The sequence below is a fragment of the Microbacterium sufflavum genome (assembly GCF_023101165.1).
Taxonomy (GTDB): domain Bacteria; phylum Actinomycetota; class Actinomycetes; order Actinomycetales; family Microbacteriaceae; genus Microbacterium; species Microbacterium sufflavum.
In genome coordinates this window covers 1-54,693 of sequence record NZ_CP078076.1, presented here as the reverse complement: position 1 = coordinate 54,693, position 54,693 = coordinate 1, and the positions used below count along the sequence as shown (strand labels likewise).

At 69.9% G+C, this 54,693-nt stretch carries 55 protein-coding genes, 3 tRNA genes and 2 pseudogenes (1 of these 60 only partly in view); 28 read left to right on the top strand and 32 right to left on the bottom strand.

Features of this window, described 5'->3' with window-relative positions; translation table 11 throughout:
• The 5 genes from KV394_RS00295 to KV394_RS00275 form a co-directional block, all read left to right on the top strand.
• On the top strand, positions 1 to 305 hold the 3' portion of the coding sequence (locus KV394_RS00295) for a CarD family transcriptional regulator (RefSeq protein ID WP_136031496.1). The gene continues 178 nt to the left of window position 1, outside the view; the window shows 305 of its 483 coding nt (coding positions 179-483); its start codon lies off the left edge, out of view; its stop codon occupies positions 303 to 305.
• 68 nt (positions 306 to 373) lie between these two features.
• Positions 374 to 1,600: a 2-C-methyl-D-erythritol 4-phosphate cytidylyltransferase gene (gene ispD / locus KV394_RS00290; protein ID WP_247982020.1), complete on the top strand. Its 1,227-nt coding sequence runs from the start codon at positions 374 to 376 to the stop codon at positions 1,598 to 1,600.
• Positions 1,601 to 1,659: 59 nt separating this feature from the next.
• The gene (cysS, locus tag KV394_RS00285) at positions 1,660 to 3,060 is read left to right on the top strand and encodes a cysteine--tRNA ligase (RefSeq protein ID WP_247982019.1); all 1,401 of its coding nucleotides are present in this window, start codon (positions 1,660 to 1,662) and stop codon (positions 3,058 to 3,060) included.
• A complete protein-coding gene (gene rlmB, locus KV394_RS00280; protein ID WP_247982018.1) occupies positions 3,053 to 4,054 on the top strand; it encodes a 23S rRNA (guanosine(2251)-2'-O)-methyltransferase RlmB in 1,002 nt (333 codons plus the stop codon). Before cysS ends, rlmB begins: the two co-directional genes overlap by 8 nt.
• A 20-nt stretch (positions 4,055 to 4,074) precedes the next feature.
• On the top strand, positions 4,075 to 4,716 hold the full coding sequence (locus KV394_RS00275) for an NAD(P)-dependent oxidoreductase (RefSeq protein ID WP_247982017.1): 642 nt from the start codon (positions 4,075 to 4,077) through the stop codon (positions 4,714 to 4,716).
• Positions 4,717 to 4,725: 9 nt separating this feature from the next.
• Here the strand turns inward: KV394_RS00275 and KV394_RS00270 are convergent, their stop codons facing one another.
• On the bottom strand, positions 4,726 to 6,030 hold the full coding sequence (locus KV394_RS00270; protein ID WP_136031506.1) for a DUF4032 domain-containing protein: 1,305 nt from the start codon (positions 6,028 to 6,030) through the stop codon (positions 4,726 to 4,728).
• 72 nt (positions 6,031 to 6,102) lie between these two features.
• On the bottom strand, positions 6,103 to 7,206 hold the full coding sequence (locus KV394_RS00265) for an ABC transporter ATP-binding protein (protein WP_136031508.1): 1,104 nt from the start codon (positions 7,204 to 7,206) through the stop codon (positions 6,103 to 6,105).
• Positions 7,207 to 7,434: 228 nt separating this feature from the next.
• On the opposite strand from KV394_RS00265, the gene KV394_RS00260 reads away from it, so the two are divergent.
• The gene (locus tag KV394_RS00260) at positions 7,435 to 8,388 is read left to right on the top strand and encodes a DsbA family protein (RefSeq protein WP_136031511.1); all 954 of its coding nucleotides are present in this window, start codon (positions 7,435 to 7,437) and stop codon (positions 8,386 to 8,388) included.
• 39 nt (positions 8,389 to 8,427) lie between these two features.
• Positions 8,428 to 8,500, top strand: a tRNA-Thr gene (locus tag KV394_RS00255).
• Between the two features lie 55 nt (positions 8,501 to 8,555).
• On the opposite strand, the gene KV394_RS00250 is transcribed toward KV394_RS00255, so the two are convergent.
• From KV394_RS00250 to KV394_RS17420, 3 genes and pseudogenes are all read right to left on the bottom strand, one after another.
• On the bottom strand, positions 8,556 to 9,293 hold the full coding sequence (locus tag KV394_RS00250; RefSeq protein ID WP_247982016.1) for a metallophosphoesterase: 738 nt from the start codon (positions 9,291 to 9,293) through the stop codon (positions 8,556 to 8,558).
• Complete coding sequence (locus tag KV394_RS00245) at positions 9,290 to 9,670, bottom strand: LmrA/YxaF family transcription factor (RefSeq protein WP_240753290.1); 381 nt, start codon at positions 9,668 to 9,670, stop codon at positions 9,290 to 9,292. The genes KV394_RS00250 and KV394_RS00245 overlap by 4 nt, the downstream gene beginning before the upstream one ends.
• A 36-nt stretch (positions 9,671 to 9,706) precedes the next feature.
• Positions 9,707 to 9,859, bottom strand: a pseudogene (locus KV394_RS17420) (TetR/AcrR family transcriptional regulator); the annotation flags it as partial.
• 184 nt (positions 9,860 to 10,043) lie between these two features.
• Between KV394_RS17420 and ppk2 the strand changes: the two are divergent.
• Positions 10,044 to 10,847, top strand: coding sequence for a polyphosphate kinase 2 (gene ppk2 / locus KV394_RS00240; RefSeq protein WP_206252979.1), 804 nt, complete (start codon positions 10,044 to 10,046; stop codon positions 10,845 to 10,847).
• 62 nt (positions 10,848 to 10,909) lie between these two features.
• Positions 10,910 to 11,866 (top strand): annotated as a pseudogene (locus KV394_RS00235) (aldo/keto reductase).
• A 4-nt stretch (positions 11,867 to 11,870) separates the two neighbouring features.
• Here KV394_RS00235 and KV394_RS00230 read toward each other — a convergent pair.
• The 4 genes from KV394_RS00230 to KV394_RS00215 are packed head-to-tail and all read right to left on the bottom strand — an operon-like array spanning position 11,871 to position 15,543.
• Positions 11,871 to 12,548 (bottom strand): response regulator, encoded by a 678-nt coding sequence (locus KV394_RS00230; RefSeq protein ID WP_136031517.1) that lies wholly within the window; start codon positions 12,546 to 12,548, stop codon positions 11,871 to 11,873.
• Positions 12,545 to 13,813, bottom strand: a complete 1,269-nt coding sequence (locus KV394_RS00225; protein ID WP_247982015.1) for a sensor histidine kinase — start codon at positions 13,811 to 13,813, stop codon at positions 12,545 to 12,547. Before KV394_RS00225 ends, KV394_RS00230 begins: the two co-directional genes overlap by 4 nt.
• Before the next feature lie 9 nt (positions 13,814 to 13,822).
• Positions 13,823 to 14,635: an ABC transporter permease gene (locus KV394_RS00220; protein ID WP_136031522.1), complete on the bottom strand. Its 813-nt coding sequence runs from the start codon at positions 14,633 to 14,635 to the stop codon at positions 13,823 to 13,825.
• Complete coding sequence (locus KV394_RS00215) at positions 14,632 to 15,543, bottom strand: ABC transporter ATP-binding protein (RefSeq protein ID WP_136046258.1); 912 nt, start codon at positions 15,541 to 15,543, stop codon at positions 14,632 to 14,634. The genes KV394_RS00220 and KV394_RS00215 overlap by 4 nt, the downstream gene beginning before the upstream one ends.
• A gap of 236 nt (positions 15,544 to 15,779) precedes the next feature.
• Here KV394_RS00215 and KV394_RS00210 point away from each other — a divergent pair, with 236 nt between their 5' ends.
• Positions 15,780 to 16,691, top strand: coding sequence for a DMT family transporter (locus KV394_RS00210; protein ID WP_136031603.1), 912 nt, complete (start codon positions 15,780 to 15,782; stop codon positions 16,689 to 16,691).
• Here the strand turns inward: KV394_RS00210 and KV394_RS00205 are convergent, their stop codons facing one another.
• Together KV394_RS00205 and msrB are read right to left on the bottom strand one after the other, a co-directional pair.
• Positions 16,692 to 17,402 carry a nitroreductase family protein gene (locus KV394_RS00205; protein ID WP_247982014.1) on the bottom strand — a complete coding sequence of 237 codons (711 nt, stop codon included), beginning with the start codon at positions 17,400 to 17,402 and terminating at the stop codon, positions 16,692 to 16,694.
• Positions 17,399 to 17,803: a peptide-methionine (R)-S-oxide reductase MsrB gene (msrB, locus tag KV394_RS00200; protein WP_136037075.1), complete on the bottom strand. Its 405-nt coding sequence runs from the start codon at positions 17,801 to 17,803 to the stop codon at positions 17,399 to 17,401. Before msrB ends, KV394_RS00205 begins: the two co-directional genes overlap by 4 nt.
• A 72-nt stretch (positions 17,804 to 17,875) precedes the next feature.
• Between msrB and KV394_RS00195 the strand changes: the two genes are divergently transcribed.
• From KV394_RS00195 to groL, 4 genes are all read left to right on the top strand, one after another.
• On the top strand, positions 17,876 to 18,868 hold the full coding sequence (locus KV394_RS00195; protein WP_247982013.1) for a DUF2332 domain-containing protein: 993 nt from the start codon (positions 17,876 to 17,878) through the stop codon (positions 18,866 to 18,868).
• Positions 18,869 to 18,877: 9 nt separating this feature from the next.
• Entirely contained in the window at positions 18,878 to 19,135 is a 258-nt protein-coding gene (locus KV394_RS00190; protein ID WP_136031532.1) for a DUF3263 domain-containing protein, read from the top strand.
• A gap of 69 nt (positions 19,136 to 19,204) precedes the next feature.
• Entirely contained in the window at positions 19,205 to 19,783 is a 579-nt protein-coding gene (locus KV394_RS00185) for a LytR C-terminal domain-containing protein (RefSeq protein WP_206252986.1), read from the top strand.
• A 123-nt stretch (positions 19,784 to 19,906) separates the two neighbouring features.
• Entirely contained in the window at positions 19,907 to 21,526 is a 1,620-nt protein-coding gene (groL, locus tag KV394_RS00180; protein WP_136037073.1) for a chaperonin GroEL, read from the top strand.
• A gap of 74 nt (positions 21,527 to 21,600) precedes the next feature.
• Here the strand turns inward: groL and KV394_RS00175 are convergent, their stop codons facing one another.
• The 6 genes from KV394_RS00175 to KV394_RS00150 all read right to left on the bottom strand — a co-directional run bounded on the left by KV394_RS00175 (position 21,601) and on the right by KV394_RS00150 (position 28,219).
• A complete protein-coding gene (locus KV394_RS00175; protein ID WP_136031536.1) occupies positions 21,601 to 21,888 on the bottom strand; it encodes a WXG100 family type VII secretion target in 288 nt (95 codons plus the stop codon).
• Positions 21,889 to 22,027: 139 nt separating this feature from the next.
• Complete coding sequence (locus tag KV394_RS00170) at positions 22,028 to 23,719, bottom strand: sensor histidine kinase (RefSeq protein ID WP_136046255.1); 1,692 nt, start codon at positions 23,717 to 23,719, stop codon at positions 22,028 to 22,030.
• Positions 23,720 to 23,774: 55 nt separating this feature from the next.
• Positions 23,775 to 24,467, bottom strand: a complete 693-nt coding sequence (locus KV394_RS00165; RefSeq protein ID WP_136031539.1) for a response regulator transcription factor — start codon at positions 24,465 to 24,467, stop codon at positions 23,775 to 23,777.
• A 72-nt stretch (positions 24,468 to 24,539) separates the two neighbouring features.
• Complete coding sequence (locus KV394_RS00160; RefSeq protein ID WP_136046254.1) at positions 24,540 to 26,186, bottom strand: DNA repair helicase XPB; 1,647 nt, start codon at positions 26,184 to 26,186, stop codon at positions 24,540 to 24,542.
• Between the two features lie 37 nt (positions 26,187 to 26,223).
• Positions 26,224 to 27,933 (bottom strand): helicase-associated domain-containing protein, encoded by a 1,710-nt coding sequence (locus tag KV394_RS00155; protein WP_247982012.1) that lies wholly within the window; start codon positions 27,931 to 27,933, stop codon positions 26,224 to 26,226.
• 10 nt (positions 27,934 to 27,943) lie between these two features.
• Complete coding sequence (locus tag KV394_RS00150) at positions 27,944 to 28,219, bottom strand: multidrug ABC transporter ATPase (RefSeq protein ID WP_136031545.1); 276 nt, start codon at positions 28,217 to 28,219, stop codon at positions 27,944 to 27,946.
• A gap of 116 nt (positions 28,220 to 28,335) precedes the next feature.
• Here KV394_RS00150 and KV394_RS00145 point away from each other — a divergent pair, with 116 nt between their 5' ends.
• Positions 28,336 to 28,716, top strand: coding sequence for a cold-shock protein (locus KV394_RS00145; protein ID WP_136031547.1), 381 nt, complete (start codon positions 28,336 to 28,338; stop codon positions 28,714 to 28,716).
• Complete coding sequence (locus KV394_RS00140) at positions 28,700 to 29,362, top strand: DUF3027 domain-containing protein (RefSeq protein WP_247982011.1); 663 nt, start codon at positions 28,700 to 28,702, stop codon at positions 29,360 to 29,362. Before KV394_RS00145 ends, KV394_RS00140 begins: the two co-directional genes overlap by 17 nt.
• A 10-nt stretch (positions 29,363 to 29,372) precedes the next feature.
• Here the strand turns inward: KV394_RS00140 and serC are convergent, their stop codons facing one another.
• A complete protein-coding gene (gene serC / locus KV394_RS00135) occupies positions 29,373 to 30,485 on the bottom strand; it encodes a phosphoserine transaminase (RefSeq protein ID WP_136037069.1) in 1,113 nt (370 codons plus the stop codon).
• Between the two features lie 101 nt (positions 30,486 to 30,586).
• Between serC and KV394_RS00130 the strand changes: the two genes are divergently transcribed.
• The 4 genes from KV394_RS00130 (at position 30,587) to KV394_RS00115 (ending at position 33,316) form a co-directional block, all read left to right on the top strand.
• Positions 30,587 to 31,288 carry a metal-dependent transcriptional regulator gene (locus tag KV394_RS00130; RefSeq protein WP_136031553.1) on the top strand — a complete coding sequence of 234 codons (702 nt, stop codon included), beginning with the start codon at positions 30,587 to 30,589 and terminating at the stop codon, positions 31,286 to 31,288.
• Between the two features lie 368 nt (positions 31,289 to 31,656).
• Complete coding sequence (locus tag KV394_RS00125) at positions 31,657 to 32,391, top strand: M23 family metallopeptidase (protein ID WP_240744570.1); 735 nt, start codon at positions 31,657 to 31,659, stop codon at positions 32,389 to 32,391.
• Between the two features lie 305 nt (positions 32,392 to 32,696).
• Positions 32,697 to 33,194, top strand: a complete 498-nt coding sequence (locus tag KV394_RS00120; protein ID WP_136031557.1) for an HNH endonuclease — start codon at positions 32,697 to 32,699, stop codon at positions 33,192 to 33,194.
• 48 nt (positions 33,195 to 33,242) lie between these two features.
• Positions 33,243 to 33,316, top strand: a tRNA-Arg gene (locus KV394_RS00115).
• A gap of 20 nt (positions 33,317 to 33,336) precedes the next feature.
• Here the strand turns inward: KV394_RS00115 and KV394_RS00110 are convergent.
• From KV394_RS00110 to idi, 8 genes are read right to left on the bottom strand one after another with little or no spacing between them, the layout of a single operon-like run.
• Positions 33,337 to 35,523, bottom strand: a complete 2,187-nt coding sequence (locus KV394_RS00110; RefSeq protein ID WP_247982010.1) for an MMPL family transporter — start codon at positions 35,521 to 35,523, stop codon at positions 33,337 to 33,339.
• A gap of 46 nt (positions 35,524 to 35,569) precedes the next feature.
• On the bottom strand, positions 35,570 to 36,463 hold the full coding sequence (locus tag KV394_RS00105; protein ID WP_136031561.1) for a prenyltransferase: 894 nt from the start codon (positions 36,461 to 36,463) through the stop codon (positions 35,570 to 35,572).
• Positions 36,460 to 36,819: a lycopene cyclase domain-containing protein gene (locus tag KV394_RS00100; protein WP_136046248.1), complete on the bottom strand. Its 360-nt coding sequence runs from the start codon at positions 36,817 to 36,819 to the stop codon at positions 36,460 to 36,462. The genes KV394_RS00105 and KV394_RS00100 overlap by 4 nt, the downstream gene beginning before the upstream one ends.
• Positions 36,816 to 37,118, bottom strand: coding sequence for a lycopene cyclase domain-containing protein (locus KV394_RS00095; protein WP_247982880.1), 303 nt, complete (start codon positions 37,116 to 37,118; stop codon positions 36,816 to 36,818). The genes KV394_RS00100 and KV394_RS00095 overlap by 4 nt, the downstream gene beginning before the upstream one ends.
• Positions 37,119 to 37,162: 44 nt before the next feature.
• Positions 37,163 to 38,752, bottom strand: coding sequence for a phytoene desaturase family protein (gene crtI, locus KV394_RS00090; RefSeq protein WP_136031565.1), 1,590 nt, complete (start codon positions 38,750 to 38,752; stop codon positions 37,163 to 37,165).
• The gene (locus KV394_RS00085) at positions 38,749 to 39,657 is read right to left on the bottom strand and encodes a phytoene/squalene synthase family protein (RefSeq protein WP_136031568.1); all 909 of its coding nucleotides are present in this window, start codon (positions 39,655 to 39,657) and stop codon (positions 38,749 to 38,751) included. Before KV394_RS00085 ends, crtI begins: the two co-directional genes overlap by 4 nt.
• Positions 39,654 to 40,736, bottom strand: coding sequence for a polyprenyl synthetase family protein (locus tag KV394_RS00080; RefSeq protein ID WP_136031569.1), 1,083 nt, complete (start codon positions 40,734 to 40,736; stop codon positions 39,654 to 39,656). The genes KV394_RS00085 and KV394_RS00080 overlap by 4 nt, the downstream gene beginning before the upstream one ends.
• Positions 40,737 to 40,739: 3 nt before the next feature.
• Positions 40,740 to 41,261, bottom strand: a complete 522-nt coding sequence (idi, locus tag KV394_RS00075; RefSeq protein ID WP_136031571.1) for an isopentenyl-diphosphate Delta-isomerase — start codon at positions 41,259 to 41,261, stop codon at positions 40,740 to 40,742.
• 73 nt (positions 41,262 to 41,334) lie between these two features.
• Here idi and KV394_RS00070 point away from each other — a divergent pair, with 73 nt between their 5' ends.
• Complete coding sequence (locus tag KV394_RS00070) at positions 41,335 to 41,997, top strand: MarR family winged helix-turn-helix transcriptional regulator (RefSeq protein WP_240744571.1); 663 nt, start codon at positions 41,335 to 41,337, stop codon at positions 41,995 to 41,997.
• A 17-nt stretch (positions 41,998 to 42,014) separates the two neighbouring features.
• On the opposite strand, the gene KV394_RS00065 is transcribed toward KV394_RS00070, so the two are convergent.
• Both KV394_RS00065 and KV394_RS00060 read right to left on the bottom strand, forming a co-directional pair.
• Positions 42,015 to 42,365: a histone-like nucleoid-structuring protein Lsr2 gene (locus KV394_RS00065; RefSeq protein WP_136031573.1), complete on the bottom strand. Its 351-nt coding sequence runs from the start codon at positions 42,363 to 42,365 to the stop codon at positions 42,015 to 42,017.
• Positions 42,366 to 42,436: 71 nt separating this feature from the next.
• Positions 42,437 to 43,294, bottom strand: coding sequence for a LuxR C-terminal-related transcriptional regulator (locus KV394_RS00060; RefSeq protein WP_247982009.1), 858 nt, complete (start codon positions 43,292 to 43,294; stop codon positions 42,437 to 42,439).
• 110 nt (positions 43,295 to 43,404) lie between these two features.
• Here KV394_RS00060 and KV394_RS00055 point away from each other — a divergent pair, with 110 nt between their 5' ends.
• A complete protein-coding gene (locus KV394_RS00055; protein WP_136037065.1) occupies positions 43,405 to 43,752 on the top strand; it encodes a DUF485 domain-containing protein in 348 nt (115 codons plus the stop codon).
• Positions 43,749 to 45,386, top strand: coding sequence for a solute symporter family protein (locus KV394_RS00050; protein ID WP_206253002.1), 1,638 nt, complete (start codon positions 43,749 to 43,751; stop codon positions 45,384 to 45,386). Before KV394_RS00055 ends, KV394_RS00050 begins: the two co-directional genes overlap by 4 nt.
• A 95-nt stretch (positions 45,387 to 45,481) precedes the next feature.
• Here KV394_RS00050 and KV394_RS00045 read toward each other — a convergent pair whose 3' ends face one another.
• The gene (locus tag KV394_RS00045) at positions 45,482 to 45,994 is read right to left on the bottom strand and encodes a methylated-DNA--[protein]-cysteine S-methyltransferase (protein WP_247982008.1); all 513 of its coding nucleotides are present in this window, start codon (positions 45,992 to 45,994) and stop codon (positions 45,482 to 45,484) included.
• A gap of 237 nt (positions 45,995 to 46,231) precedes the next feature.
• On the opposite strand from KV394_RS00045, the gene KV394_RS00040 reads away from it, so the two are divergent.
• Positions 46,232 to 49,900 carry an AAA family ATPase gene (locus KV394_RS00040; protein ID WP_247982007.1) on the top strand — a complete coding sequence of 1,223 codons (3,669 nt, stop codon included), beginning with the start codon at positions 46,232 to 46,234 and terminating at the stop codon, positions 49,898 to 49,900.
• Positions 49,901 to 50,188: 288 nt separating this feature from the next.
• On the opposite strand, the gene mscL is transcribed toward KV394_RS00040, so the two are convergent.
• From mscL to KV394_RS00025, 3 genes are read right to left on the bottom strand one after another with little or no spacing between them, the layout of a single operon-like run.
• The gene (mscL, locus tag KV394_RS00035) at positions 50,189 to 50,599 is read right to left on the bottom strand and encodes a large conductance mechanosensitive channel protein MscL (protein ID WP_136031587.1); all 411 of its coding nucleotides are present in this window, start codon (positions 50,597 to 50,599) and stop codon (positions 50,189 to 50,191) included.
• 26 nt (positions 50,600 to 50,625) lie between these two features.
• On the bottom strand, positions 50,626 to 50,898 hold the full coding sequence (locus KV394_RS00030) for an FmdB family zinc ribbon protein (RefSeq protein WP_136031589.1): 273 nt from the start codon (positions 50,896 to 50,898) through the stop codon (positions 50,626 to 50,628).
• 14 nt (positions 50,899 to 50,912) lie between these two features.
• Positions 50,913 to 51,509, bottom strand: coding sequence for a 5-formyltetrahydrofolate cyclo-ligase (locus KV394_RS00025; RefSeq protein ID WP_136031591.1), 597 nt, complete (start codon positions 51,507 to 51,509; stop codon positions 50,913 to 50,915).
• 40 nt (positions 51,510 to 51,549) lie between these two features.
• Between KV394_RS00025 and galU the strand changes: the two genes are divergently transcribed.
• The 4 genes from galU (at position 51,550) to KV394_RS00005 (ending at position 54,154) form a co-directional block, all read left to right on the top strand.
• Positions 51,550 to 52,437, top strand: a complete 888-nt coding sequence (gene galU / locus KV394_RS00020; RefSeq protein ID WP_136031593.1) for a UTP--glucose-1-phosphate uridylyltransferase GalU — start codon at positions 51,550 to 51,552, stop codon at positions 52,435 to 52,437.
• Positions 52,438 to 52,483: 46 nt separating this feature from the next.
• Positions 52,484 to 53,095, top strand: coding sequence for a GNAT family N-acetyltransferase (locus KV394_RS00015; RefSeq protein ID WP_136031613.1), 612 nt, complete (start codon positions 52,484 to 52,486; stop codon positions 53,093 to 53,095).
• A gap of 83 nt (positions 53,096 to 53,178) precedes the next feature.
• Positions 53,179 to 54,030 (top strand): hypothetical protein, encoded by an 852-nt coding sequence (locus KV394_RS00010; RefSeq protein ID WP_247982006.1) that lies wholly within the window; start codon positions 53,179 to 53,181, stop codon positions 54,028 to 54,030.
• Between the two features lie 51 nt (positions 54,031 to 54,081).
• A tRNA-Ala gene (locus tag KV394_RS00005) sits at positions 54,082 to 54,154 on the top strand.
• Positions 54,155 to 54,693 lie beyond the last annotated feature (539 nt).

The following is a 54,693-nucleotide window of genomic DNA, read 5'->3' as shown; positions in this document are numbered from 1 at the left end:
ACGTGATCGGCAAGGAGGGCCTCGATCACGTGTTCGAGGTGCTGCGCGCTCCCTTCACGGAGGAGCCCACCAACTGGTCCCGCCGCTACAAGGCGAACCTGGAGAAACTCGCCTCCGGCGATGTCATCAAGGTGAGCGAGGTCGTGCGCGACCTGTGGCGTCGCGACCAGGACCGCGGGCTTTCCGCCGGCGAGAAGCGGATGCTGGCGAAGGCTCGTCAGATCCTCATCTCGGAGCTGGCGCTGGCAGAGAAGATCGACGAGGACAAGGCGGGCACCCTGCTCGACGAGGTCCTCGCCTCCTGACTTCTTCACGACGAGAGGCGGGTGCTGCGGCACCCGCCTTTCGTCGTCTCCGCCGGTAACGTGAAGGCGTGAGCATCGTTCCCGTCCCGCACACCGCGATCATCATCGTCGCCGCCGGCTCCGGCACCCGACTGGAGGCGCGCGCCCCGAAGGCGTTCGTCGGCATCGACAACCGCACGATCCTGCGCCACGCCCTCGACGGGGTGTTCGCGGCGCAGCCCCTGCAGGTCATCGTGGTCGCGCCGGCCGGGCACGAGGGCGATGCGCAGACCGAGCTTCTCGCCGCCGCGGGCGACCGCGCCGATCTCGGCCGAGTGGTCACGGGAGGCGCCACCCGTCAGGAATCCGTCGCCGCGGGGTTGGCGGCCCTCTGGGGAGACGTGACGACGGTGCTCGTCCACGATGCGGCGCGGGCGCTCACCCCGCCGTCCGTCATCGATGCGGTCGCCGCGGCCGTCACGGCGCAGGCGGCCGCGCTTCCGGTGCTTCCCGTCGTCGACACCCTCAAGCGGGTGGATGGCGGCGTCGTGACCGGCACCGTCGACCGCTCCGAGCTCGCCGCGGCGCAGACGCCGCAGGGCTTCCCGCGCGACGCGCTCGAGGCGGCGTACGCGCGTGCCGCCGAGGAGGGCGCGGAGTACACGGACGACGCGGCGCTGTTCGCCGCGGCCGGTCACACGGTCCGCCTCGTCCCTGGTTCGGAGCGATCGTTCAAGATCACGACTCCCGACGACCTCGAGCGTGCCAGGGCTCTCCTCGCGACGGCGCCCCCGAGCACGGGTGCGCGGCGAGACCGCGGCGCAGGCGCTCTACCGCGCGTGGGCATCGGAACCGACGTGCACGCGTTCGGCGGCGAGGGCGACCTGTGGCTCGCCGGGCTGGAGTGGCCGGGCGAACAGCCGCTGTCGGGTCATTCCGACGGCGACGCGGTCGCGCACGCCATCGTCGACGCCCTGCTCGGCGCGGCGGGGCTGGGTGACATCGGCACCCACTTCGGCACGGCGCATCCGGAGTATGCCGGCGCGCACGCCGACGTGTTCCTGTCGGCGACGCGGCGGCTGCTCGCCGAAGCCGGCTTCTCGATCGGGAACGTCTCCGTGCAGTTCCAGGGCAACCGTCCGCGGTTCAGCGCCCGCCGTGTCGAGGCGGAGCGCGCGCTGTCCGCGGCGCTCGGAGGCGCTCCCGTGTCGGTCACTGCGACGACGACCGACGCCCTGGGCTTCCCCGGCCGCGGAGAAGGCATCGCGGTCACGGCCGTCGCACTCGTGGTGCCGGTGGACGGCCCGCACCGCTGAGCCGAGCGTATCCGCGACACGATCAGGAGCGCCGCGCGCCCGCCGAGTAGGCTTGACCGGTGACCCTCCGCCTCTACGACACCCGCGCACAGCTGCTGCGCGACTTCGTGCCTCTCGACTCCGAGAACATCACGATGTACGTGTGCGGACCGACGGTGCAGTCCGGACCCCACATCGGTCACGTCAGGGCCGCGCTGAGCTTCGACCTGCTGCGCCGGTGGCTCGAGCACCGCTACGGTCGCGTCACGTTCGTGCGCAACGTCACCGACATCGACGACAAGGTGCTGCAGAACGCCACACCGGAGGAGCCGTGGTGGGCGCTGGCGTATCGGATGGAGCAGGAGTTCACCGCGGCGTATGCGGGCATTGGCATCCTGCCGCCCACCTACGAGCCCCGTGCCACGGCCTCGGTGCCGCAGATGCAGGAGCTGATCACGCGCCTCATCGACCGCGGTCACGCCTATCCCGCGCCCGACGGCTCCGGCGACGTCTACTTCGACGTGCGGTCGTGGGAGCAGTACGGCGCGCTCACGCATCAGTCGGTCGACGCGATGGAGGCGGCGGAGGATGCGGACCCCCGGGGCAAGCGCAATCCGCAGGACTTCGCGCTCTGGAAGGCGTCGAAGCCGGATGAGCCGGCCGACGCCACGTGGCGTTCGCCGTGGGGTCTCGGGCGACCGGGATGGCACATCGAGTGCTCGGCGATGTCGAAGCGCTACCTCGGCGACGAGTTCGACATCCACGGCGGCGGGCTCGACCTCCGCTTCCCCCACCATGAGAACGAGCTCGCGCAGTCGACGGCGGCGGGGGACGGCTTCGCGCGGTACTGGGTGCACAACGGCCTGGTGACGGTGGACGGGCAGAAGATGTCGAAGTCGCTCGGCAACTTCACGCTCGCCCGTGACGTGCTCGACGCGCACGAACCGCTGGTGGTGCGCTATGCGCTCGCTGCCGCGCACTACCGCTCGAGCCTCGACCTGTCGGAGTCCTCGTGGGCGGAGGCGGAGGCGGCCCTCGGTCGTATCCGTACCTTCCTGGAGCGGGCGGCGCGTGTCGCGGAGGTGGACGCCGCCGAGAGTCGCGAAGACCTGCCGTCGGCCTTCGCCGCTGCGATGGACGACGATCTCGGCGTTCCCCAGGCGCTCGCGGTCGTGCATGAGACCGTGCGGGCGGGAAACTCCGCGCTCGACGCGGGAGACCGCGACGCGGCCGCGCAGGCGGCGCGCGCGGTGTCGGCGATGACGTCGGTGCTCGGTCTCCGACCGAGCGACGCCACGGCCGCGGGCGACGCCCGGGCGGCCGCACTGGACGCGCTGGTGCAGGAGATGATCACGCAGCGTGCGCAGGCGCGGGCGGACAAGGATTGGGCGGCGGCGGATCGCATCCGTGATGCGATCGCTGCCGCAGGAATCACGCTGGAGGACACTCCGGCCGGAACTCATTGGAGCATCGATGACTAAGCCAGGGCGCCCCGGCGCGAGCAAGGGCAAGAAGAAGGGCCCCACGAAGGGCACCGGTGGTCTCGGGCGCAAGGCGCTCGAGGGCCGCGGTCCCACCCCGAAGGCGGAGGACCGCGCATGGCACCCGGCCGGGAAGCGCAAGGCCGCGGCCGAGCGCTACGCCGCGGCGGGCGGTAAGGGCAAGCCCGGCGGGCGCCCGTCGGGTGGCAGCCCCAACCGCACAGCCCGTGCCAAGGACAACACCACCGACACCGAGACGGTGACCGGCCGCAACTCGGTGCTGGAGGCGCTGCGGGCCAAGATCCCGGCGTCGGCGATGTACATCGCGCAGCGTGTCGAGATGGACGATCGCGTCAAGGAGATGCTGTCGATCGCGACTCACCGCGACATCCCGGTGCTGGAGGTCACGCGCCAGGAGCTCGACCGCATGGCGGGTTTCGACGGCGTGCACCAGGGCGTCGCGCTGAAGGTGCCGCCGTACGAGTACGCGCACCCGCAGGATCTGCTCGAGCAGGTCATCGACCGCGGGGAGACGCCGCTGTTCGTGGCGCTCGACGGCGTGACCGACCCGCGCAACCTCGGCGCGATCATCCGCTCGACGGCGGCGTTCGGCGGCCACGGCATCATCCTGCCGCAGCGCCGTTCCGCCGGTGTCAACTCGGCGGCGTGGAAGACCAGTGCCGGTGCCGCCGCGCGCATCCCCGTCGCCCTCGCGACGAACCTCACCACGCAGCTCAAGGAGTTCAAGAAGCAGGGCGTGTTCGTGCTGGGGCTCGACGGCGATGGTGACGTGTCGCTGCCCGAGCTGCAGCTCGCGGATCGACCGGTCGTGATCGTCGTCGGCTCCGAGGGCAAGGGCCTGTCCCGTCTGGTGACCGAGACCTGCGACCAGATCGTCTCCATCCCCATCTCGGCGGCGACGGAGTCGCTGAACGCCGGGATCGCCGCGTCGGTCGCCCTGTACCAGGTGGCGACCGTCCGCGCGGCGGACTGACCGCACGAGAAAGGCAGAGCATGGCGCGCATCATCGTCCTCGGAGGAACCGGTTACGCCGGACGGCACATCGTGTCGGAGGCGGTGAGCCGCGATCATGCGGTCGTCGCGATCTCCCGCACGACGCCGTCCGACCCGGTCGCCGGCGCCGCGTACGTGCAGGGATCCGCCCTCGACGCGGCGTCGCTGCGGGAGGCTTTCGCGGGTGCGGATGCCGTGGTGTCCTCGCTGTCGCCCCGCGGTGACATGGAGGATCGGGTGCTGGAGGCCCTCACCACGGTGATCGGCGTGCTCGCCGGGACCGAGACACGGCTCGGTGTGGTCGGCGGTGCCGGCGGCAGCCTGGTCGCTCCGGAGGGGCCGAGGCTCTTCGACCTCGACTTCCCGGAGGAGTACAAGCACGAGGCGCAGGTGGGCATCGACTCGCTCGCGCTGCTCGAGGAGACCGATCCCGCGCTGGACTGGTTCTTCGTGCACCCCGCCGAGGTCTTCGGCCCCTGGGCCGAGGGGGAGCGGACGGGTCGCTACCGCGACGGCGGCGACGTGCTGGTGCGCGACGAGGAGGGGAAGTCGTACATCTCCGGCGCGGACTTCGCCGTGGCCGTCGTGGACGAGATCGAGCAGGGCAACCACCACCGCGAGCGGTTCACGGTCGGCTACTGAGGGCGGCGTTCAGACGAGGTCGCGCCAGTCGACCTCGTCCTCGTCATCGGCGAGCGAGAGCGTGCCGGTGATCACCGGGAGGCTCATGGTCTCGGTCGGCGGTCCCATGATGGTCGCTTCGTCGCGGCGGTGGCGCAGCACATCGTTGATGTAGCTGGTCAGGACTTCCGCGAGGGGGATCGAGCGGCCCTGCGCCTGCGACAGGTACCAGCGGTGCTCCAACACCTGGTGGAACACCTCGGCGGGCTCCAGCTTGGCGCGCAGGTCGTAGGGGATGGCGCGGACGACGGGCTCGAACACGCGCGTGAGCCACTCATGCGCGTACATCTCCTCGTCCGCCCACTGCTTGGTCGAGCGGGCACGGAACTCGTCGAGGTCGTTGAGCAGGCGTCTCGCCTGGTTCTCCTCCACGTCGAGTCCCGTCAGCCGGATGAGGCGGCGCTGGTGGTGGCCGGCATCCACCACCTTCGGCTGGATCTCGACCACCGTCCCGTCGGCGGTCGTGGACATGGACATCTCGTCGATGTCGAAGCCGAGCGCGTTGAGGCGTTCGACGCGCTCGGTGATGCGCCATGTCTCGGCCGCCGAGAACGACTCCTGCGCCGTGAGCTCCGCCCAGAGCGAGCGGTAGGAGGACACGATGCCGTCGGCGATCGCGACCGCATCCACGCCGTGCTCGAGCCGCCCGCCCGCGGCGAGGTCCATGATCTCGCCCGCGATGTTCGTCCTGGCGAGGTCGAGGTCGTATGCGCGCTGGCCGTCCGTCAGGCCCTCCTCGTGCAGCTCACCGGTCTCCGCGTCGACGAGGTAGGCCGCGAAGGCGCCGGCGTCGCGACGGAAGAGAGTGTTCGACAGCGACACGTCGCCCCAGTAGAAGCCGACGTTGTGGAGTCGTACGAGGAGCAGGGCGAGCGCGTCGACGAGTCGCGTGGCGGTGTCAGGGCGGAGCACGCGCGTGAACAGGGCGCGGTACGGCATGGAGAAGCGGAGGTGCGAGGTGACGAGCGCCGCGGGGAGGGGCTCGCCGGCGGCATCGGTGCGCCCGGCGATCACGGCGACCCTGGCGACGCAGGGGACGTCGAGGCGGGCGAGGTTGCCGAGCATGTCGTACTCGCGCTGCGCCATCGCGGCGGTGGTCTCCTTGACGGCGACGACCCGACCGGAGAGGTCCGCGAAGCGCACGAGATGCCGGGACAGCCCCTTCGGCAGCGACACGATGTGCTCGGACGGCCACTTGGCGAGGCTGGTCGACCAGGGCAGCGCGAGGAGCCCCGGGTCGACGGTGCTGGCGGTGATGCGCAGCGACTCCTGCATGGATGCTCCTGAGGGGAAACGAGCGCGGCGCGGGCGACCGAAGTCAGCCCGCGCCGCGGATGGTGTGTCCGATCAGGCGGAGACGACCGGCTTGTCGTTCAGGCGGTCGCCCGTCTCCTGGTCGAAGGCGTGCACGTGACCGGCGTTGGCCGCGAGGGTCACGGTCTCACCGGCGTTCGGGTGGTTGCGGCCGTCCACGCGGGCCACGAGGTCGGCGCGCTTGCCGTTGATCTCGGTGTGGCCGTAGAGGTAGCCGTCGGCGCCGAGCTCCTCGACGAGGTCGACGACGACCGACAGGCCCTTGCCGTCGGCCGGACCCACGGTGATGTCTTCGGGGCGGACGCCGACCGTGACCTGCGAGCCGTTGGCGCGGCCGACCGTGTCGCGGTCGAGCGGGACGACCTCGGTGCCGAAGCGCACGCCGCCGTCGGCGAGGTCCGCAGCGAACAGGTTCATGGCGGGGGAGCCGATGAAGCCGGCGACGAAGACATTGTTCGGCTTCTCGTACAGGTCGCGCGGCGAGCCGACCTGCTGCAGCAGACCGTCCTTCAGCACGGCGATCCGGTCGCCCATCGTGAGCGCCTCGGTCTGGTCGTGCGTGACGTAGACCGTGGTGACGCCGAGACGGCGCTGCAGCGACGCGATCTGCGTACGGGTCTGCACGCGGAGCTTGGCGTCGAGGTTCGACAGCGGCTCGTCCATGAGGAACACCTGCGGCTGACGGACGATGGCGCGGCCCATCGCGACGCGCTGACGCTGACCACCCGACAGGGCCTTCGGCTTGCGGGTCAGGTACTGCTCGAGGTCGAGGAGCTTGGCGGCCTCCAGGACACGGGCGGCGCGCTCCTCCTTGCCGACGCCGGCGATCTTGAGCGCGAAGCCCATGTTCTCGGCGACCGTCATGTGCGGGTACAGGGCGTAGTTCTGGAAGACCATCGCGATGTCGCGGTCCTTCGGCGGCACGTCGGTGACGTCGCGGTCACCGATCAGGATGCGGCCGGAGTTGACCTCTTCGAGGCCGGCGAGCATGCGGAGCGAGGTGGACTTACCACAACCGGAAGGGCCGACGAGGACGAGGAATTCACCGTCGCCCACCTCGAGGTTGAGCTTGTCGACGGCCGGACGGGTTCCGCCGGGGTAGAGGCGGGTGGCCTCGTCGAAAGTCACAGATGCCATCGTGTTTCTCCTTCACCGGCAGGTACGTGCCGGACGATCCGTAGTGAATGAAGCGGCGGAGTGACCCGCCGTGACCCGCCATCGGGTCGGGTTCAGTATGGCACGATCGGCCGTACCTGGGTATTTCTCAGCCTCACTGACTAGCATCGAATCCGGCCGCGTTCTGCGGCGATCGTCGCCGGGCGACGGTCGGGGCCAACCCGGACCCCCCGAGACTCAAGAGGAACGATGTCGAGCGACGAAACGCCGAACGTCCCCGCACCTCGCAATTCCCGCGAGGTCGTGCGGGAGAAGGCCCAGAAGGTGCACGCCCAGCAGTCGAGGGCCCGCCTGATGAGACGGATCATCATCGGCGCGGTCGCGGTGATCGCCGTCGGGGCCATCGGCACCGCGGTGACCATGGCCGTGACGTCGCAGGTCTCCAAGCCTCAGCTCAGCCCGAGCGGCATGGAGTCGGACGGCGTCGTGGTGACCGACATCTCGTCGATGGCCACCTCCGCCGAAGCCCCCGCCACGCCGACGCCCACGCCGTCCGAGGCCGGTGCCTCCGCTTCTCCCACGCCGGATCCGACCGCGTCTCAGGCCGTGGACGTGCACGTCTACGTCGACTACCTGTCGCCCGATGCGGGGAAGTTCGAGCGCGCGAACGCGCGACTGCTCGCGCAGTGGATCGAGGACGGCGCGGCAACAGTGAGCTATCACCCCGTCGCGCTGCTGACGGCCAGCTCCAACGGCACGAAGTACTCGCTGCGCTCGGCCGCAGCTGCGGCGTGCGTCGCGACGCACTCGCCCGACCAGTTCTACGCGTTCAATCACGACCTGCTCGACGATCAGCCCGAGGTCGGCAGCGACGGTCTCTCCGATCAGGAGCTGGCGAACCTCGCTGGAGCGGTCGGCGTCGACAACGGGAAGGTCGTCCGCAAGTGCATCGAGGAGGGCGACTTCGTGAACTGGGCGAAGGAAGCGACCACGCGGGCGCTCAAGGGTCCGCTCGCCGGTTCCGACGACCTGGTCCTCACCGCCGCCCCGATGATCGTCGTGAACGGCGAGGCCTATGTGGGGGCGCTCGACGACCCGCAGGAGCTGTCCACGTTCGTGATGTCGGTGGCGAGCGAGGCGTACTACGAGTCCACCTCGACCCCCACTCCGACGCCGTCGGCCACGTCGACGCCCGCGCCGTAATCGAGCGGCGCCTCCGCCATCGCTAAGCTGATGGCACCCGCCGACTTGGCGCAATTGGTAGCGCACCGTACTTGTAATACGGGGGTTACGGGTTCGAGTCCCGTAGTCGGCTCCGGACGGCAACGCCCGCCATCCCTGTATTTCCGGGGGATGGCGGGCGTTGCGTCTCACGGCTCGGCGGGGCTCAGGTAGTGGAACACGGTGCGGATGGCGGTGCCGTCGATGGTGTGCATGGCCAGCCCCGGCATCGCCGTGTCGTCGGCGATCGGATTGACCCTGCTTCCCAGTCGCATCGTGGAGACGACGCCCGGGGCGCCGAGGACCGGCACCCCGGCGAACGACGCGGCGAGAGCCCTGTGCACGTGCCCGGTCAGGACGCCGATGATTCGTGCGTTCCCCACGATCAGCGCCTCCAGGTCGCTCGTGTTCTCCAGATTCCACCGGTCCGCGACGTCATGCCCGACGGGCACCGGTGGGTGATGCATCGTGAGAAGGACGGTGCCGGGGGCCGAGCTCGCTGCGTGCCGCGCGAAGTCGATCGTGTCCGGCGTGAGGTGGCCTTCGACGCGAGCATCGAGGTGTGAGTCCAGCCCGATGACGCGCACCTCGCCCACGTCGATGAAGCCCGACAGGGCCGGGTTGAGACCGGCCTGGGCCTGGGAGTGGAGCATCGTCTCGCTGTGGTCGTGATTCCCGGGTACGACGATCGTCGGTATGTCCGCCGGGAGGGTCGCGAACAGTTGGGCGTACTCCTCGGCGGCGCCGTGGTCGGCAAGATCGCCGCTGAGGACGATCGCATCGACGTCGGGGAGGGAGGACACCGCTGCGAGCACTGCCTCGAGCCGGCGCAGTCGGTGCGGAGATGTGTCCAGATGCGGGTCGCTGAGGTGCGCGATCAGAGTCATGAGTCGCCCTCCGGTCGCTGGGGTGCGTCCACGAGCCCGAGGAACCCGCGGACGGCGGCGCGCATCATCTCCTCGTCCCCCGTGGCTCGCGACAGGACATACCCACCCTGGATCACCGCCACCGCGGCCGTAGCCCGGTCGCGCGCGACGCCCCCATCGAGCCCCTGCTCTTCGAAGACGTCGGCGACGAGACCGATGAGGTCGAGGAAGTAGCGGGCGACGGAGGCGCTGAGGTCCTCGTCGGCCGCGACGAAGGGGTCAGCCGTGAGGCGACCGATACGGCACCCCGAGGTCGCCTCGCGGGGACGTTCGAGGTACGCGGCGATCCTCGCTCGCGACTCGGTGTGGGCGTTCAGGGCGTCGGAGGACGATGCCAACGCTTCATCCACCGAACGGCCGACGGCAGCGAGCGCCAGGTCGCGCTTCGAAGGGAAGTGGTGATAGAGGCTCCCGTGTCCCACACCGCTTCGCTCGATGACTTGCCGCGGGGTGGTCGCCGCCACCCCGTTGGCGGCATACAGCTGTTGCGCCGCGCGTAGCAGGGATTCCCTCGCATCTGTGCTCATAGAAGGATCATGCCATACCTAGAGGTAGGTATGGGGAGCTCGTGCACTGCCGCGGTCGCGCCATTTGCGTAACACTTTGGCGAGTGTTATGTTACTTATGTGCAGGTGGCCGGCACCCCGCCCCGGCCACCTGCGCGCATCTGTTCAGGCCTCCTACGGCCGCCCCGTTCGCAGGAGGCTGACGATGGACGTTCCCGAGTGGCAGCAGGGCTACCCGTATTCGGAAAAGCTCTCCCGCGCGGAATACGAGACCGAGAAGCGCCTCCTCCAGATCGAGCTGCTCAAGCTGCAGGCGCATGTGAAGCACAGCGCGGAGCGGGTGTTGGTCCTGTTCGAGGGGCGCGACGCAGCCGGCAAGGGCGGGGCCATCAAGCGCTTCATGGAGCATCTCAACCCTCGCGGGGCCCGGGTCGTCGCTCTCGACAAGCCGACCGACGCCGAGCGCACGCAGTGGTACTTCCAGCGGTACGTGGCCCATCTGCCGTCCGGCGGTGAGATGGTCCTCATGGACCGTTCCTGGTACAACCGCGCCGGGGTCGAGCGCGTCATGGGGTACTGCACCGATGAGGAGTACCAGGAGTTCCTCCGAACCGCTCCGGAATTCGAGCGGATGCTGGTGGGCTCGGGCATCCGGCTGATCAAGCTCTGGTTCTCGGTGGGTGAGGCGGAGCAGCGCCGCCGGTTCGACCGCCGTCGCGAGGATCCGGTGAAGCAGTGGAAGCTGAGCCCCACCGATATCGCGAGCATGGACAGGTGGGCCGACTACACCACGGCGAAGGAAGCGATGTTCTTCCACACGGACACCCCGGTCACGCCGTGGATCGTGGTGCGCTCGAACGACAAGAAGCGCGCACGGCTCGAGGCCATCCGCTACGTGCTGTCGCGCTTCGAATACGACGGAAAGGACGCGCGGGTCGCACACGCGCCGGACAGCCGTCTCGTCGGGCGTCCGTCGCAGATCTACGACCAGGGCGAGTCCGCCGCGTAACGACGGTGACGGAGCGGCGTCACGCGGGAATGCCGAGTATCGCGATCGCGGTTGTGATGAGCATGACCCGTATCGGCAGCAGTGACCTCGACGTCTTCCCCCTCGCCCTCGGTGGCAACGTGTTCGGCTGGACCGCCGATCGCGACGCATCCTTCGCCGTCCTCGACGCCTATGTCGACGGTGGCGGCGACTTCATCGACACAGCGGACTCGTACAGTGCGTGGGTACCGGGGAATCGGGGCGGGGAGAGTGAGGAGATCATCGGGGAGTGGCTGGCTTCGCGCCGTCCGCGCGGTGTCGTCGTCGCGACCAAGGTGAGCCAGCATCCGGACTTCTCCGGGCTCTCCGCGACCACGGTGCGCGCCGCAGCGTAGGCGTCACTGACGCGGCTGGGCGTCGACGAGCTGGACCTGTACTACGCGCACTTCGACGACGAGACCGTTCCGCTGGAGGAGACGGTCGCCGCGTTCGGCCAGCTGGTCAGCGACGGCCTCGTGCGACACGTGGGGGTGTCGAACTACTCGGCCGAGCGCATTCGCGAGTGGGTCGACATCGCCGGGCGGCTCGGGGTCGCGCAGCCGATCGCGATCCAGCCGCACTACAACCTCGTGCACCGCAACGTCGTGGAAGACACCATCATCCCGGTCGCCGAGGAGTTCGGACTCGGGCTGGTGCCCTACTACGCCCTGGCGAGTGGGTTCCTCACCGGGAAGTATCGCTCGACCGACGCTAGCGGCGAGGCGTCGCCGAGGGCCGCGGGTGCCGCGCGCTACGCCACCGACCAGGGCCTGCGCGTCCTCGACACGCTCGGCGAGGTCGCGCACGCCCGCGGAACCTCGATCGCCGCGGTGTCGCTCGCCTGGCTCCGGGCCCAGCCGACCGTGGTCGCCCCGATTGCGAGCGCCCGCTCCGTGGATCAGGTGCCCGACCTGCTGGAGGGCGCACGGCTCGAGCTGTCGTCCGACGAGGTGCACCGTCTGAACGATGTCTCGGCGTGGACGCCGACCTCCACCGCCTGAGTCGTCAGTCGCCGACGAGTCCGAGCCGATGCGCGAGGATGACCGCGTGGATGCGATCGCGGGCGTCGAGCTTGGCCAGCACCCGGCCCACGTGCGTCTTGACGGTGGACTCGCCCACATAGAGAGCGCGCGCGATCTCGGCATTGGTCAGGCCCTGACCGATCGCCAGGAACACCTCCTGCTCCCGGTCGGTCAGCGAGGCGTAGCGGGACGCATCCGCGCGGTCGGGCTCCGCCGGTGTCCCGGATCCGAGCCGCGGCCCCACGTGCTCGAGCAGCAGGCGGGTGATGCGGGGGGAGAGCGCGGCGTCCCCACGGTGCACGGCCCGCACCGCTGCGAGCATCTCGTGGCGCTGCGCGTCCTTGAGGAGGAACCCGCTCGCTCCCGCGCGGATCGCCCCGAACGCGTACTCGTCCAGGTCGAAGGTCGTGAGCACGAGCACGCGGGTCTCCGGGTGGTCGCGCACGATGGCCGACGTGGCGGCGATGCCGTCGAGTTCGGGCATCCGGATGTCCATGAGCACGAGGTCGGGCGCAAGGGCCGCGCTCTGGGCGATCGCCGCGCGGCCGTCCTTCGCCTCCCCGACGACCACGATGTCGGGTTCGGACTCGAGCACCATCCGGAAGCCGAGGCGGATCAGCTCCTGGTCGTCGACGAGGAGCACGCGGATCGGCGATGTCATGAGGGGTCCTCCGGGGTGGGTGTCGTCGCGGGGACGACCGGGCTGAGGGGCAGTCGGGCGTGCAGGCGCCATCGGCCGGGACCGTCCGGTCCGGAGTGCAGCCGGCCGTGGACATGCGCCGCGCGTTCGGTGAGTCCGCGGAGGCCGAAGCCGCCCGCGCCGACGTCGGTGCCGGAGACGCCGTCGTTGACCACCTCGACGCGGACCTCGTCGTCGGAATAGCCGATCGAGACACCGATCATCGAGACGGCAGGAGCGTGGCGCATGGCGTTCGTCACCCCCTCCTGCACGATCCGGCCCAGTGCGTGGGCGACGGACGGCGGGACGTCGGCGGTGCCCGTCACCGTGAGCGTCACCGGGTACCCCGCGCGCTGGGCGGCTTCGACCGTCTCCCGCGGCTGGGCGGGCTCGACCGGCGCGAGGGGGAGCGGCGAGTCGTCGTCGCGCAGCACGCCCAGCATCGATCGCATCTCCGTCAGCGCGCTCCTGGCCGTCTCGGCAGCGGTGGAGGCTGCCGCGCGGGCCTGCGTGTGATCGGGGGTCGCGGCCGCACCCTCCGACAGGGCGACGATCACCGTCAGCGAGTGCGACACGATGTCGTGCATCTCGCGGGCGATCCGCGCGCGCTCCGCGGCCGCCGCCAGCTGGGCCTGTTGATCGCGTTCGACCAGGAGTTGCCGCGATCGGTCGATCACCGCGTCGATGTATCGCTGGCGATTGCCGACGTTCACGCCGATCAGAGTGCCGATGAGACCGAGGACCACGGTGCTCAGGACCGTGTTGAGGCCGGACTGGAGGGTGACGCCACCGGTCAGCAGCAGCGCGCCGGCGACCGCCGACACCGCGGCGACACCCCAGCCGAAGGCCGCCCAGGCCGCGCGCGACGACCCGTGGACGGCGAGGGAGAAGCCCGCGATCAGGAGCAGCGGGCTGCTGCCCGGAGAACCCGCGAGCAGAAAGAACACGTCGAGTGCATACGCCGCGACCGCCGGGAGCAGCGGGAGCCGCCGCCGCCACAGCAGCGTGGCACAGGCGGCGAGGACGGCCAGGGGCCAGACGATCGCACGGACGACGGCCCACGGCTCCGGCAGAGCGTCCAGACGCGCGGCCGGTGTCAGCGTGAGCAGGACGCAGAGCGCCGCGAGGAGGACGTCGGCGACCACGGGGTGCCGCGCCCAGAAACGTCGGAACACCCCGGGCGGACGCGGAAGCCGCAGCTCCTCGTCCTCACGGATCGAGTCGCTGCGGCTGCGCGTTCTCCTCACGGGCCGACTCTACGCGTCGCGCGTGCGCAGGACCGCCCATGCGGCCAGCAGCGCTCCGACCACCCAGCAAGCGAGCGTCAGAAAGGCGACGGGGGCCTCGAGCGCCGCTCCCTCACCCGGGAGGATCGCGCTCTGCGCGGCCGCCACCGGAAGATAGGTCGCGGCGTCCACCACCCACGCCCACGCCTCACCGGCCATCGAGAAGAAGTTCCCGACGATCGGCAGCACGAACAGCAGGCCGACCGTCGCGGCGATCGCGCCGGCGCCCGAGCGCAGGATGAACCCGAACGCGACGCCGATCAGTGCGAACACCGACATCGACAGCGATGCGACCAGGATCGGCAGGAACGACGCCGACGGGTCGGACCAGTCGATGCTCTGATCGCGGGAACCGACGATCATCCCGACCGCCACGGCCGCGACACCGAAGATCACGAGCGAGGACACGAACAGGAACAGCGCCAGCACGAGCGACTTCGCGAGCAGGACGGCCCCGCGCACCGGAACGGCCGTGAGCGTCGAGCGGATCATGCCGGTCGAGTACTCGCCGGTCACCGCGATCGCGCCGATGATTCCCGCCAACAGCATCGTGAACTGGATCGGCATGACCACGGCCTGGATGGGTTCGAACCCCGGAACGTCCACCGCCTGGGCGATCAGCATGGCGATGCCGATCGTGAGGACGGCGGCGATCGCGATGGACCACCACGTGGAGCGCAGCGTGGTGAGCTTGATGGTCTCGCTGCGGACGGCCCGGAAGAAGGTGAGCCGGCGACCGGTGTCGACGCGCGGTGTCGTGGCGACGGGGGCCTGCGTGGTCATGAGAGCTCCTTCGTGCGGTACTCGACGGCGTCGCCGGTGAGAGCGAGATAGGCGTCCTCGAGAGAGCCGGTGGTGGGCGTGAGTTCGTGCAGGGGGATACCGCGTTCGGCAGCCAGGTCGCCGATGCGTGCGGCCGGGAGACCGACGATGTCGAGCAGATCCGGCGCGGAGCTGACGATCTCGACGTCCGGCGCCCCCACGGCCGCGGCGAGCTCCGCCGGACGCGGCGTGCGCACCCGAACGGTGTTCCTGGTCCACGAACGTACGAGGTCCGCGAGGGGAGCATCGGCGAGGACACGCCCGCGTCCCATCACGATCACGTGGTCGGCGGTCTGCGCCATCTCGCTCATCAGGTGGCTCGACAGCAGCACGGTCCGCCCCTCGGAGGCGGCGTGGCGCACGAACTGCCGCACCCAGCGCACACCCTCGGGGTCGAGACCGTTGACAGGCTCGTCGAGGATCAACGTGTGCGGGTCACCCAGCAGAGCCGAGGCGATGCCGAGGCGCTGGCCCATGCCCAGGGAGAACTTCCCGGCGCGCTTGCGGGCGACGGAGCCGATGCCGGCGAGGTCGATCACCTCGTCGACCCGCGAGTCGGGGATGCCGTGGGTCGCGGCCATCGCCCGCAGATGATTCCTGGCGGTGCGCCCGGTGTGCACGGCCTTCGCGTCGAGGAGCACCCCGACCTCGGTGAGCGGGGCGCGGAGCTTGCGGTATTCGCGCCCGCCGACGGCAGCGCGACCCGAGGTGGGCCGGTCGAGTCCGACGATCAGGCGCATGGTCGTCGACTTCCCGGCACCGTTCGGGCCGAGGAACCCGGTGACCGTGCCCGGCTGGACGGTGAACGACACGTCGTCGACGGCCGTCTTGTCTCCGAACCTCTTGGTGAGGCCTTCTGCTGTGATCATGTCGTCCACGCTACGGACAGCGCCCGCCGCGCGCGTCCGCCCGCGGTACCTTTCCGCGCGCTCCGCATCCTCCCCCGGATGGATGAGAGACCGCTTGCGCGGGGTGCTGTCCGGGGCCACCATGTTGCGCCGTGAGCACCGTGAGCACCGTGAGCACCGTGAGCACCGTGGGCCGTCGGGTTCCGGGGCTCGGATAGGGTCGACGGGTGACAGACGCCCGTCGACTCCCCGCGCCCCTGGCCCTCGGCGGAGCCGTCGCCATCGGCGTCATGACCGCCATCCAGGCGCGGATCAACGGGGTGCTGGGCGTACGGGTCGACAACGGCATCGTCGCGGGCTTCCTCTCCTTCTCGGTCGGGCTCGTGGCGCTCGCGGTCGTGATCGCGCTCCTGCCGTTCGCCCGTCGCGGTGCCGTACGGCTATGGCGGGGGATCCGCGGGCGCTCCGTCCCGTTCTGGATGCTCCTCGGCGGCGCGTGCGGGGCCCTCACGGTCTCGACGCAGGGGCTCACAGCGGGCGTCCTCGGCGTCTCGCTGTTCACGGTCGGCGTGGTGGCGGGGCAGACGCTCCACGGCCTGGTGCTGGACCGGATCGGCTTCGGGCCCGCGGGCGTCGTCGCGGTGACCCCCGGTCGCCTGCTCGGTGGGGCGCTGGCGCTCGCCGCGGTCGCGATCTCCCTGTCGGGCGACGTCCTGGCGTCCGCTCCGCTGTGGATGCTGGTGCTGCCGTTCCTCGCGGGAGTGGGCATCGCCTGGCAGGCCGCGACCAACGGGCGTTTGGCGCAGCGCGTGCAGTCGCCCATCGCCGCCACGCTCATGAGCTTCATCGCCGGGACGGTCGTGCTCGCGGTCGCCGCGGCCCTGAGCGTCGCGCTGCGCGGAGCGCCGGACCCCCTCCCGGCCGAGCCGTGGCTCTACCTCGGCGGGTTCCTCGGTGCCGCCTACATCCTGCTCGGCGCGTTCATCGTGGCTCACACGGGTGTGCTGCTGATGGGGCTCGGCTCGGTGCTGGGCCAGTTGGTGACCTCGGTGGTGATCGACGTGCTGTGGCCTGCGGAGGCGGGACCGGCGCTGTGGCAGGTGATCGCGATGGTCGTCGTCGCGGTGGCGTCGGTCGTCGTGGCAGTGCCGCGGCGTCGTCGCCGGTGACTACGCGGGGTTCTCCTTCGCGGCCTTCTTCTTCGCCTTCTTGGCGGCCTTCTTCGCCTTCTTCTTCGCCTTCTTGGCGGCCTTCTTCTCCGCGTTCGCCTCGGCCTTCTTCTCCGCGTTCGCCTCGGCCTTCTTCTCGTTCTCGGCGGGCTCGGCGGCGGCGACGGCCGGTTGGGTCGAGGGGAGACGCGTCAGCAGTCTGCGCGCGTCGACGGCCTTGCGTCGGCCCGGCGACTTCCCCGGCGGCTTGTCGCCGACGTACAGCCAGCCCAGCAGCTCCTCGTCGTCGGCGAGGCCGTGCATCGCCGCGACCGAGTGCGACCGCGTGTAATGTCCGGTGCGCCAGATCACACCCCACCCTGCTTCGTCCAGCAGGAGGCTGAGCACGTGGGCGACGCCGGAGGCGACGGCCTCCTGCTCCCACCGCGGCACCTTCTCGCTCGGCTGGTAGCTGGCCACCACCGCGATGAGCAGGGGGGCGCGCAGCGGCTTCGTCGAGGGGGAGTCGTCGCCCTGCGCCTGGGCGATCGCTGCTCCGAGGGCCTCTCGATCGGCGCCGCGCAGCTCGATCAGCCGCCACGGTCGCAGCGAGGAGTGATCGGCGACGCGTCCGGCCGCGGCCACCAGGGTCAGCAGTTCTTCCCGCCCGGGCGCGGTGTCTCCGACCTTCGACCAGGACTGTCGTGCGCGGACGGCGTCGAGCGCGCTCACGACTCGTCTGGCGTGAAGTTCAGCGCGATCGAGTTCATGCAGTAGCGGTCGCCCGTGGGAGTGCCGAAGCCGTCGGGGAACACGTGCCCGAGGTGCGAGCCGCACGTCGCGCAGCGGACCTCGGTGCGCACCATGCCCAGGCTGTCGTCCTCCAGGAGCTCCACGGCGTCGGGCCGGATCGACTCGTAGAAGCTGGGCCACCCGCACCCGGAGTCGAACTTGGTGCCGCTCTTGAACAGCTCGGCGCCGCACGCTCCGCACGTGTACAGGCCGGCGCGCTCCTCGTCGAGCAGTTCTCCGGTCCAGGCGCGCTCGGTCGCGGCCTGGCGCAGCACCGCGTACTGCTCTTCGCCGAGCTCCTTGCGCCACTCGTCTTCGGTCTTGTCCACGCTGTACGACATTGCGTCCTCCTCGGGTCCTCTCCATTCTCCACGCTGCGGCGGTGTCTCGGCGCTGCGCGTCAGAATGGACGCATGACCGACCCGATCCGGGAGCGCTATGCCCGCTTCGCGCACGACGAGGCCCCCGGGCGCAGCGCCCTGTACGGGGAGTGGGCGGCCGGCGTCAGCGATGACGAGCAGCTGCGCGATGTGCTGCGTCGCCTCCCGGAGACGCATCGCCAGCCACCGCTGGTGTTCGCGGTGTCCCGGCTGTTGGGCGCCCCGCTCGAGGGCTACGCGGCGTGGCGCGCCTTCGTCCTGGCGCACGCCGACGTGCTCGTGGCCGAGTGCGCGACGCGGTCCCTACAGACGAACGAGCCGCTGCGGCTGGCGGCGCTGCTCCCGGTCCTCTCCGAGATCGAGGGGCCGATCGCGCTTCTCGAGCTCGGTGCATCGGCCGGTCTCTGCCTGTACCCCGACCGGTACTCGTATCGCTACGTGACGGCCGAGGGCTCCGAACGGCTCGCCGTCGACCCGCACGACGGTCCCTCCCCGGTCGTGCTGCAGAGTCGGGTGACGGGGACGATGCCGAGTGTTCGCCTGCCTGAGGTCGTGTGGCGGGGCGGCATCGATCTCGCACCGCTCGATGCCGCGGACGACGGAGACCGGCGGTGGCTGCGCGGGCTCGTGTGGCCGGGGGAGTCCGGGCGCGAGCGCCGCATCGAGGCCGCGCTCGACATCGCTGCAGCCGATCCACCGCTGCTGCTCGCCGGCGACGCGGCCGAGACGCTCGAGGAGCTCCTGGCGATGGTGCCCGTGGGTGCCACCCCCGTCGTCACGACGCCCGGGGTGCTCGTCCACATCCCCCGCCGTGCGCGCGAGGCTCTCGTCGCGCAGATCCAGGGGCTGCCGGCGCGATGGATCACGATCGACCCACCCGGACTGCTCGACGTGTGGCGGCCGTCCGTGGACGCGACGACATGGTCCGGCTTCGTGGTCGCGCTCGACGGCAGGGTGCGGGCGGCGGCCGACCCGCTCGGGCGATGGTGGGAGTGGCGCGCGGGCGATGACGTCACCGCGTCCTAACCTGGAGCCATGCTCGGAGACCTCACGGAACGCGACCGCGCGATCCTCGCCCTCGAAGCCGCCTGGCCGCGGCATGGCGGCATGAAGGAAGAGGTCATCCGCAGCACCCTCGGCATGAGCGCGGCGCGCTACTACCAGCTGCTCGGACGACTCATCGACTCCGAGGCGGCCCTGGCGTTCGACCCGGTCCTGGTGCGGCGGCTGCGACGGCTCCGCGACACCCGGGGCACCCGACGGGCGGCGCGCATGCCCGGCTTCGTCGGCTGACGGACCCGCTTCGCTCCGCTCGCTGGCCTCCGTCGCGGATTGCCAGCGTCGTGCCGCTAGCATCGAGGGGTGTCCAAGCCCTCCCGTGACCGATTCGATGACGTTCCCCGCGCCTCCGGACGCGTCGGGGCCCACCGCGCGGAGGCTCCGGGCATGAACGGCTGGGTGGTCCTGCTGTGGTCCTTCGTGGCTGCGCTCGTCCTGATCATCGCCGGGATCTTCGGTTCGCTGGTCGTCATGGGGCGCATCGAGCTGTTCCCCGAGGCAGGCCCCAGCGCGGTGCCGACACCGGAGGAGACGGGTGTGATCGACCCGAGCTACTCGGTCATGATCCTCAACGCGACCCCTGATTCCGGCCTCGACGACCAGATGCGTGACACTCTCATCAATGCCGGCTGGCCGGCGGGAATCGTGTTCGCCACGGACAGCGCGAGCGACGACTTCGCCACGACGACCATCTACTACGTCGACGACGCGGACGAGCAGGCGGCCGTGGGTCTCGCCGGGGTGATCGGCGGCGCTGCGGTGAAGCAGGACGACTTCTACGCCGATCTGAACGAGACGGGCGGCAAGCAGCTCACCGTCGTGATCGGCCTCGATCGCTCAGCGTCGGCGCCGGAGCAGTCCGAGGAGACTCCCGCTCCCTGACCCCCCTCCACAGGCGGGCGACGCGGCTTGCACTCGATGGTGTCGAGTGCCAGAATGGCGTTAGCACTCTCTCACTCTGAGTGCTAAACCCACCGTCTACGTCCAGGAGGGACGACAAAACTCATGGCAAAGATCATCGCCTTCGATGAGGAGGCCCGCCGCGGCCTCGAGCGTGGCCTCAACATCCTCGCCGACGCGGTCAAGGTGACCCTCGGCCCGCGTGGTCGCAACGTGGTGCTCGAGAAGAAGTGGGGCGCCCCCACGATCACGAACGACGGTGTCTCCATCGCCAAGGAGATCGAGCTGGACGACCCGTACGAGAAGATCGGCGCGGAGCTCGTCAAGGAGGTCGCCAAGAAGACCGACGACGTCGCCGGTGACGGCACGACGACCGCCACGGTGCTCGCCCAGGCCCTGGTCCGCGAGGGTCTGCGCAACGTCGCGGCCGGCGCCGACCCCATCTCCCTCAAGCGCGGCATCGAGAAGGCCGTCGCCGCCATCACCGAGGAGCTGCTGAGCAGCGCGAAGGAGATCGACTCCAAGGAGCAGATCGCCGCGACCGCGTCCATCTCGGCGGCAGACCCGGCCATCGGTGAGCTGATCGCCGAGGCGATCGACAAGGTCGGCAAGGAGGGTGTGGTCACCGTCGAGGAGTCGCAGACCTTCGGCACCGAGCTCGAGCTCACCGAGGGCATGCGCTTCGACAAGGGCTACCTGAACCCGTACTTCGTCACGGACCCGGAGCGCCAGGAGGCCGTGTTCGAGGACCCGTACATCCTCATCGCCAACCAGAAGGTCTCGAACATCAAGGACCTCCTGCCCATCGTCGACAAGGTGATCCAGGACGGCAAGGAGCTCGTCATCATCGCCGAGGACGTCGAGGGCGAGGCTCTGGCGACGCTCGTGCTGAACAAGCTCAAGGGTATCTTCAAGTCGGTCGCCGTCAAGGCTCCCGGCTTCGGCGACCGTCGCAAGGCGCAGCTGCAGGACATCGCGATCCTCACCGGCGGCCAGGTCATCACCGAAGAGGTGGGCCTGAAGCTCGAGAACGCGACGCTCGACCTGCTGGGTCGTGCCCGCAAGGTCATCGTCACCAAGGACGAGACCACGATCGTCGAGGGTGCCGGCGAGGCCGACCAGATCGAGGGTCGCGTCACGCAGATCCGTCGCGAGATCGAGAACACCGACAGCGACTACGACCGCGAGAAGCTGCAGGAGCGCCTGGCGAAGCTCGCCGGTGGCGTGGCCGTCATCAAGGCGGGCGCTGCAACCGAGGTCGAGCTCAAGGAGCGCAAGCACCGCATCGAGGACGCCGTGCGCAACGCGAAGGCGGCCGTCGAGGAGGGCATCGTCCCCGGTGGTGGCGTCGCGCTCATCCAGTCCGGCACCAAGGCGCTCGACGCCCTGTCCCTCGAGGGTGACGAGGCGACCGGTGCGAACATCGTCCGCGTGGCGATCGAGGCTCCGCTCAAGCAGATCGCCCTCAACGCCGGTCTCGAGCCGGGTGTCGTCGCCAACAAGGTCTCCGAGCTCCCCGCGGGCCAGGGCCTCAACGCCGCCAGCGGCGAGTACGGCGACATGTTCGCACAGGGCATCATCGACCCGGCGAAGGTCACGCGCTCCGCGCTGCAGAACGCCGCGTCGATCGCCGGCCTGTTCCTGACGACGGAGGCCGTCGTCGCCGACAAGCCGGAGAAGGCTGCCGCTCCCGTGGGTGACCCCTCGGGTGGCATGGACTTCTGATCCCGCTGCATCCACAGAAAGCCCCCGGCTCCGGCCGGGGGCTTTCTGGTGTTCGCGGGAAGTGAAGCCGACGCTCAGCGGAACATGCTCGCCGAGTACTGGTCGGCGTCGGCGTACTGCGTCGCGACGGAGCCGAGCGATGTGCCGATACCGTCGAGCACCTGCTCGACGTGGAGCTGCGCGCCCTGCCACTGCTCGGCACACCCCTGGAACGCATTGGACGCGGTTCCCACCCACGACGACTGCAACTGCCTGAGCTGCGCCATGAGCGTCGATGACTCGGCACGGAGACGCTCGATGGTCGCGCGGGTGGAGGCGTGCGCGGCGTGCATGGCATCGGTGTCGACGGTGAATACGGTCATGAGGAACTCCTTCATCTCGGAGCTTCCGACGGTAGGTGAGGCCACGTCGATGGAGCGGACGGGAGGCGGGTCACCCCTGCGTCCTGGGGACACCTCGTCCGCTCACGACTCCGTGCAGAGCCAGCGCCACGCGTCGCAGTCAGGGCAGGTCGAGCGGGTCGAGCGGTTGCGTGTCTTCGAGCAGGTGGGCCGGCGTGGCCTGGGCCGGTGCCAGGGGCAGCGTGACCGTGAAGGTCGCTCCGCCCCCCGGGCTCTCGGAGACCGCGATATCGCCGTTGAGCGCCTTCAGGATGGAGGCCACGATCGCCAGGCCCAGCCCGGATCCGCCGGTCTCCCTCGCCCGCGAAGTGTCCGCTCGCCAGAACCGTTCGAAGATCTGTTCCCGGATCTGCGGCGGCACGCCTTCGCCGTGGTCGACGATGGCGATACTCGCCGTTCCCGCCAGGCGATCCGAGTCCACGACGATCTCGATGGGGCTGTCGGCGGGGGAGAAGCGCCGCGCGTTGCCCAAGAGGTTGGTCACGACCTGGCGCACCTTGTTCTCCTCGCCGAGCACGATCGGCGGTGTCCGCACGGGAATGTCCTGCACCTCGCTGAAGTCGATGGCCGGCGGTTCCTCGTTCTGCTTGGCGCGGCGGCGCAGCCGGGACAGCGGTGCGAGCGGCCGCACGCGCGGGGCGGTGCGCTCGGGCTCGATCGGGACGATCGGCGTGCGCACCGGCGCCGTGGGGACGTTCTCCAGCGTCCGGTCGATCACCGAGACCACCCGGCCGGGTGCTGCCGCCCGTACGTCGAGCGCCGCGTCGCGCGCGATCGGCCGGAGGTCGAGCGGCTCGATGGTGGGCTCGCGCTCCTCATCGAGCCGAGCCAGCGCCAGCAGGTCTTCCACCAGCACCCCCATCCGGATCGCTTCCTTCTCGATGCGCTCCATGGCCCTGGCGGTGTCCTCTTCGCCCGTGATCGCGCCCATGCGATAGAGCTCGGCGTAGCCGCGGACACTCACGAGCGGGGTGCGCAGCTCGTGGCTCGCGTCTCCGATGAAGCGTCGCATGTGCTGCACGGTCCGGTCGCGCTGCGCGAGGGAGCGATCGACGCGGTCGAGCATCGTGTTGATCGCGGCATTGAGGCGGCCCACCTCGGTGGTCGGTTCCAGGTCGGTGAGGCGCTGTCGGAAGTCGCCCGCCGCGATCGACATGGCGGTCTGCTCGACCTGCCCCAGCCGCCGGAACGTCAGCGTCACCAGGCCGCGCGTGAGCAATGCGGCGACGAAGATCGTGATCAGCGCGATCGTGATGTAGATGCCGAAGTACTGGCTGATGATGCGATCGGCCTCGGCCAACGGCAGAGCGACCATCTGGATGCTGAGCGGCGTGCCCTCCTGCTGCACCAGGGCGACGGCCCCGTGGTAGACGCTGCCGTTGTCCCCCTCGAGCGCGAGCACCTTGTCCTCGTTCGCCTGTGCCTCCGAGAGCGAGTACTCCGCGGGGAAGAAGGGGGCACGACCCGACGCGCTGGGGGCCGTGGCGCGCAGCGCGCCCTCCGCGTCGTACACCGCGAAGGAGAAGTCGCGGGGCTTCTCGTCGCGGGGCGTGTAGGTCGTGACGCCGTCGATCGTCGTGGTGTCGAAGTAGCGCTCGATCAGATCGCTCGTGACGAGGGCAGGAAGTTGCGCGTTGATGTTCTCCACGAGCGCGTTGCGCAGCAGCGGAACCGTGCCGATCCCGGCCACCAGCAGACCGAGCGCGAGCACGGCGACCGTGACGCCGGTGACCTTGGCGCGGAGGCTGATCCGCCGCCACCACGTGGTCACCGCATCCGGCTCGTGCGCCATGCGGCCCTCCCTGCTGTGGCGATCCCGCCGTCGAGGGCGGTTCCGTGCGTGGTCGTCAGACCGTCTTGCCGACCTTGAGCATGTAGCCGAAGCCGCGCTTCGTTTGGATCAGCGACTCTTCCGTGTGCGGGTCGATCTTCCGACGCAGGTAGGAGATGTAGCTCTCGACGATGCCGGCATCGCCGTTGAAGTCGTACTCCCAGACGTGGTCGAGGATCTGAGCCTTCGAGAGCACCCGGTTGGGGTTGAGCATCAGGTAGCGCAGGAGCTTGAACTCGGTCGGGCTCAGCTCGATCGGCTCCTTGCCGACGTAGACGTCGTGGGTGTCCTGATCCATCGACAGCTCGCCGGCGCGGATGATCGACTCCTCGTCGGCCTGCATGGTGCGACGGAGGATGGCCTGGGCGCGGGCGACGATCTCGTCGAGGCTGAACGGCTTGGTGACATAGTCGTCGCCGCCGGCGTTGAGGCCTTCGATCTTGTCGTCCGTGCCGTCCTTGGCGGTGAGGAACAGGATGGGAGCGGTGAAGCCGGCGCCGCGGAGGCGCTTGGTCACGCTGAAGCCGTTCATGTCCGGCAGCATGACGTCCAGGATGATGAGGTCCGGCTCCTCCTCGAGGACGGCCGAGATCGTGGCGGCGCCGTTGGCGACCGTCTTCACCTGGAACCCGGCGAAGCTGAGACCCGTGGAGAGCAGGTCGCGGATGTTGGGCTCGTCGTCGACGACCAGGATGCGCGCAGCAGTCATGTCCCCATTATGGTGACTTCGGCCATGCGGTTGCTGATTACCTTCGGAGCGCCGGAAGCCGCACCGTCGAGGCTAGGCGGCCGCGGCGATCGCGTCCGCGTCCATGATCGTGTAGCTGTAGCCCTGCTCGGCGAGGAACCGCTGGCGGTTCTGCGCATAGTCCTGGTCGATCGTGTCCCGAGCGACGAGCGTGTAGAAGCTCGCCGTGTGTCCGGACTGCTTGGGACGCAGGAGCCGTCCGAGCCGCTGGGCCTCCTCCTGTCGGGAGCCGAACGAGCCGGACACCTGGATGGCGACCGAGGCCTCGGGCAGGTCGATGGAGAAGTTCGCCACCTTCGACACCACGAGCAGCGAGATGTCGCCCTCGCGGAAGGCGCGGTACAGTTCCTCGCGCTCCTCGACCGGCGTCGATCCGGTGATCTGCGGTGCGTTCAGCGCATCGGACAGCGAGTCGAGCTGATCGAGGTATTGGCCGATCACGAGGATCTGCTCTCCCTCGTGCTTCGCGATCAGCTCGCGGACGGCGTCGATCTTGGCGGGCGCCGACGCGGCGAGGCGGTAGCGTTCGTCATCGGTCGCCGCGGCGTACTCCAGCCGGTCGCTCGGCGGAAGGTCCACGCGCACCTCGTAGCAGACGGCCGGGGAGATGAACCCCTGCGCCTCGATCTGCTTCCAGGGAGCGTCGAAGCGCTTCGGCCCGATCAGGCTGAAGACGTCGCCCTCGCGGCCGTCCTCACGGACGAGCGTCGCGGTCAGGCCGATGCGGCGACGGGCCTGGAGGTCGGCGGTCAGCTTGAACACCGGCGCGGGCAGGAGGTGGACCTCGTCGTACACGATGAGGCCCCAGTCCAAGGCGTCGAGCAGCGCCAGGTGCGCGTACTCGCCCTTCCGCTTGGCGGTGAGGATCTGGTAGGTCGCGATGGTGACCGGCTTGACCTCCTTCGACTGCCCCGAGTACTCGCCGATCTCCTCCGGTGTGAGGCTGGTGCGCTTGAGCAGCTCGTCGCGCCACTGTCGCGCCGAGACCGTGTTGGTCACGAGGATCAGCGTCGTGGTCTTCGTCGCGGCCATGGCTCCGGCCCCGACGATCGTCTTGCCCGCGCCGCAGGGGAGGACCACGACGCCGGAGCCGTCCTTCGCGAAGGCGTCGACCGCGTCCTGCTGGTACGGGCGGATGTGCCAGCCGTCCTCGGCGAGCTCGATCTCGTGCGGAGTGCCGGGCGTGTAGCCCGCGAGGTCCTCCGCGGGCCAGCCGATCTTCAGCAGCTCCTGCTTGATCTGTCCGCGGGCCCACGCGTCGACCACGAAGGTCTCGGGAGTCGGGTGGCCGATCAGCAGCGGCTGGATGCGCTTGTTGTTCGCGACCTGCGCCAGCACCGCGGGATCGGTCGACCGCAGGATCAGCACGCCCTCGTCGTCGCGCTCGATGACGAGCCGCCCGTAGCGGTTGACGGTCTCGCGCAGGTCGACGGCGACCGACGGGGGCACCGGGAAACGCGACCAGCGGTCGAGCGTCTCCAGCATGTCTTCTGCCGTGTGCCCGGCGGCTCGCGCGTTCCACAGTCCCAGGCGGGTGATGCGGTACGTGTGGATGTGCTCCGGCGCGCGTTCCAGCTCGGCGAAGATCGCGAGCTCGTGTCGGGCGCTCTCGGCATCGGCGTGGGCGACCTCGAGCAGCACGGTGCGGTCGCTCTGGACGATCAGGGGGCCATCAGACATAGCTGACCAGTCTACCGGCCGTCCGGAGGGCAGGGCCTCACGGGGCCACGACGGTCGCCGCGCGGATGCTCGACACTGGGAGCGTGCGTTCGACGTCGGCGGCCCTGTCGCGGCCGCGCAGCCGTCCGCCGCCGATACCCGTGGCCTCCAGAAGCAGGTCCCGCGTGGATCCGTCCGGCATGCCGACCGTCACACGCAGGACGGCCTTGGCTCGCACCGCGGCTTCGAGCTCCCGGTCGAGCCAGGCGGCATCGGCGTCCGGACCCTGGCGATCGCGCAGCCGGGCGATCAGCGTGTCGTAGTCGTCAGCGGGGTCGTGTCTGTCGGCCGGGGGAGCGGCGGGGTGGCGGTCGCGCACGACGATCGCTCCGTCCTCGTCGACGAGGCTCGCGGGGTAGCGGGCGTCCGTCAGCGCCCAGTACACGGTGTCCTGGGCCACTCGCGTGGTGAGCGAGCCCACGTGGGCTGTGAGCGCGAGCGGTCGGAGCGCCTGATCGACCGCGAGGGCTTCCAACACGTGCGGGTCGCTGCTCTCGATCCGGGTGCGCCCCGTCTCGCCGTCGACGGACACCCGGATGAGGCCGTGCCGTTGGGCGGTCTGCGCCACCAGGTAGCCCAGCGGCTGGGGTATTCCGGTGAGGGAGATCGCGCCGAGGAAGTCGAGGATGGAGTGTTCGCTCTCCCCGGTGGCGAAGGCGTGGGCCACCGACTCGGCGGTGAACCGGTAGGAGGAGGCCTGTGCAGCGGACTCCCGGACGGCGATCGTGCGCAGTCGCACGTCGAGGGCGGGCTGCAGCGGACCGGGAGCGATGGCCGTGAGGTCGTTCTGGAGGAAGATGCGGTCGACCTCCGCCGGGAGCTGTGCGACGAGGGTGCGGGCGTCGGCGGGCTCTCCGCGTCGGAGCGGCGCGGCCCAGGGGGGCTCGGTGCCGTCGTCGGCGATCAGACCGATCAGCCGGGCCGATTCCGTGAGCTCAGCGGCGTGTTCCGTCCAGGCGGCGTCCCAGGGGTGCGCGAGCGGCCACTGCGACACCGGGATCCACCCGGCAGTCGCCGGGCGAAGACCGCGCGGCAGGGAGTCGCGGAAGGCGGTCGCGAGGAGCGTCCAGCGGGCGGCGACGGAAGAGCGCAGCCACTCCTCGGCGAGCGCGGTCGTCCGCAGCCGACGGTCGACCGGTGCCGCCAGCCGGGCACGGACGGCGAGTCCGGAGAGCAGGTCGATGGCCTCGGTGGGCAGCCCGGCCTCGGCGAGCTGTCGCTTCTCGCCGGCGCTCACCGCTCCGCCGAGCAGGAGGGCGAAGGGCCGCTCCCTGGCGACGAGGAGGAGGTCGGCGAGGCGCGCGACCGTGGTGAAGGCGCGCTCGGCGGCGTGAGCGGACGTGGCCTCGGAGGACGGCGCGGGGGGAGTGGTGTCGATCGGCGTCGGCCGCGCGCGGCCTTCGACCAGCAGGTCTACGGGCGGCTGCGGTGTCCCGTCGGCGCGCAGGAGGGCGAGTGCGACCAGTCGCTCGCGGCCCTCGCCCGGCTGCTCACCGGCGACGGCATCCACGAGGGACGCGGCCTCCGCAGCGGTGAGTGCCGGGAGGACTCGGCTCAGGGAGGACGGTTCCAGCAGGGCCTCGGCCGCATCGAAGAAGTCCTGCCACGTCGCGTCGGGGCGTACGCCGCGGGCGGCGAACAGCTCCCGGAGCTCGGCATCGCTCGCTGCGGCCAGGCGGTCGGCCAGCGGTCGTGCGTGCGTGCTCATCGGCGGGGGCTCAGCGACGCGATTGCGCGCGACCCTTCCGGACGAAGCTCATGATCAGCAGGGTGATGATCAGCACGAACGCGAGTGGCAGCCCCCAGTAGGGGATCGCGGCGACGACCGGCCACGCGCCTTCACCGAACGCGGCGCGGTCCATGCCCGTGGCGGTGCCGATGATGATCGCGAAGAAGCACACCACGGAGGCGGCGGCGATCCCGAGTGCGGTGAACGCCAGGATGCGATCGATCCGGCGGATGGGGACCTCCGGTCCGGGGCTCTGCGTGCTCATCCGCTCCAGACTACTCGCCCCGGCGCGGTCGGTTCCGTTCGCCCCGCGACCGGTAGGCTGGACGCACGCGCACGAGCGCGCTCTGTTCTGCTTTTCGATACCAGCGAGGTTCACCCATGCCCACCGGCAAGGTCAGGTTCTACGACGAAGACAAGGGTTTCGGCTTCATCGCCAGCGATGACGGCCAGGACGTCTTCCTGCACGCCTCCGCGATGCCGGCCGGCACCGCGATCAAGGCGGGTGCGCGCGTGGAGTTCGGCGTCGCCGATGGCAAGCGCGGCCTGCAGGCGCTGTCCGTGCGGGTGCTCGAGGCCCCGCCCAGCCTGGCGAAGGCCAAGCGCAAGCCCGCCGACGACATGGCGATCATCATCGAAGACCTGGTGAAGCTGCTCGACGGCATCGGCGGCGATCTGCGTCGCGGGCGCTACCCGTCCTCCGGTCACGGCCGCAAGATCGCAGCCGTTCTGCGCAAGGTCGCTGATGACCTCGAAGCCTGAGGCTGACGCCCGCCTCGTCGAGGCCCACGATCTCGCGCTCGCAGCGCTGCGCGAGTTCACTCCCGCGTCCACCATCGGGCCGGCCGCCGGATACATCGCAGAGGAAGACGGATCGGTCTCGCTGCGCTTCGAGAACCGGCTGGCCGGATATCCGGGGTGGTACTGGACCGTGACGGTGGCCCGCGTCGACGACGAAGAGCCCACGGTGCTGGAGGCCGAGCTCCTGCCGGGCGACGGCGCACTCCTCGCGCCCGAATGGGTGCCCTGGGCCGAGCGCCTGGCGGAGTATCGCGCGCACCAGGCCGAGCTCGCCGACGCGGCTGCGGCGGCAACGGACGGCGATGACGGCGACCGGTCAGACGGAGCCGCGGACGTCGAACTCGACGATGTCCTGGACGACGAGCTCGACGAGGATGACGACGAGGCGTCCGACATCCTTCACGCCGGCGACCTCGACGGCGTCGACATCGACGAACTCGACGACTCCGCATCCGACGACGCGGAGGACGACGACGCGGATGTCGACGACGACGCCGAAGACGAAGACGTAGACGAAGACGACGCCGAAGACGAAGACGACGACGACGAAGACGACGACGCCGACGTCCGCGGTGCGGACGCCGGCGAGGTCGACGAGGAGGAGTGAGTCCCGGCGCTCAGCCGCCGAGGTTCTCCAGCACGTAGTCGATCGAGCGCGTGAGCTGACGGATGTCGTCGGGCTCGATGGAGACGAACGTCGCGACGCGCAGCTGATTGCGTCCGAGCTTGCGGTACGGCTCGGTGTCGACGATGCCGTTGGCGCGCAGCGTCTTCGCGATCGCTGCCGCGTCGATGCTGTCGTCGAAGTCGATCGTCGCGACGACCGGCGAGCGGTGTGCCGGGTCGGACACGAACGGCGTCGCCACGGTGGAGGCCTCGGCCCAGTCGTACAGCACGGAGGACGACTCCGCGGTGCGCGCCGCAGCCCAGGCGAGGCCGCCGTTGTCGAGGATCCACTGCAGCTGGCTGTCGAGCAGGTGCAGCGTGGTCAGCGCCGGGGTGTTGAGGGTCTGATTGAGTCGGGAGTTGTCGACCGCCTGCTTGAGGCTGAGGAACTCGGGGATGTAGCGGCCCGAAGCGGCGATGCGCTCGATGCGGTCGACCGCGGCGGGCGAGACGGCCGCGAACCACAGTCCGCCGTCCGACCCGAGGTTCTTCTGCGGGGCGAAGTAGTACACATCGGCCTGTGCGACGTCGAAGTCGATGCCGCCCGCCGCGCTCGTCGCATCGATCACGGTCAGGGCCCCGTCGGCGTCGACGCGCGACACCGGAGCGCTCACGCCGGTCGAGGTCTCGTTGTGCGGCCACGCGTACACGTCGATCCCGTCGACGAATGCGGCCTGCGTGCGGGACCCCGGCTCCGCTCTGCGCACGTCGGGGGCCTCGAGCCACGGGGCCCCGGCGGCGGCGGCGAACTTGCCGCCGAACTCGCCGAACACGAGGTTCTGGCTACGGCGCTCGATGAGGCCGAACGCCGCGGCGTCCCAGAACGCGGTGGAGCCGCCGTTGCCGAGCAGGATCTCGTATCCGTCCGGGATGCGGAACAGCGCGGCGAGCCGCTCGCGCACGCTGCCGACGAGGTTCTTCACGGGCGCCTGACGATGCGAGGTGCCGAGGATCGACGAGCCGGAGGAGAGCAGCGCCTCCAGCTGTGCGGGCCGCACCTTCGAGGGGCCGCAGCCGAAGCGCCCGTCAGCGGGCAGGAGGTCACCGGGAATCTCGATCGCCATGGGTCGATTCTAGGGGGAGCGCACGGGGCGGCCCCGCCCGCGGTCGATCCGATGTCCCCGCGGGAATGTAGGCTTGCCTAAGAACTTCGGAGGGCCCGCACATGACCGATCTGATCGACACCACGGAGATGTATCTCCGCACCATCCTCGAACTCGAGGAGGAGAACATCGTGCCGCTGCGCGCGCGCATCTCCGAGCGGCTCGGCCACTCCGGACCGACCGTGTCGCAGACAGTCGGGCGGATGGAGCGCGACGGGCTCGTCGTGGTCTCCGAGGATCGTACGCTCGAGCTCACCGACGCCGGTCGCCGCAAGGCGGTCGACGTGATGCGCAAGCACCGTCTCGCCGAGCGACTGCTGTCGGATGTGATCGGACTCGACTGGGCGTTCGTGCACGAAGAGGCCTGCCGCTGGGAGCACGTGATGAGCGAGCAGGTGGAGCGCCGCCTCGTCGAGCTGCTCGGGCATCCCACGGAGTCGCCCTACGGCAATCCGATCCCCGGTCTGGATCAGCTCGGCGACCTCCCGGCCCGGACGTTCGATGAGGGCGTCGTCGGTCTGGTGCAGCGTCTGAACGCGGCGGGCGAGCCCGTCGAGGGCACGGTGCGTCGTCTGGCCGAGCCCGCGCAGGTCGACCCCGAGCTGTTGGAGCAGCTGCGCGATGCGGGCGTCGTACCGGGGGCGCGCGGTGACTTCCGGTTCAACGAGGGCTACGTCCTCATCCAGATGGACGGCAAGGACGAGGGGCTCGAGCTTCCCGTCGAGCTCGCGTCGCACATCTTCCTGGTGGGCGAACCGGCCTGATCGCGCCGCAGAATCGCGGTTCGTCGCCCACCGTCTCGGGGCGTGGGACGGCCTCACCGAGGATTGCCAGTTTCCCAGGGTGACATGATCGTTATCTTCCGGTAACCTCGGTCAGGTCCTCAGCGAAGAAGCCCGTTGGGGATGGACCGCGAAGATACGCCTTCAGGCTCATCGTCTTCTCGGCACGGATGACTCTCGTACCCGATTCCCCATCCGCGCCATCGAGGAGAGCGCCGATGAGCCAGCACACCCGAGGTGCGAAGGCCCAGGAGGACCACGTTTTGGCCGCAGACATCGAACCGACCGAGAAGACACCTGAAGATCGAGTTCCGGCTCGCCGCACCCCACCGAAGGTGACGGCGCGAAAGGTGGTCAAGCCTCTCCGGTCGGTGGCGATCTTCGGTGCCGTCGGTGCACTGGTCGCCGCCGTCGCGCTTCCCGCCTACGCCGCGTCCAAGCCGGCCGATGCCGCCACCACGACGGTGCAGCAGCTCGCCGCGGTCGACGCGCAGTCGCTGGTCGTCGCCTCCGAGGCGACCTCCGCTCCTGTCGTACGCGGCACCTTCAGCGCGACGACTCCCGACGAGATCGCGAAGAAGAAGGCCGAGGAGGCCGCTGCCGCTCGCGCCGCGGCCGCCGCCACCGCTGCGGCTTCGTCGTCAGGCGGTCGCTTCAACACGGCCGGCTACGCGCTCACCGCGCCGGGCTCCGGCGAGGTGCGCTATCCGCTGCCGCTCGGCTCGTGGCACGTCAGCCGCACCATCGGCGGCGGTCACAACGGCATCGACATGCTCGCACCCGCGGGCACCCCGATCTACGCGGCTGCGGCCGGCGTCGTCCGGGCTTCGGCCGAGAACATCGGCGGCTACGGCGTCTGCGTCATGCTCGACAGCGTCATCGGCGGCCAGCGCGTGCAGACCACGTACGGCCACATGCTCTACGGCTCGCGTCAGGTGCAGGCCGGCCAGAGCGTCGCGGCCGGTCAGCTCATCGGCTACGTCGGCAGCACGGGACGTTCGACCGCGAACCACCTGCACTTCGAGGTGTGGATCAACGGCGGCCTGGTGGAGCCGGGCAACTGGCTCTCGATCAACGCCGGCTGACGGACACACCTCCGATCGTTCACCCGCTGTTGCGCCCTGCCCCCTGTGGGATGGGTTAGCCTGAACCCGTCGTCGAACAGGCGGGAGAGGCTGATGGAGCGAATACCGACCATCCGAACCATGGATGCCCTCGGTCGTCACGTCCTTCAGCATCGCCCGCAGGGATGCCGCGGTCCTGCCGCGCGCGAAAGGCGCTGTCTCTAGACAGCGCCTTTTTTCGTCCCTGCGTGCACTCCACCACCTGTGCGATGCCGTGTGAGTCGAGAGTGCCGGGAAGCCGTCCCGGCGGATCGAGAGGATGACGAATGCGCACACTGGTCCTGAACGCCGGGTACGAGCCGCTGGCGATCGTGTCGTTCAAGCGAGCACTGGTGCTGGTCATGAATGAGAAAGCGACCGTGATCGAGCGCGTCGAAGACGACCCCGTCTGGGGGACGCACGGTGTCTACGACCGGCCAGCTGTGATCATCCTGTCCCGCTACGTGCGCGTGCCGACCGGGCGACGTGTTCCGGTCACCCGGCGCGGGGTGCTCCGCCGCGACGACCACCGCTGCGGCTACTGCGGCAAGTCGGCATCGACCATCGACCACGTCCTGCCCCGGTCGCGCGGGGGAGCGGACTCGTGGGAGAACCTCGTCGCGTGCTGCCTGCGGTGCAACAACCTCAAGAGCAATCGCACGCCGCAGGAGATGCGGTGGCAGCTGCGGTTCACGCCGCGCCCACCCCACGGCACCGCCTGGACGGTGCGGGGGTCCGAGCGGAGCGACCCGCGGTGGGAGCCGTACCTCGCCCTCGCGGCCTGACCCTGAGCGGCCGAGGGCGCGCATCCCGGTCCCGTAGACTGGGTGCGCGCCCTCGTAGCTCAGCAGGATAGAGCAGCCCTCTCCTAAAGGGCAGGTCGCAGGTTCGAATCCTGTCGAGGGCACCCTTCCCGCGATCCCGTCGTCACGGCTTTCCGCGGCGCCACAGCGCGGACGGCCACCAGATGGCCTTCCCGATGTCGTACGTGAGAGCGGGCACGAGCAGCGAGCGCACGACGAACGTGTCGAGCAGGACGCCGAACGCGACGATGAACGCGAGCTGCACGAGGAACAGGATCGGGATCACCGAGAGGGCGGCGAACGTCGCAGCGAGCACGAGGCCGGCAGAGGTGATGACGCCCCCGGTGATCGAGAGCCCGCGCAGGATGCCCTCGCGTGTTCCGTGCTGCTTCGACTCCTCGCGCACGCGGGTCATCAGGAAGATGTTGTAGTCGATGCCCAGGGCCACGAGGAACACGAAGCCGTAGAGCGGGACGGCCGGGTCGGCGCCGGGGAACGCGAAGATCCCGTTGAACACGAGCGCGGACACGCCGAGCGCGGTTCCGAACGACAGCACCGTGGTCATGATCAGCAGCACCGGGGCGAGGATCGACCGGAGCAGCAGCATCAGGATCAGCATGATCACGAGCAGGATCACCGGGATGATGAGGTTGCGATCGTGGATCGAGGCATCGTTCGTGTCGACCGATGTGGCCGTGACGCCGCCCACGATCGCACCGAGGTCGTCGAGCTCGACGCGCAGCTCCCGCACCGTCGCGGCAGCCTCGGCGGAGTCCGCTGCGTCGGTCAGGGTCCCCTGCAGCAGCACCTGACCGTCCACGACCGTGGGATCCGGCGCGGGGGTTCCCGGAGGGCCGACCGCCGTGATCCCGTCCTCGTCGATCGGCGCGGAGCCGCTCGGGGAGTCGGCGGCGGTCACCGTGACCCCGTCGATCCCGTCGTTGGACAGGAGCACGTCCGCCGCGTCTTGCATGCGCTCCTCGTCGACCACGACCGACACCGGGCTGCCCGACCCGCCGGGGAAGTGCTCGCCCAGCGCGACCTGCCCGTCGCGCGCCTCAGAGGCTCCGAGTACGAGGTCGGACTGCGGCACTCCCACCGCGTCGAGCTGGGTGACTCCGGCGGCTCCGGCCAGGAGCACGAGCGTCGTCACGATCCAGATCACCCGGGGGCGCTTCTTCACCGCGCCGGCGAGGCGAGCCCACAGCCCGGTGGTGCGCATGCCGTGCTCCTCCGCGACGACCTCGGGCTCGAAACGGGGCCGGCGGGGCCAGAACACCGCGCGCCCGAAGAGCAGCAGCAACGACGGGAGCAGTGTGAGCGCCGACAGCATCGCGAACACGATGCCGATCGCGGCGACCGGCCCCAGCGTGCTGTTCGACTTCAGGTCGCTGAGCAGCAGGCACAGCAGTCCGGCGATCACGGTGCCGCCTGACGCGACGATCGGCTCGACCGAGCCCTTCCACGCGGCCCGCAGCGCGACGCCCTTGTCCTGCGCGACGCGCAGCTCTTCACGGAAGCGGGCGACGAGGAGCAGCGCATAGTCGGTCGCGGCGCCGATCACGAGGATGAACAGGATGCCCTGGGTCTGTCCGCTCAGCAGCAGGATCTCCCACTTCGCCAGCCACCACACCACCAGGAGCGCGACGCACAGCGCGAACAGACTCGTGGACAGCACGACGAGGGGCAGCAGGAACGACCGGTAGACCAAGACGAGGATCACGAGGACCGCCAGCAGCGCCACCCCGAGCAGGAGGCCGTCGATCCCCGAGAAGCCGGCGACCAGGTCGGCGCTGAAACCGGCCGGTCCGGTGATGTAGACCGTGACCCCGTCGGGGACCGCCGCGCGCAACTCCTCGCCGAGCGCCGTGGTGGTGTCGGCGAGTTCCGCGTCGCCCTCGATCGGGATGAACGCCTGCACGGCCTTCCCGTCGTCGGAGGGGAGCGCGGGCGAGACGTCGTCCGCGACGCCCTCGACCGACGGAGCGTCGGCGACCGCATCGCTGATCGCGTCGAGCTCGGTCTGCGTCAGCTCCTGGTCCGAGGTGAACACCGCGATGGCCGGGATCGCGTCGCTGTCGTTGAACTCGCCCAGGAGCTGTTGCACGGTGGTCGCGTCGGCCGATTCGGGCAGGTACGTGGTCTGGTCGTTCGAGGAGACCTCGTCGACCTTGCCGAACAGGGGGCCACCGAACGACGCCCCGGCCAGCCACACCAGGATCAGCAGGACCGGGAGGAAGACCCGCAGCCACGAGTGGCGACGGACGCGCTCTCGGGACGGCGGGGTCGGCGTTTCGGCGGGGCGGGACATCGGGTTCCTTTCGGGAGGAGGTGGGTTCGTCGCGGGGGCGTCGGAGTCAGGAGACCCAGGCGAGGATGAGGATCATCGTGGCGAGGAAGCCGGCGATGTAGTTGAGGGCGATGAAGCGGCGCCAGGCGCGGTTGGTCCTGCCGGAGGTGTCATCGGTGACGTTCCACCACGGTGCGGCGTTCACGATGTAGGGCACGGCGAGTACCGCCGCGAGGGGGCCGGGCCAGGGCGTGAGGAGCATCGCGACCCCCGCCACCGCCCAGAGGCCGATCGCGAGGCGCACGGTGGCTCGGGCACCGATCACGGTGGCGATGGACGAGATGCCGCCCTCGCGGTCGGGCCCCACGTCCTGCACGGCGCCGAACGCGTGCGCTGCCATGCCCCACAGGAAGAACGCGCCGAGCGTGACCACGGTCGCCGCCGAGACCGGAGCTCCCGCGAGGGCGAGGCCGACGATGGCCGGGCTGACGAAGTGGGTGCTCGACGTGATCGAGTCGAGGAACGGCCGTTCCTTGAAGCGCAGCACCGGCGCGGAGTAGGCGATCACCGCGAACACGCTCACCGCGAGCCACCACCACGACGCAGGGTTGCCGACCGCGAACAGGTAGACGAGGAACGGCACGTTGGTCGCGGCAGCGGCCCACAGGGTGGCACGGTGGATGCGCGGCGACAGCAGTGCTCCCTCGATCCCGCCCTTGCGCGGGTTCGCCAGGTCGGACGCGTAGTCGAACACGTCGTTGATGCCGTACATCGCCAGGTTGTAGGGGATGAGGAAGTACAGCGTGCCGATGACGAACGTGGGGTCGATCTCCCGCGTGCTGAGCAGGTAGGCGGCGGCGAACGGGAAGGCGGTGTTGATCCAGCTGATGGGCCGCGACGACAGGAGGATCTGCGCGATGTCGTGTCCGACTCCCGTGCGCGGCACGGACGCCCGGCTCATGCGCGCTCCTCCCGTTCGGTGGCGGCTGCGGTCGCCGCGGCCGAGGTCCCCCTACGGGAACGTCGCGCCCGCAGGGCGGTCCACACGGCGGGCAGCAGCAGCACCGCGGCGACCGGATAGGCGAAGTCCTCCAGCGGCGCGAGACCGATGTGTACGCCGACGAGATGTGCGGGGGAGTAGTGGAAGAGCCCGGTCGCGATCATGACGGTGTCGAACACGGCCGTGAGCGCCAGGAGGGTCAGGGCGGTGGCGGCCAGAGCGCCGGCGTGGGGACCGCGCCGGGCCACGAGCGCGGCGACGAGGCCGCCCGTCGCGGCGACGGCCAGGAACACGGCGGACAGCTGCAGATACGTCATCGGGCGACCTCCGCGCGGGACGACCGTGCGCGGCGGCGCTCCATGATCCGCACGGCACCGCCGTACAGGACCATGGTGCACACGACCAGGAACACCAGGAAGACCGGCTCCTCGATCGGCAGCTCCGGGGCGAGGACGATGCCCGTCGCGATCACCGCATCACCGCGGAAGAAGATCCCGGCGGCGATGCCCGCCACGTCCCAGACGAGGAAGAACGCGACCCCGAGCACCGTCACGACGGCCGCGGCGAACACGTCGCGCCAGAAGAACAGGCGGAAGCGCCAGTCCAGCAGCAGCATGCACCCGAGCGACACCAGCAGGGCGCAGAGGTAGATCGCGCCGGTCACGGCCGGGCCGTCCGTTCCGAGGGCGCCGGCTCCGGGAGGGGACCGGGCGAGTGGTCGCCGCGGATGCGCTTGAGCACCAGCTCCGCGCTGATCAGGCACATCGGCACGCCGACCCCGGGCGCCGTCGTGGCGCCCGCGTAGTACAGTCCGCGGACTCGGCGCGACGCGTTCTGCGCGCGGAACATCGCGCTCTGCGACAGGGTGTGCGCCGGGCCCAGCATTCCGCCGCGCCAGGAGTGGTAGTCGTCGTGGAAGTCGGCAGGTCCCACGGTCTCGCGCACCACGATGCGTTCGCGCAGGTCCGGGATCCCCGCCCACGAGGAGATCATGTCGATCGCGGCGTCGGCGGCCGCTTCGATCTGCGGCGAGCCGGATCCGTCCGATCCGCCGTGGCCGAGGTCGACATCGGCGGGCACCGGGACGAGGACGAAGAGGTTCTCGTGGTCGGGGGGCGCGACGTCGGCGTCGGTCGCGCTCGGGCGGCACACGTACGTCGATGCCGGTGCGGGGATCTGCGGGGTGCGCCCGAAGATCGCGTCGAAGTTCGCGTCCCAGTCGTCGGTGAAGAACAGGGAGTGGTGCGGCAGCTGCGGCAGCGATCCCCGTACCCCGAGCATGACCAGCACGCCGCCGGGCCCGCTTGTCCGCCGCGCCCACCACGACTCGGGGTACGACTGCAGCGACGGCGGCAGCAGCGCGGTCTCCGTGTGGTGCAGGTCGGCGCCGGACACCACGATGTCCGCCTCTTCCACGTGCTGGTCTCCGCTGGGGTCCGTCCACCCCACGCCCCACACGTGCGTCCCGGCGCTGTCGTCCCGCGTGAGGATGCCGGTGACCTCGGCTCCCGTCACGATGCGGACGCCCGAGTCCTCGGCCAGGGCCGCGATCCGCTCGACCACGCGCCAGAATCCGCCCTGCGGGTACAGCACGCCCTGATCGAGGTCGAGCGCGCTCATGAGGTGGTACATCGCGGGGGCGCTGCGCGGATCGGTGCCGAGGAAGACCGCCGGGTAGCCCAGGATCTGCCGGAGCACGGGGTGGCGGAAGCGCCGGGCGGCGAACGACTGGAGTCGGGTTCCCAGGAGGGAGAACAGGCGGGGGAGGGCACGCAGCACCTCCGGGGCCGCGAGGGAGCGCGTGCGGGTGAACGGGTTGTAGAGGAAGTAGCGCTGCGCCATGGTGCCCGCGTGGTACGCCGAGTCGAGGTAGCGGTCGAGCGTGGCAGCGGAGCCCGGCTCGAGGTCGTCGAACAGTCGTCGGACGGCATCGCGGCCCGCGGGAACGGTGACAGCGCCCTCCGCCGACTCCGGTGCGCGGAAGACGCGGTACCCGGGGTCGAGCAGCGTCAGGTCGAGCTGCTCCTCGGTGCTGGTGCCCATCATCCGGAAGAAGTGGTCGAACACCTCCGGCATCAGGTACCACGAGGGGCCGGAGTCGAAGCGGAAGCCCTCGCGTTCGAGCGTTCCGGCGCGTCCGCCCACCCGGTCGTTGCGCTCCAGCACCACGACCTCGTGTCCGTCGCGGGCGAGGAGCCCCGCGGTCGCGAGCCCCGCGACACCGGCACCGATCACGACGACGCGGCTCATCGGTCACGCTCCCACGCGGTGGTCGCGACGGCCCGTGCCGCGAGCAGCGCCTTCACCGGGTCCGGCACGCGCACACGGCGGCGGTAGAGCTCGGCGGCGGGGGTCTTCGCGACGCGGCGGGTGAGTGCGGCGAACAGCGCCAGCGCACTGCGGACGGCCGCCCTCGCGTCCTTCGGCAGGAGGGGGATCGCGGCGCGGGCGTCGGCCAGCTGGCGTTCGACCGTGGCGACCCAGGCGTCGCGGTCGGCGTCCGTGAGTCGTTCGGTGCCACCGAGGTAGCCGCGCTGGAGGCGGTCGGTGTCGTCGGCGAGGTCGCGCAGGAAGTTGACGTTCTGGAACGCGGCTCCGAGCCGCCGGGCTCCCCGGTGCAGGATCTCCCGCTCCTCCGGGGTGCGGTCGGCATCGCGGAGGAACACCTGCAGGCACATGAGCCCGACGACCTCGGCCGAGCCGTAGACGTAGGCGGCGTGGGCGTCCGCGTCGTAGGCGGTGAACCCGGCGTCGCGGGAGATGTCGGCACGCATGGAGTCGAAGAACGGCCCCGTCAGGTCCTCGCCGATGGCGCACTCCCTCGCGGTGCGGGCGAACGCGTGCAGGATCAGGTCGCTGCTGTACCCGGTGCGCATCGAGCGGTGGGTCTCGGCGATGTACGAGTCCAGTGCCGCGGCCTGCGCCGAGGCGTCCAGCCCCGCCTCGGCCGCGACCCCGTCCACGATCTCGTCGGCGATACGCACCATGGCGTAGATGTTGCGCACGTGCTGGCGATGCCGCGTGCCGAGAAGCCGGGTGGCGAGACCGAACGAGGTGGAGTAGGTGCGGATGACGTCGGTGGTGGCGATCTCGGCGGTGCGACTGAAGCGGCGCAGGGCGGCGGGATCCGGGCGTTCGACGGGGCGGGGGCTCATCGGCGGCGGCCCTCGATGCGGTCGGCGATCGCCAGGATCGTGCGCCCGGCCGCGGGGCTGAGCGTGCCGGACTCCTCCGCCTCGGCGAGCACGGTCGACACGGCGGTGAGCTGCTCCTGCACGAGTCCGCGGACGAAGCGCTCGGCGCCGCACTCGCGCAGACGGTCGCGGATGTCGCCGGCGTCGGACGCGCTGAGGTCGGCCGTGCCGAAGCGCAGCTCGATGCTCGGCCAGTGGCTCGTCATGCGGGCGTACGCGATGATCGCGGTCTCCTTGCCCTCTCGGAGGTCGGAGAAGGCGTCCTTGCCGTGTGCGTGCGGGTCGCCGAACACCGAGAGGAGGTCGTCCTGCAGCTGGTACGCCAGTCCGAGGTGGGTGCCGATCTGGGTGAGCTGCTCCTCGGCTTCCGCGCTGGCTCCGGCGAGGACGGCAGCGGCGCGCAGCGGCAGCACGAAAGAATAGGTCGCGGTCTTGGACGCGCTCGTGGCGAGGATGGTCCGCAGGTCGGGCGTGACGATGCCATCGCTGAGGGCGACGTCCGCGTGCTCACCCGCGACGGTCTCGAACACGGTGGTGTCGAGCAGGGCCAGCAGCCGCTCGCGGCCGTCGGCGCTCACCTCGGCGCGGGCGAAGCCGAGCACCGCGGTCGACAGGAGCAGATCGCCGAGGAGGATCGCGCTCGCGCGTCCCCAGTGCAGGGCGGCGGCCGCGGTCTCGTCGGGGCGCCGCGCCACGAGCGAGCCGATGAGGTTGGGCCGCCCGCGCCGCGTGAGGTCGCCGTCGATCACATCGTCGTGCAGCAGGAACGCGAAGTGCAACAGCTCGACGTGCGCGGCCACGTCGATCGCGCCCTCGGTCTCGCGTCGGGTGGGCACGGTCGTCGCCAGCGCCGGGAAGAGCTCCATCAGCATGAGCGGACGCAGGAGCTTGCCGCCGAGGGCGTGCTGGGCGGCCTCGTTCCAGAGCGCGGCGAACTCGGCCCCGTGATGCTCGGCGGCCACGGCGCGCTCGGCGAAGCGCCGCCGCAGGACCTCCTCGATCCGAGTACCGAGGTCTTCGTGCGTGATGGTCGTGCTCATGGCTCAGACCTCACCGAGGCTGCGGAGGCGTGGCAGTTGCTCGACGATCCACGGGCTGAACGCGAACGGGGCGAGGGCCACGGCCTCGGCCAGCGCCCCCGGGTCGACCCACGCCCATTCCGACACCTCCTGCGGGTTGGCGACGGGATCGTGATCGAGCACGGCGACGTGCACGGGGCAGATCTCGTTCTCGACGATGCCGCTCGCATCCACGGCGCGATAGCGGTAGTCGGGGAGGACGAGGCGGACCTGGTCGACCCGGAGGCCGAGCTCGTGCAGGCCGTGCCGCCGCACCGCGTCTGCCATGTCCTCGCCGGGCTGAGGGTGTCCGCAGAAGCTGTTGGTCCAGACGCCGGGCCAGGTGCGCTTGGTCAGGGCGCGCCGCGTGACGAGGACGCGCCCGGACGGGTCGAGGACGTAGCACGAGAAGGCCAGATGGAGGGGGGTGTCGAACGTGTGGACCTCGTGCTTGGGAAGGACGCCGACGGCTGTCCCGTCTTCCGCGAGGAGCGTGACCTGTTGCATGACTTCCCCGTCCTTTAGCTAACTTGGTGAAATATCAACTTAGCATGAATCTGTTCGTGTGTAACATGATCGCATGGACACCGAGCCCCGCACCACCCTGCGCTCCGGGGCGGCTGTGGCCGCGGACTCCTCCGCTGAATCGGCCTCGACGGAGAGCGCCGACGGGCTGAGTCACGGATCGATCTACCACGTCGACGCGAGCGACCCGCGCAGCACACTGATCGATCGCACCGGGGTGCCCCCGGAGGATCTGCGCCAGATCGCTCTCGTCATGGAGGCGCTGAGCGATCTTCGAGACGCCGAGCAGCGGCTGTCGCAGGCCTCGCGGCGATACATGCAGCTCAACGAGACCGACATGCGTGCGCTGCACTATCTGATCGTGTGTGCCAACCGTGCGATGGTCGCGACCCCCAGCGGCATCGCGCATCACCTGGGCGTGTCCACGGCGGCGACCACCAAGCTCCTCGACCGGCTGGAGAAGGGCGGGCACATCCGGCGGTCGCCTCATCCGACCGATCGTCGTGCGCTCGCCATCACCATCACGCCGGAGACGCGGCACGCCGCGATGGAGACCGTCGGCCGACAGCAGGCGAAGCGCTTCTATGCAGCCGCTCGGCTGTCTTCGGCCGAGCGTGATGTCGTGATCCGCTTCCTGAAGGACATGACGGAGGAGATCACCCTCCGCGATGAGCCGTGGGCGACGGGCGGCGCAAAAGAAGATCCCGCCCGACCGTGAGGTGGGGCGGGACCGTGTCACTGGGCCGCTTTGTAGGCTTCGAGGATGGGGGCGGGAATCCTCCCGCGTTCTGAGAGCGTGTAGCCGTTCTCGTTCGCCCACGCGCGGATTGCCGCGACTTCGGGGTTGCGCGCCGGCCGTTTCCGGGTGGAACTCGAGCGTGACGGCGCGGATGATCCGCTCCCGGCGCGGCGGCCCGCGGAGATATACGGCTCGAGTGCGGCGCGCAATTCCTCCGCGTGCGCTGCGTTCAGATCGATCTCGTAGGACGTTCCGTTCAACGAGAAATGCACGGTCTCGCCTTCACCGACCTCCAGGACGCTGCCGTCGATATCGTCGACCAGTTGATGCACAATTCTTCTCGCCATGAATGCGACTGTACCTGCGGCACGCAAACGCAGCAATAATTCACGGTCGCTCGGCCGGAGAGAGAAGCAGTTCAGGGGAGAAGACCGGCGCGGCGTGCCTTCGTCACGGCGGCGTGCCTCGTCGAAGCATCGAGCTTTGACATCGCGGTCCCCAGATATGCCTTGACCGTTCCCTCTCTCAGGCCGAGCTGCGCGGCGATCTCGGCATTCGTCGCGCCGAGCGCCGCGCACGCGAGCACATCCGTCTCCCGAGGGGAGAGGTGCACCACCGGCACCGGGGCGGTGGTGGGCGGCACGGTCTCACCGGCAAGGGTGAGCAGACGCCGCTCCACCTGAGCCAGACGCGCGCGCACGCCGACGTCCTCGACCGCGGCGGCGATGCTGCGCAGTTCGGCGAAGCTCTCACGCAGCTCCTCGCGCTGCGGCGCCGCGACGGTCGGCGGCGTTTCCGTCGCCGCACGGAGCCTCCGCTGCACCTCGTCCCTGATGCGGAGCTCGTCCGCCACCGACTGCGCCACCTGCATGGCGGGCGCCGTGGTCACCCCGCCGACCTGCGCGTGGTCCCAGGCGCCGGCGTACAGAACGCCGCGCGAGCGTCCCTGCACCACGATGGGCAGGGCCAGAAGCGTGCGCAGCCCCTCGCCGAGGACGAAGACGTCGTAGTCGTGCGTGATTTGCCGTGACGAGCCATAGTCGCTGGTCATGCGTGGCCGCAACTCCATCATGGCGCGCCCGCCGAGACCCCGTTCCGGTCGGACGCGCAGCCCGTCGAGCGACCGGGTGCGGGCCCCGACGATGCTGGTGACGCTCACCACGCCCTCTTCCACGAGACCGCCGAAGGCCACGGGGAACCGTGTGCGTCGTGCGAGCTCGCGCACCGCATTGGCGACGAGATCCGCCTCGGTCTCGGCGGCGATCGGAGAGGTCACGGAATACCTACTTTCGGGGGTGACGGCGCCGTTCCCCGTTTCGTAGCGTCGACCCTACCATTCGGGCGGATCGAGCCGCGCGAGCACGGGACATGTGGCAAGGAGGCCCCATGAACGACCATCAACCGACCCCTCAGAGCGGAGCGATCGACTACGTCGCCGTCGAACAGTCTCCGCGATTCGTCCGGCTGAAGCGAACGCAGAGATCTTTCATCTTCCCGTTGGCTGCTTTCTTCCTGGTCTGGTACTTCGTCTATGTGCTGCTGGCCGCATTCGCGCGCGACTTCATGGCGCAGCGGGTGTGGGGCGATATCACGGTCGGTCTGCTCTTCGGACTGGGACAATTCGTCACGACATTCGCGATCACCATGGCATATGTCGCATTTGCAAATCGCAGACTCGATCCGCTGGCGACCGAGATCAGGGATGAACTGGAGAAGGCGCAGGCCGACGCATGATCGGTATTCGGACGGCTACCGACACCGTCGCCCTCGAGATCAATCCGGTCTTCAACATCTCGATCTTCCTGGCCTTCGTGGCGGTGACCCTGTTCATCGTCATCCGCGCGAGCAGGAACAACAAGACGGCGGCGGACTACTATGCGGCGGGGCGTTCGTTCACGGGGCCGCAGAACGGGTTCGCGATCGCCGGCGACTATCTGTCCGCCGCGTCTTTCCTCGGCATCTGCGGTGCGATCGCCATCAACGGGTACGACGGCTTCCTCTATTCGATCGGGTTCCTCGTGGCCTGGCTTGTCGCGCTCCTGCTGGTGGCCGAGCTCATGCGCAACACCGGGAAGTTCACGATGGCGGATGTGCTGTCGTTCCGCTTGAAGCAGCGCCCGGTGCGCATGGCGGCGGCCATCACCACCCTGGCGGTGTGCTTCTTCTACCTGCTCGCGCAGATGGCCGGCGCCGGCGGGCTCGTCTCGCTGCTGCTCGGCATCGACGGGCGCGTCGGACAGTCGATCGTGATCGCGGTGGTCGGCATCCTCATGATCGTGTACGTCCTGATCGGGGGGATGAAGGGAACCACGTGGGTGCAGATCGTGAAGGCGGTCCTGCTCATCGGCGGCGCTCTCGGGATGACGATCTGGGTGCTCGCGCTCAACGGGTTCAGCCTCAACACGCTGCTTGAGGCTGCGGTCGCCAACTCTGACAAGGGTGACGCGGTGCTCGCGCCCGGGTTGCAGTACGGGGCGAATCCGTGGGACTTCCTCTCCCTCGGCATGGCCCTGGTGCTCGGTACCGCCGGTCTGCCGCATGTGCTCATGCGGTTCTATACGGTGCCGACGGCCAAGGAGGCGCGGCGGTCTGTGGTGTGGGCCATCTGGCTCATCGGCGGTTTCTACCTGCTGACGTTGGTACTGGGCTACGGCGCCGGCGCGCTCGTCGGAGCGGATGTGATCGCGGCAGCACCCGGTGGGGTGAACTCGGCGGCACCGCTCCTGGCGCTGCAGCTCGGCGGCCCCGTGCTGCTCGGTTTCATCTCGGCCGTCGCGTTCGCCACGATCCTCGCGGTGGTCGCCGGGCTGACCATCACGGCTGCGGCGTCGTTCGCCCATGACATCTATGCCAATGTGATCCAGAAGGGACGCAAGGATGCCGCGGGGAACCCGGTCGAGGCCGATCCGAACGGCGAGGTGCGCGTCGCCCGTCGCACGGTCATCGTGATCGGCATCCTCGCGATCGTGGGCGGTATCGGCGCTCAGGGGCAGAACATCGCGTTCCTGGTGGCGCTCGCCTTCGCCGTCGCGGCGTCGGCGAACCTGCCGACGATCCTCTATTCGTTGTTCTGGCGGAGGTTCACCACGCGTGGCGCGGTGTGGAGCATGTACGGCGGCCTGGGCTCGGCGATCCTGCTGATCGTCCTGTCTCCGGTCTTCTCTGGGACGCCGACGTCGATGATCCCCGGCATCGACATCGCGGTGTGGCCACTCAACAATCCGGGAATCGTCTCCATCCCGTTGGGCTTCCTCCTCGGCTGGCTCGGCACGGTCACGAGCACCCGACGCGAGTCGCCCGAGCTCGCTGCGGAGATGGAGGTCCGTTCCCTCACCGGCTTCGGTGCCGAGAAGGCGGTGGACCACTAGAGACCCCGTCGCCTCGGCGGAACAGGGAGGTGGACCCGGCGGCCTACTCGCCGGGTCCACTTCTCTGCGGGGTCGGGTGCGTGGGGTCGGGAGGCTCAGTGCGACTCGAGGTCGAGGAGGAATCGTTTGCGGTCGGGGTGTGCGCCGTACTGGCCCGGTGATCCGTCGGACCGCACCACACGATGGACCGGGACGATGATGGAGAAGGGTGTGACGCGGCAGGCGGTGCCGACCGCTCTGGCCGCTCCGGGGTGGCCGGCGAGGATCGCGACCTCCCCATAGCTCATGGTCTGCCCCCACTCGATCTCGCAGATGGTCTGCAGCGCTCGCCGCGCGAAGCCGTCCGTGAGTCGCCAGTCGATGCGCAGGTGCGTGTCGAACCGCACCGGATCGCCGTCGAAGTAGTCGAGGAGCAGCTGCGCCAGTTCGTCGGCGGCGCCGGGGGCAGGGGCGGGAACGGCGCCCAGCTGCCGAGACACCCCCTCCAGCAGCCAGGGGACGCTCGGGTCTTCCGACTCGGAGAGGTCGAAGCGCACGATGCCCTCGTCGGAGAACACGGCGAGGGCATCGCCGAACGGCGTCGGGGCGAAGTCGTAGCGGAAGGTCATGGCACCATCCTGGTGGGCGCGGCCGATGAGGACGATGCTGCGCCCGTCGCGTTTCACGGACCGTGGAGAACCTGAGCCTAGGCCTTGGCGGGGGAGGGAGGGTGAACGCCGGACGGACGCGCGGATTTTCGGCGGAAACCCGCCAGGGATACCGGCCTCCGGCGGTCGCGCGCCTAGGGTGTGAGTGTGTGGCGACGTGAAGGGAAGTCTGCGGACGGCACGGCGGCGGAGACCGCTGTGCCTCTCGGCGACCTCCACGAGACCTCGACCGGCGTGGACATCGCGCATGCCGCCGAGGCCGAGCGGACGAGGCTGAAGGCGGAGGCGGCTGATCTCGGAGGTCCCTCCCCGCTCACCAGTTTCCGTGACGGGCCGGAGTCCGGCATCGACATCTCCAAGGCCCACCCCGGCAGCCTTCCGCAGTTCATCACCGGCAAGTCCACGCTGCTGTCCAATCTCTTCCGCGACGAGGTGGGACTGCGCACCGCCCGACTCGCGGCCGAGCGCATCACCGCGAAGAACACCGAGCTGCGCACGGTCCGTGGCATCGAGGCCGTGCACCTGGCGGTCGGTGTCGCGCGATGGCGGATCGGTGGCGCGTGGTTCGCCGCGCCCGTGCTGCTGCGGCCGCTCGCGATCCGCCGTCACCATACCGACTTCGAGCTCAAGCTCCAGGGCGCCTTCGAGGTGAACCCCGAGCTCGTGCGCATCGCGAGGGAGCACTTCGGTCTCACGATCGATGCCGATGCCCTCGCTGCTCTCGCGTACGACGGCGGCATCTTCAAGCCGCAGCCGGTGATCGACAGTCTCCGCGCGCTCACGCGATCGATCGACACCTTCTCCGTCGAGCCGCGTCTCGTCGTATCGACCTTCGCCGACGTCGGTTCCGCCATGTCCCGCGATGGCGCAACCCTCGACCACACCGTGCTCAACGCTCTCGGCGGCCACGTCGGGGATCGCGAACAGCTCGCTGCGCCCCGGGCGGTGCCGCATCACACGGGCCCGGACGATCGTGCCCCCGCGTCGGACAACCTTCTTCTGGATGCCGACGCCGAACAGGAGGCGGTGCTCGCACGCATCGCGGCCGGGCACTCGTTGACCGTGGCGACGCTTCCGGGGACCGGGGGCACGCAGACCGTCATCAACGCCATGGGCGAGCTGGTCCGGGCGGGCAAGCGCGTGCTCGTGGTGTCAGCGCGACGGTCCACTCTCGACGGCGTGCGCCACCGTCTCGCCGGCATCGGGCTGGACAGCCTCGCCGTGTCGCCCGCCAGTGTGCGACGCGACCTCGTGAAGGCGATCGGCCGCAACGAGAAGGCGACGGCGCCGAAGGTGAGCGAGGTCGACGACGCACTCGTCCGGCTCCGCACTGTGCTGCGCGACTACCGTGAGGCACTGACGTCACCCGTGCCGGGGCTCGACGCCTCGGTCCTCGACGCCACGCGCCATCTCACCCGCCTCGCCTCCCTTCCGGTTCCGCCCTCGACCACAGCGAGGCTGGGGATCGACGCGCTCCGGCGACTCGCCGCCGACAGGACGGACGCGGCCGAGGCCCTCGCGCACGCGGCTCGTCTCGGCGAGTTCCGCGTCGGGCCCAACGACTCTCCCTGGTACGGCGTCACGTTCGCCAGCACCGAGGCCGCCCGTGCCGCACACGAGCTCGCCGGACGACTGCACGCGACGAGCGTCCCGGCCCTTCTGGAGCGCGGCTACGAGCTGATCGCACAGACGCATATGCGCCCCTTCGCCACGATCGACGAGCTCGGCGAGTACCTCCGCCTGCTGCAGGGCATCCGCGACACGCTCGATCGCTTCAGCCCGACCGTGTTCGAACGGCCGCTCGGCGAGCTCATCCAGGCGCACGGCTCACGACGCGATGCGCCGGGGATGTCCGGCGCGAACCGTCGTCGGCTGCGACGGCTGGCGAAGGAGTACGTGCGTCCGGGTGTGCACGTGACCGAGATGCACGAGGCGCTGCTGCGCATCCAGACGCAGCGCACGCAGTGGCAGCGCTATGTCGATGCGGGCGTCGCTCCGGAGATCCCGCTCGGGCTCGCCGACGTCTACGTGGCCTGGCAGCGGGTCGAGGCGGAGCTGGCGGAACTGGATGCGGCCCTGGGGCGCCGTGAGCCTCTCTCCTCCCTCCCGGTCGCGCGGCTGGTGCGGATGCTGGCGGGTCTCGCGGCGAAGTCCGAGGTGTTCGAGAACCTCGTGGAGCGCGCGCAGCTGCGCGACAAGCTGGCTCTCCTCGGGCTGGAGCCGCTGCTCACTGAGCTCTCGGTGCGACATGTGTCCGAGGCCCAGGTGGGGGAGGAGCTCGAGTTCGCGTGGTGGCAGTCGCTGCTGGAGCGGGCGCTGCAGGACAACCGGTCCCTGCTGGGCGCGAACACGGCCGTCGTCGACCGGCTCGAGCGCGACTTCCGGCTGGTGGACGAGGCGCATGCGGCGATGGCGGGACCGTTGCTGGCGTGGCAGCTGGCCAACCAGTGGCGTATCGCGATCGTCGACGAGCCGCAGCAGTCGCAGCATCTGCGCCGTGCGCTGACCCAGCCGTCGACCACGACCGCGGAGGTCGTGAGCGCGGCGCCGACCCTGGTCGACGTGCTCGCCCCGGTGTGGATCTCGTCGCCGTACCTCGTGCCGGAGATCCCTGACTCGGTGGAGTTCGACACCGTGCTGCTGGTCGACGCCGCTGCCATCAATCTCGCGGAGGCCGCCCCGGCGATCCGTCGCGCGCGCCAGGTGGTCGCGTTCGGCGATCCGGTGACACAGCGGCCCACGCCGTTCCACATCGCCGTCGATCCGTCCGAGGAGTGGGAGGCCGAGGTCCCGTTCGACGAGGTGTCGGTCTTCGAGCGCCTGTCCGAGCTGCTGCCCGTGATGACCCTCACCCGGAGCTACCGCGCCGGCGGTGAGGACCTCGCGGAGCTCATCAACGACGCGTTCTACGGCGGGGAGATCGTCTCCCTCCCGTGGGCCGGGTCCTATCTCGGCCGCGGCAGCCTCACCGTCGACTACGTGGAGGGGGGAACGGGTACACCCGACCCCGTCTCCGGCGCGGTCGAGAGCCCGGAAGCCGAGGTCGCGCGGGTGGTGACGCTCGTCGTGGAGCATGCGATCCACCGTCCCTCCGAGTCGCTCATGGTCGTCACGGCGAGCACGCGTCACGCCGAGCGGGTGCGCGCGGCGGTGACCTCCGCGTTCGCCGGTCGCTCGGACGTCGCGGACTTCGTGGGCCGTGACACCGCCGAGCCGTTCGCCGTTCTGACTCTCGAGGAGTCGGTGGCGGAGAGCCGCGATCGCGTGATCTTCTCGCTCGGATTCGGTCTGACCAAGCACGGACGGGTGCTCAGCGACTTCGGCGACCTGTCGACCCCGGACGGCGAGCGTCTGCTCACCGTGGGCATGACCAGGGCGCGCCGGTCGATGGTCCTGGTGTCGTCGATTCGGCCGTCGGCGTTCGACGACGGTCGGCTGGAGCACGGCGCCGCCACCCTCATGTCGATCCTGGGCGGTCTGGCCACGCGCGCGCGTGACGCGCGTCTGGAGGATCTCGCCGATCCGCTGACGCTGGCACTTGCGCGGGAACTGCGACGACTCGGAGCCTCGGTCGACGTGGACTACCGGGGACTGCTTCCGCTCGTGGCGCAGCATCGGGGCAAGGCGGTCGTGATCGAGTCCGACCCGGAGTCGCGCGGCGAATCGTTGCGCGAGACGCTGCGCCTGCGCCCGCACGTGCTCCGCCGCCTCGGGTGGCACTACGTGCGCGTGCACGCGTTCGACCTGTACAGCGACCCGCGCACCGTGGCGACGCGCATCGCGTCCGTGCTCGGCATCGCGGAGTCGACGGCTCGGGCCGAGAACGACACGCAGCCCATCGACCTCGGCGACCGCGGGCGTGAGTGACAGCGGCGACGCGGAGCCTCGGCAGCGCGTGGTTCGGGTGCCCGGGGCTCGCCGGGCCCGGTTGACACCGGTTCCCGGGAGCGACACGGCCCCTGAGGCGGCGACCACCGCGACCGGCGACGAACGCCGGACCGCTCCCGCGGGCGCCAAGGGCCCGAACGACGAGCAACTCCTGCGCGACGTGCCGCCGCACTACTGACACGGCAGTGCCCTGCACAAGAAAGACGCACGGCCCTCGGGAGGGCCGTGCGTCGTGAGTTCTGTGCCGCGTGGGGGCGCGGCCCGGTGTCAGGCGCCGCGCTGCTGCTTCTGCAGCAGGTCGCGGATCTCCGCGAGGAGTTCGGTCTCGCTGGCCTGGGCGGCCTCCTCGACGACCGGGTTCTTCTTCGCGCGACGCTCCTTGTAGATGTTCATCGGCATCACGAAGGCGAAGTACACCACGATGGCGACCGCGAGGAAGCTGATGATCGCGGTGATCAGGTCACCGATCGGGAAGGTGACCTCCTGCCCGTACAGGCCGGTGATCTTCGGGCCGAACTTCCCCGCTGCGTCCGCGACGAAGAACAGCGACACCAGCGGATTGATGATGCTGGCGACGATCGCGTTGACGACGGCGGTGAACGCACCGCCGATCACGACGGCGACCGCGAGGTCGATGACGTTGCCGCGCAGAATGAACTCTTTGAATCCCTTGATCACGGGAAACCCCCAAATATCGTGCGACCTCAGTTCGAGGCCGGGGTCGATGCAGCGGTCGTTTTGGCCCCCGTCGTCGAACCCGCCTTCGATGATGCCGAACCCGTCGCGGATGTGCCACTTCCGGCACGCGAGTCCGTGCGGTAGAAGCCGGAGCCGTTGAATGTCACACCGATGGAGCCGTACTGCTTGCGCAGCGGGCCGCCGCACTCGGGGCAGACCGTGAGCGCGTCGTCGGAGAAGCTCTGGACAGCGTCGAACTGGTGCCCGCACGTCGTGCAGGCATAGGCGTAGGTGGGCATGGGGTCCTTGCGGTTCAGCGTCGCCGGGGCGACAGGTTCAGGGTCTGCGTCGGGGTGACGATGCCGTCCACCGGCTGATCGTGCACCTCCCGCGGCAGTGCGTCGAGTATCTCGGAATCATAGATGACGGCATACACGGGCGGGCACTTCTCCATGGAGCCGATCGTCTTGTCGAAGTAGCCGCGTCCCCAGCCCATGCGCATGCCGGAGCGGTCGACGGCGGCGGCGGGGACGATCATGAGGTCGACGTCGTTCACCGCGATCGGGCCGAGCACCTCGCCGGTCGGCTCCGGCAGTCCATGCAGACCCTCGGCGACCTCGTCGGTGTCGTCGGCGACCGCCCAGTCGAGCAGCCCGTCGGCGCGCGTGACGGGCAGCAGCACGCGGATCCCCCGCCGCACAGCTCGGGTCACGAAGTCGCGCGTCCCGGGCTCGGTGGTGGTCGAGAGGAAGCAGGAGATCGACCGTGCGCCGAGCTCATCCACCAGCGCGTCGAGGCGTTCGCCGATCGCGTTCGCCGCCGCCTCACGCTGCGGGTCGGAGAGGAGTTGACGCCGTTCACGCAGGTCTGCCCGAAGGGCTCGCTTGGCGTGCTCGACGTCTTTCCACATGCTCCGAGTCTAGGGCGGGGCCCGGCGGTAGGCTGTGGGGATGGGTAACGAGAAGATCAAGGCCGTCATTCCCGCCGCAGGACTGGGGACCCGCTTCCTGCCAGCGACGAAGGCGATGCCGAAGGAGATGCTCCCCGTCGTGGACAAGCCGGCGATCCAGTACGTGGTCGAGGAGGCTGCCGATGCCGGCATCGAGGACATCCTGGTGATCATCGGGCGGAACAAGAACGCGATCTCCAACCACTTCGACTCGGTACCCGAACTCGAGGTCAAGCTCATGGAGAAGGGCGACACCGGTCGGCTCGAGCGCGTGATGAAGTCGAGCGATCTGGCCGACATCCACTTCGTGCGTCAGGGCGAGCCCAAGGGGCTCGGGCACGCGGTGCTGCGTGCCCGCACGCACGTCGGTGACAGTTCGTTCGCCGTGCTGCTGGGTGATGACCTGATCGACGAGCGCGACCCGCTGCTCACGGAGATGATCGCCCAGCACGAACGCACGGGCGCGGCCGTCATCGCGCTCATGGAGGTCGACCCGGACAGCATCCACATGTACGGCGCCGCTGCCGTCGAGCCGATCGAGGGATCCGACGCGGTGCGGGTCACCGGTCTCGTCGAGAAGCCCGCCAAGGAGGATGCGCCGTCGAACCTCGCGATCATCGGCCGCTACGTGCTCCCCGCGTCCGTCTTCGAGATCCTCGAGCGGACCGAGCCTGGCAAGGGCGGCGAGATCCAGCTCACCGACGCGCTGCAGGAGCTCGCGACGGCCGAGGGCGGTCCCGGCGTCGTCGGCGTGGTGTTCGGCGGGCGCCGCTACGACACGGGTGACCGTGTGGACTACATCAAGGCGATCGTGCAGCTGGCGACCGACCGCGATGATCTCGGAGCCGAGCTCCGCCCCTGGTTGAAGGACTTCGCGGAGCGCCTCTAGGCGATCGCGCGGGCGGTCGGGGTGCGGCATGGAGATGATGGCGGGGATGCGGCACGGGCCGGTTGAGCTGCGCCTGATCAGGACCAAGGACGCCAGGCCGCTTCAGCACGAGCTGCTGACGAACCGGTCGTGGCTGCAGCCGTGGGAGGCGACAGTGCCGCATGGCGCCGTGTCGTTCGACATGCGCCTCAGCATCCGGCGACTGCTTCAGCAGTACCGCGACGGCGGTGGCTATCCGTTCGTCATGGAGTGCGACGGTGAGATCGCGGGGCAGCTGAACGTGTGGGGAGTGGCGCGGGGATCCCTGTGCTCCGCGACCATCGGCTACTGGGTCAGCGAGCGGTTCGCCGGGCGGGGGATCACTCCGACCGCTGTCGCCCTCGCGACCGACGCCTGCTTCACGGAGTACGGTCTGCATCGGATGGAGATCTGCATCCGACCCGAGAACGCTGCGAGTCTCCGCGTCGTGCAGAAGCTCGGCTTCCGGTACGAGGGCCTTCGTCGCCGGTACATCCACATCGATGGCGACTGGCGCGATCATTACGCTTTCGCACTCACCCGGGAAGACGTGCCCCAGGGTGTGCTCGCCCGCTGGCTGAGCGGTCAGGTCCCGCCTGAGGCCGCGGCCGTCCCTCCTTCGGACCGCATCTCGCTCTGATCGAGTCCCATTCCGCCCGGACACACCGCGACACGCGCCCGGCTGCACGGCGGCGCCACCCCGCTGCCCTTACCGTTGTCGTTATGGACGGGCCAGTGCTGAGCGGGGGAGTGATCGTGCTCGTCGCCGTGCTCCTGTGGATGCTCTATCTCCTGCCGTCCTGGCGCGGACGCTTCCAGTACAACGCCGCGGAGCGCAACGCCGTTCGGCTGAACCAGGCCCTCCGCGTGCTGGCCGAGACCAGCGAGACGCCGAGCGAGGTGCACGTCGAGCTCAACGCCCGGACCGTCCTCGCGCAGCAGAAGCTCGCGAAGCGTGTGCAGTCGCAGCGTGAAGCGGCCGAGCTCGAGGCACTGCGCGAGGAACTCGCCGCCACCAAGGCGGACCCGGCGGTCCGGCGGGCACGCGCGCGCCGGCGCACGCGGATGCTTGCGACGTCCACGCTTCTGCTCGGCCTGGGCGCCGCCGGGTTCGGCGTATGGCAGCTCCTTGCCGCCGGATCCTCCGTGCTCCTGTGGGTGGGCGGCGCACTCACCCTGATCGCCGCCCTGATCCTGCAGCGCATGGCGTCGGTGGCGGTACGCGCGGCTCGCCGACCCCGGGTCGCGGTGCCGGCGGAAGCGCGGCGCGTCGCTCCGGAGCTTCACGACCAGGGGCGGGCGACCTGGACGCCGCGCCCGCTTCCCGAACCGATGGTCTCGGTCACCGGCTCGCGAGCGCACGTCGCGCGTGCCGAGATGGATGCGCAGCAGGCGCGACGTGACGCCGCGCGACGCGCCGAGCTGCGGGAGCGCGCTGAGCGCCTCGCTCCCGCTCCCCCCGTCGCGATCCCCGCACCCGCGGCGGATTCTCGGTACGCGCGGATGGGTTTCGTGGACGACGCCGAGATCGAGGCGCACGTTCGCGAGCTTCTCGCACGGCGAGCGGCTGGTTGACTGCGCCGACACGAGCACCCCGCGCATCGTGATAACGTAGAACTCGTTCACGGGCCTATGGCGCAGTTGGTAGCGCGCCTCGTTCGCATCGAGGAGGTCAGGGGTTCGAATCCCCTTAGGTCCACAACAACACATGGAGAAAGCCGCCGGGTCACCGGCGGCTTTCTTCGTCTCCGCCCGGGGCTTCCGTTCCGTCCGCAGCATCATCTTGCCGCGAATGGTTCGATGCCGCAGCACAGCCTGAGCGCGCGTCGCGGACCCGTCGGCCGGCGTCCGCTCCGCAGGATCCGAGCCGGAATCCACCGGGTGGGGGTGCGACACGCCCGGGCGGATGGGGCGATTTGCCCGACCCCCGGAATCCACGTAAGTTATTACCTGTTCGCCCCAAACGGTTGAGCGGAGGTCCTCGGACCGGCTCCCGTCAAGCATCGAACACCTCCCGATTCCAGAAGAGCTCGATAGAGCAATCCGGATGAAGGTGCTGACTCGTTCCCTCGAGCAGGTCGCCGGACGGCGATTTGACAACGGAAACGAGATCGGTAAGATAGAGAAGTTGCCCTGCGGGCCTGGTTGTGATGGCTGGGTCGTGGGAGCATCCGATCCTTGAGAACTCAACAGCGTGCACTTGTCAAATGCCAAATTATCCTCGTTCAGCTTCGGCTG

What these genes read in the sequence shown, in the direction of transcription:
- KV394_RS00105 (WP_136031561.1), bottom strand. Translation starts at nt 36,463, where the DNA reads ATGAGCCGGGCGTCCGTGCCGCGCACGGGAGTCGGACACGACATCGCG.
- msrB (WP_136037075.1), bottom strand. Translation starts at nt 17,803, where the DNA reads ATGTCGTACAGCGTGGACAAGACCGAAGACGAGTGGCGCAAGGAGCTC.
- KV394_RS00055 (WP_136037065.1), top strand. Translation starts at nt 43,405, where the DNA reads ATGAACGACCATCAACCGACCCCTCAGAGCGGAGCGATCGACTACGTC.
- KV394_RS00250 (WP_247982016.1), bottom strand. Translation starts at nt 9,293, where the DNA reads ATGACTCTGATCGCGCACCTCAGCGACCCGCATCTGGACACATCTCCG.
- KV394_RS00045 (WP_247982008.1), bottom strand. Translation starts at nt 45,994, where the DNA reads ATGACCTTCCGCTACGACTTCGCCCCGACGCCGTTCGGCGATGCCCTC.
- KV394_RS00170 (WP_136046255.1), bottom strand. Translation starts at nt 23,719, where the DNA reads ATGGCGCACGAGCCGGATGCGGTGACCACGTGGTGGCGGCGGATCAGC.
- ppk2 (WP_206252979.1), top strand. Translation starts at nt 10,044, where the DNA reads ATGGACGTTCCCGAGTGGCAGCAGGGCTACCCGTATTCGGAAAAGCTC.
- KV394_RS00110 (WP_247982010.1), bottom strand. Translation starts at nt 35,523, where the DNA reads ATGTCCCGCCCCGCCGAAACGCCGACCCCGCCGTCCCGAGAGCGCGTC.
- KV394_RS00165 (WP_136031539.1), bottom strand. Translation starts at nt 24,467, where the DNA reads ATGACTGCTGCGCGCATCCTGGTCGTCGACGACGAGCCCAACATCCGC.
- KV394_RS00100 (WP_136046248.1), bottom strand. Translation starts at nt 36,819, where the DNA reads ATGACGTATCTGCAGCTGTCCGCCGTGTTCCTGGCCGTCGCCGCGACG.
- KV394_RS00220 (WP_136031522.1), bottom strand. Translation starts at nt 14,635, where the DNA reads ATGACCACGCAGGCCCCCGTCGCCACGACACCGCGCGTCGACACCGGT.
- KV394_RS00230 (WP_136031517.1), bottom strand. Translation starts at nt 12,548, where the DNA reads ATGACATCGCCGATCCGCGTGCTCCTCGTCGACGACCAGGAGCTGATC.
- crtI (WP_136031565.1), bottom strand. Translation starts at nt 38,752, where the DNA reads ATGAGCCGCGTCGTCGTGATCGGTGCCGGTGTCGCGGGGCTCGCGACC.
- KV394_RS00070 (WP_240744571.1), top strand. Translation starts at nt 41,335, where the DNA reads ATGGACACCGAGCCCCGCACCACCCTGCGCTCCGGGGCGGCTGTGGCC.
- KV394_RS00215 (WP_136046258.1), bottom strand. Translation starts at nt 15,543, where the DNA reads ATGATCACAGCAGAAGGCCTCACCAAGAGGTTCGGAGACAAGACGGCC.
- KV394_RS00025 (WP_136031591.1), bottom strand. Translation starts at nt 51,509, where the DNA reads ATGTGGAAAGACGTCGAGCACGCCAAGCGAGCCCTTCGGGCAGACCTG.
- KV394_RS00275 (WP_247982017.1), top strand. Translation starts at nt 4,075, where the DNA reads ATGGCGCGCATCATCGTCCTCGGAGGAACCGGTTACGCCGGACGGCAC.
- KV394_RS00010 (WP_247982006.1), top strand. Translation starts at nt 53,179, where the DNA reads ATGGACGGGCCAGTGCTGAGCGGGGGAGTGATCGTGCTCGTCGCCGTG.
- KV394_RS00270 (WP_136031506.1), bottom strand. Translation starts at nt 6,030, where the DNA reads ATGCAGGAGTCGCTGCGCATCACCGCCAGCACCGTCGACCCGGGGCTC.
- KV394_RS00030 (WP_136031589.1), bottom strand. Translation starts at nt 50,898, where the DNA reads ATGCCCACCTACGCCTATGCCTGCACGACGTGCGGGCACCAGTTCGAC.
- KV394_RS00130 (WP_136031553.1), top strand. Translation starts at nt 30,587, where the DNA reads ATGACCGATCTGATCGACACCACGGAGATGTATCTCCGCACCATCCTC.
- KV394_RS00065 (WP_136031573.1), bottom strand. Translation starts at nt 42,365, where the DNA reads ATGGCGAGAAGAATTGTGCATCAACTGGTCGACGATATCGACGGCAGC.
- KV394_RS00175 (WP_136031536.1), bottom strand. Translation starts at nt 21,888, where the DNA reads ATGACCGTATTCACCGTCGACACCGATGCCATGCACGCCGCGCACGCC.
- KV394_RS00155 (WP_247982012.1), bottom strand. Translation starts at nt 27,933, where the DNA reads ATGAGCACGCACGCACGACCGCTGGCCGACCGCCTGGCCGCAGCGAGC.
- KV394_RS00050 (WP_206253002.1), top strand. Translation starts at nt 43,749, where the DNA reads ATGATCGGTATTCGGACGGCTACCGACACCGTCGCCCTCGAGATCAAT.
- galU (WP_136031593.1), top strand. Translation starts at nt 51,550, where the DNA reads ATGGGTAACGAGAAGATCAAGGCCGTCATTCCCGCCGCAGGACTGGGG.
- idi (WP_136031571.1), bottom strand. Translation starts at nt 41,261, where the DNA reads ATGCAACAGGTCACGCTCCTCGCGGAAGACGGGACAGCCGTCGGCGTC.
- rlmB (WP_247982018.1), top strand. Translation starts at nt 3,053, where the DNA reads ATGACTAAGCCAGGGCGCCCCGGCGCGAGCAAGGGCAAGAAGAAGGGC.
- KV394_RS00260 (WP_136031511.1), top strand. Translation starts at nt 7,435, where the DNA reads ATGTCGAGCGACGAAACGCCGAACGTCCCCGCACCTCGCAATTCCCGC.
- KV394_RS00150 (WP_136031545.1), bottom strand. Translation starts at nt 28,219, where the DNA reads ATGAGCACGCAGAGCCCCGGACCGGAGGTCCCCATCCGCCGGATCGAT.
- KV394_RS00095 (WP_247982880.1), bottom strand. Translation starts at nt 37,118, where the DNA reads ATGCTGCTGCTGGACTGGCGCTTCCGCCTGTTCTTCTGGCGCGACGTG.
- KV394_RS00120 (WP_136031557.1), top strand. Translation starts at nt 32,697, where the DNA reads ATGCGCACACTGGTCCTGAACGCCGGGTACGAGCCGCTGGCGATCGTG.
- KV394_RS00160 (WP_136046254.1), bottom strand. Translation starts at nt 26,186, where the DNA reads ATGTCTGATGGCCCCCTGATCGTCCAGAGCGACCGCACCGTGCTGCTC.
- KV394_RS00085 (WP_136031568.1), bottom strand. Translation starts at nt 39,657, where the DNA reads ATGAGCCCCCGCCCCGTCGAACGCCCGGATCCCGCCGCCCTGCGCCGC.
- KV394_RS00140 (WP_247982011.1), top strand. Translation starts at nt 28,700, where the DNA reads ATGACCTCGAAGCCTGAGGCTGACGCCCGCCTCGTCGAGGCCCACGAT.
- serC (WP_136037069.1), bottom strand. Translation starts at nt 30,485, where the DNA reads ATGGCGATCGAGATTCCCGGTGACCTCCTGCCCGCTGACGGGCGCTTC.
- KV394_RS00195 (WP_247982013.1), top strand. Translation starts at nt 17,876, where the DNA reads ATGACCGACCCGATCCGGGAGCGCTATGCCCGCTTCGCGCACGACGAG.
- KV394_RS00080 (WP_136031569.1), bottom strand. Translation starts at nt 40,736, where the DNA reads ATGAGCACGACCATCACGCACGAAGACCTCGGTACTCGGATCGAGGAG.
- KV394_RS00190 (WP_136031532.1), top strand. Translation starts at nt 18,878, where the DNA reads ATGCTCGGAGACCTCACGGAACGCGACCGCGCGATCCTCGCCCTCGAA.
- groL (WP_136037073.1), top strand. Translation starts at nt 19,907, where the DNA reads ATGGCAAAGATCATCGCCTTCGATGAGGAGGCCCGCCGCGGCCTCGAG.
- KV394_RS00015 (WP_136031613.1), top strand. Translation starts at nt 52,484, where the DNA reads ATGCGGCACGGGCCGGTTGAGCTGCGCCTGATCAGGACCAAGGACGCC.
- KV394_RS00265 (WP_136031508.1), bottom strand. Translation starts at nt 7,206, where the DNA reads ATGGCATCTGTGACTTTCGACGAGGCCACCCGCCTCTACCCCGGCGGA.
- KV394_RS00145 (WP_136031547.1), top strand. Translation starts at nt 28,336, where the DNA reads ATGCCCACCGGCAAGGTCAGGTTCTACGACGAAGACAAGGGTTTCGGC.